This window comes from Avibacterium volantium (genome assembly GCF_049366555.1).
GTDB classification, from domain to species: Bacteria; Pseudomonadota; Gammaproteobacteria; order Enterobacterales; family Pasteurellaceae; genus Avibacterium; species Avibacterium volantium_A.
Map to the genome: position 1 here is coordinate 1 of NZ_JBMMGT010000005.1, position 57,671 is coordinate 57,671.

Below are 57,671 nucleotides of genomic sequence, written 5' to 3' on the forward strand. Positions count from 1 at the left end.
AGGCGATTTTTCCCAATTTCCCACTTTCCCAATTGTTTTCTACACTCAGACAAAAAAATTTTTTTTCACGCTGCTAGAAAAATTTTTTGCTTATTGGCTAGTAACCAAGAATATTAAAATTTTTCATTATGCTGATGATGTTTGATGAATGATAATTAGCCTTGGCAAAAGCTAGCAAAAAATAACAGTGATCCTAAATGATCCCTTTTTTCAACAATCGAAATAAAAAAGCCTTATAATACAATGCCTTAAATTACTGAATGGCGAACCCTCTCACCGCCATTCTATACTTTAAGGTTTCCTTTTCTTTTCCAGAAATTTGCTATTTTAATTATTCTTTCATAGTAAAAAAGGATTTATTCCTTAAAATAAATCCCTTAAAGCTATTTGTAGTCAATAATGATTAACCTTCAACCCCTTCAAACAATGCGGTGCTTAAATAACGCTCTGCGGCGGAAGGGAGAATGGCGACAATCAGTTTATCAGCAAATTCAGGCAATTTGGCAAGGCGATCGGCCGCAGCTACTGCTGCACCTGATGAAATGCCAGCTAGAATCCCTTCTTCCGCCATTAAATGGCGCGCGGTGGCAATGGCGGTTTCGCTATCCACACGTTCTACGCGATCGATTAAGGAAAGATCGAGATTTTTCGGGATAAATCCTGCGCCGATGCCTTGAATTTTATGCGGACCTGGTTTCACTTCTTCGCCATTTAAGGTTTGTGTGATCACGGGGCTTTCTTCAGGCTCAACGGCAACAGAAAGAATTTGTTTGCCTTGATCAAGTTTGATGGCTCGCGAAATTCCCGTGATTGTGCCGCCTGTTCCCACTCCAGCGACCAACACGTCAATTTTGCCGTCCGTATCATTCCAAATTTCCAAGCCCGTGGTTTGGCGGTGAATCTCTGGGTTGGCGGGATTTTCAAATTGTTTCAGCATTACATAACGGTTTGGATCGCTTGCCACAATTTCTTCCGCTTTTGCAATGGCACCTTTCATTCCTTTCGCCCCTTCGGTTAGCACAAGATTAACGCCCAAGCCTCTTAATAAGCGTTTGCGCTCAGAACTCATTGTTTCTGGCATTGTGAGCGTTAATTTATAACCGCGCGCGGCTGCCACATAGGCTAAGGCGATCCCTGTGTTACCGCTGGTGGCATCAACAATTTCTTTGTCTTTGGTGAGAATACCGTCTTTTTCCGCTTGCCAGATCATATTCGCCCCAATGCGGCATTTCACGCTAAAACTTGGGTTACGCCCTTCGATTTTCACCACAAGATTGCCATTGTTGCCAAAATGTTTAAGGCGGACTAAAGGGGTGCGTCCGATGGAATAAGAATTATCGCTATAAATTGTCATTGTGTTCACCTGTTTAATTTGAATTAAAAGTGCGGTCATTTTTAGCATAGTTTTTCGGCAATAAAAAATAGCCGTTTGCTATATTTTATAACTAACGGCTATTTAGGCTTTAATTTCAACTAGTTAATAAAGCGATCTGACTGATTTTTTAACGCATCTCGCTGATTATTGACAATTTTCGTGCGACTATTTTGTGTCGATTTATGATGCGGTTTAAATTCAAATAAGGCGTTATCGCGATATTTTTCCACCCACATTGCCGTTGCACCGCATACTGCCACAGGAATAATCACCAAATTGATGATTGGCACAAAGGTACAAAAAGTAATTAAGCCGCCAAAGGTTAAACTTAGCGTGCGTGTTTCGCCCAATTCATTACGCATAATATGGAAAGGAATTTTGTGGTTATCAAAAGGGTAATCGCAATATTGGATCGCCATCATCCACGCAGTAAATAAAAAGGTCAGCACAGGCACGATAGACTGCCCTAATACAGGAATAAAACTTAGTAAAAACAAGGCGATAAGTTTTGGTAAGCTATACCATAATTTTTGCCATTCACGCCCTAACATTCGTGGAATATCTTTGATGAAATCCATTGTACTCATTTCAATGAGATTTTCGCCCGTGAGCATTTGCTCCACTTTTTCTGCGAGCAAGCCGTTGAAAGGGGCGGCAATAAAGCCTGAAAGGGTGGTAAAGGCAAAATAAAATAGGGTTAAAAGCATAAAAATGGATAACGCAAGCAAAATGCCACTTAACCACGCCAACCAATCGGGAACATAGCTGATCAGGCTATCAATTAGCCCACCAATGTTACTCATAAACAGCCAAAACAGCCCCGAAAGCAATAAAATATTGAGCAAAATTGGCATAATCACAAAACGTCTTAAGCCTTTTTGTGTAATCAAATGCCAGCCCATCACAAAATAGTGAAAACCTTGTTTAAGTTCCTTTGCTTGCAACATTACTTTTCCTAAAAAATCTATCTAATCAAATAAAAATGCGGTTTAGCATACAAAGTGCGGTGAAAAAAATCAATTTTTGCATATCACCGAATTTGCAAAATATGGTAAGCTATCAACCAATTTGTGCCGCCCTTTGGTTTAAAGTTGGGAGAAGACAAGTAATGGATTTGAATACTATTTTGATTATTTTAGGCATCATCGCCTTGATCGCTTTAGTGGTTCACGGAATATGGTCGAACCGCCGTGAAAAATCACAAATTTTTGAAAATGGCAAAACATTTAGCAAAGATTATCGCGTTCGCCAACCACAAGAAAATCTTGATCAGCAGGTTCAAAATGAAAATGCCGCACAAGCTGTGCCAGAAAGCCTTCAGCCAGCTCAACAGCATTTAGATTTTGGCGCAGAACAACATACATTTTCTACACCTTCTACGCCTCAAAGAGAAGCCCCCCAAAATGTGGAGCAGGCGGTTAATCAAATTAAAATTAGTTTGCCAAATGAGCCAGAACCTATTCAAGCCAATGTTGAACCCGTTGTGAGCTATCAAACCCCGCAAAATTTGGCAACGGCAACTATCTCTGAAATTGAAGCGACAATTAACGCAGATGAAGGAATTCACGCAGAACACAAATTATCTGAAGTGTTAGCCAGTGCGCCAGAAACGCAGATTCAAATTGAACGTGAACGCCCAACCGTAGAATTTGAAGAAGTGGCAGAAAGCACACCAGCTCAACAGGCAGAAGAACAGCAAACGAGCCAAGCCCAAGACTTCTTGATGCTTTATGTGGTATCACCAGAAAATCGTGATTTTAACGGCGCTGATTTAGCCAGAGTGCTTGATGATCTTGGTTTTATTTTTGGTCATCAACAAATTTACCACCGCCACTTGGATCTCAGCGTGGCAAGCCCTGTGTTATTCAGTGCGGCGAATATTCAACAGCCCGGCACCTTTGATCCAAACAATATGGCCGATTTCTACACCGTGGGCATCGCATTATTTATGCAGCTGCCGTCCCACGGTAACGATCTTGTTAATTTACGAATGATGATCCGTGCCGCCAAAACCCTTGCCGAAGAACTGGGTGGCTTTGTGCTAACGGATCAGCAAGAAATTTTTGATGACAATGCGGAAAAAGCCTATTTGGCTAAAGTGAGTGCTTAAAAAGACAGAAAAAAGCACCGCACTTTCTTTTATCGCAACTGGCGGGCCACTGTGTCCGCCTTAATTATTTGCTCAATATCTAATATTCAGTAAAACAAAAGTGCGGTGATTTTTTAGAAGGAATTAATGATGACAGAACAACCCCTTGCCCAGCAAATTGAACAATTACGCCAAACCTTGCGCTACCACGAATATCAGTATCACGTTTTGGACGAGCCAAAAATTCCCGATGCAGAATATGACCGTTTATTCCACCAGTTAAAAGCCTTGGAGCAGGCTCACCCTGAATTTGCCGACAGCCACTCGCCCACCCAACGTGTGGGGGCAAAACCTCTTGCAGGCTTTGCGCAAGTAACCCACGAAATTCCAATGCTTTCCTTGGATAACGCTTTTTCTGATGAAGAATTTAATGCTTTCGTGAAACGTATCCAAGATCGCTTAGGCGTGCTACCTGAGCCATTAACTTTCTGTTGTGAACCGAAATTAGACGGTTTAGCGGTCAGTATTTTGTATGAAAATGGTGTGCTAACCCAAGCGGCTACTCGTGGTGATGGCACAACAGGCGAGGACATCACTGCCAATATTCGCACCATTCGCAATATTCCGTTACAGCTTTTAACCGACAATCCGCCAGCACGTTTAGAAGTGCGCGGTGAAGTATTTATGCCACAAGCTGGCTTTGAAAAGCTCAATGAAATGGCGCTCGCCAAAGGGGAGAAAACCTTTGCTAATCCACGCAATGCAGCGGCAGGATCGTTGCGTCAGCTTGATCCCAAAATCACCCGCCAACGCCCATTAATGCTCAATGCTTATGGCATTGGTGTGGCAGAAGGCGTGCAGTTACCCGATACCCATTTTGCTCGCTTGCAATGGCTGAAATCCATCGGTATTCCTGTTAATAAAGAAATTGAGCTATGTAATGGCGTGGAAAATGTGCTGAAATTCTACCGCACTATGGCAGAAAAACGTCCGCATTTAGGCTATGACATTGACGGCACAGTGCTGAAAATTAACGACATTGCCTTGCAAGAACAACTTGGTTTTATTTCCAAAGCACCACGTTGGGCCATCGCCTATAAATTCCCTGCGCAAGAAGAACTCACCGTGCTAAACGATGTGGAATTTCAGGTGGGAAGAACAGGCGCAATTACGCCCGTGGCAAAACTTGAACCTGTGTTTGTGGCAGGCGTAACCGTAAGCAACGCCACCTTGCATAATGGCGATGAGATCGAACGTTTGAATATTGCCATTGGCGACACCGTGATTATCCGCCGCGCAGGGGACGTTATCCCACAAATTATTGGCGTAGTGGCAGATCGCCGCCCTGCCAATGCAAAACCGATTATTTTCCCTACTTATTGTCCTGTGTGTGGCTCGGTGATTGTGCGTATTGAGGGCGAGGCCGTTGCGCGTTGTACCGGTGGCTTGTTCTGCGAAGCACAGCGCAAAGAAGCGCTCAAACATTTTGTTTCGCGTAAAGCGATGGATATTGACGGCGTGGGCGCAAAACTTATTGAGCAACTGGTGGATCGTGAACTCATTCACACCCCTGCGGATCTGTTTAAATTAGACGAAGTCACTCTAATGAGATTAGAGCGAATGGGGCCGAAATCCGCTGAAAATGCATTAAATAGCTTAGAAAAAGCGAAAAAAACCACCCTTGCACGTTTTATCTTTGCGCTTGGTATTCGCGATGTGGGCGAAGCCACGGCGCTCAATTTAGCCAATCATTTTAAAAATTTAGATGCAGTGAAAAATGCGGCTATTGAGCAACTACAAGAAGTGCCTGATGTGGGCGAAGTGGTGGCAAATCGCATTTTCGTATTTTGGCGTGAACCACATAATGTGGACGTGGTAAACGATCTGATCAACCAAGGCGTACATTGGGACGATGTGCAAGTGCAAGAAGTGGGTGAAAATCCGCTAAAAGGCAAAACGGTGGTACTCACTGGTACACTCACCCAAATGGCACGCAACGATGCCAAAGCCTTATTGCAACAGCTCGGCAGTAAAGTTACTGGCAGCGTTTCCGCCAAAACCGATTATTTAATCGCGGGCGATAACGCAGGCTCGAAACTCAACAAAGCCCTTGAATTAGGCGTGAAAATTTTAACCGAAGAAGAATTTCTGACTATCGCTAATTCAATTTAATTATGCTGCAAATAAAAGAGCGGTGAAAAATCTTGAAATTTTCCACCGCTCTTTTTATTTATAACATCAATATATTACAGAATAAAACGACTTAAATCTTCGTTTTCTACCACTTCGCCTAGAGCATCTGCAACGTAAGCGCTGTCAATGGTAACTTGTTCGCCGTTCATATCGCTAGCGTTGAAGGAAATTTTATCCATTAAACGTTCCATTACCGTATGCAAGCGGCGCGCGCCGATGTTTTCAGTTTTCTCATTGACACGGAAAGCGGCTTCAGCGATTTTCTTGATCGCATCTTGAGTGAAAGTAATATTCACGCCCTCTGTTGCCATTAAAGCTTTATACTGCTCGGTTAAAGACGCATTAGGCTCAGTCAAAATTCGCTCAAAATCTTCCGCACTTAGGGCAGAAAGTTCCACACGAATTGGTAAACGACCTTGCAATTCAGGGATTAGATCGGAAGGGCGAGCCACTTGGAATGCGCCAGAGGCGATAAATAAAATATGATCGGTTTTCACCATTCCGTGTTTTGTGCTAACCGTTGAACCTTCGACTAATGGCAGTAAATCACGTTGTACGCCCTCACGCGAAACATCAGCGCCACTGTATTCGCCTTTTTTACAGATTTTGTCGATCTCATCAATAAACACAATGCCGTTTTGCTCTACCGCTTCAATGGCTTTTTGTTTGAGTTCTTCAGGATTAATTAATTTCGCCGCTTCATCATCAACAAGGGCTTTGAACGCGTCCTTAATTTTCATTTTGCGGGTTTTGGTTTTGCCGCTCGAAAGATTTTGGAACATTGACTGCAACTGGCTCGTCATTTCTTCCATTCCCGGTGGTGCCATAATTTCCACGCCCATTGATGGTGCAGCAACATCAATATCAATTTCGCGCTCATCAAGCTGTCCTTCACGCAATTTTTTGCGGAATACTTGGCGTGTGCTGCTATTGGTGTCGTGATTTTCCACTTCACCCCATTGGTTTTTCGCTGGGGGTAATAAGGCATCTAAAATGCGATCTTCTGCTGCTTCTTCTGCACGGAAACGATTTTTTTCGATTTCTGTTTGACGCACGAGTTTCATCGCACTGTCGGTGAGATCGCGGATAATAGAATCCACTTCTTTCCCTACATAGCCCACTTCAGTAAATTTGGTGGCTTCCACTTTGATGAAAGGCGCATTGGCTAATTTCGCTAAACGGCGTGCAATTTCAGTTTTACCCACCCCAGTCGGCCCGATCATTAAGATATTTTTAGGGGTAACTTCGTGGCGTAATGGTTCTTGTAATTGCATTCTACGCCAGCGGTTACGCAGGGCGATAGCCACTGCTCTTTTAGCATCGGCCTGACCGATAATATGTTGATCTAATTCAGAAACAATTTCACGAGGTGTCATTTCAGACATAATGTAATCCTTTTTTCTAAACCATTTATACAAAATAAATGGGATTAATGTGATGTTAATTTTAACACGATAACACCACCTACAATCATCATTGCCCCTAATGCTCGCCAAAATGTGAGTGCATCATCATAAAACAGCACGCCAACAATAAAAGCTCCAGCAGCACCAATTCCTGTCCATACGGCATAGGCGGTTCCCATTGGTATGGTTCGCTGTGCAAGGTAAAGCAATGTGCCACTGCCGATCATAAAAATAATCGCAAGCAGTGATCCCAACAGGGCTTTGTTAGGCTGGGTGGCAATTTTCAAGCCAATTGGCCAGCCAATTTCAAGCAAGCCTGCACAAACTAAATAAATCCACGCCATTTTAAATCTACGCGTTATGGCAATTCTTCAATGGTGAAATTTGTGTTGGTATAAACGCAAATATCCCCTGCAATTTTGAGTGATTTTTCTACGATTTCACGGGCTGAAAGATCGGTATTTTGCACTAACGCGCGTGCCGCAGACATTGCATAGTTGCCGCCCGAACCAATGGCCAAAATTTGATCTTCTTCAGGCTGTACCACATCACCAATTCCGGTAATGATCAGGCTTTCTTTCTCGTCTGCCACAATCAACATCGCTTCAAGTTTACGCAATGCGCGGTCGGTACGCCAATCTTTAGCTAATTCCACCGCACTTTTAAGCAAATGCCCTTGGTGCATTTCCAGCTTACGTTCAAATAATTCAAACAGAGTGAACGCATCTGCGGTGCCGCCAGCAAAACCTGCCAACACTTTATTGTTATATAAACGGCGCACCTTGCGCGCATTACCTTTCATTACTGTGTTGCCAAGGGAAACCTGACCGTCTCCGCCCACAACCACCTTGCCATTACGGCGTACACTTACGATCGTTGTCATAGAAGTTCCTTTTATTTTGGATAAAAATTTATCAGAGATATGGGGATAAAAAAGACAATTTCAAGTAGAAATAAGCAGATTATTTTTTGATAACCAAATTGTACTGTTCATTTAGAGTAGAAACAGCGGAAAAAATCGCCTTCAATGGCTTGATTTCACTCCAAATTAGACAAAAAAGATGCCAGCAAGAAAAGCGATAAACACGCCCATTCCCACATAATTATTATTTAAAAAGGCGTTGAAACAGTCCTCACGGCGGCGATGACGAGTGAGTTTACATTGATAAACGAAAAGCAATGCCGTAAGCGCAAGTAAAATAAAATAACTATAATGCAAATGGGATTGATAACCGATGAGAACGAGCAATCCTAAGGCAATAAATTGCAATAAGGCGATGATTTTATTGTCATATTGGGCAAATAAAATGGCGGTGGATTTTACCCCAATGCGTAAATCATCATCACGATCCACCATTGCATATTGGGTATCATAAGCCACTGTCCAAGCTAAATTTGCCAAAAAAAGCAACCAACATTGTAAAGGCAGTTGCTCAATTAATGCACCATAAGCCATTGGGATAGACCAACCAAAAGCCGTGCCTAAGAAAAATTGTGGAAGGTGGGTATAGCGTTTCATAAAGGGATAAATAAAGGCTAACATCACCGCAATAAAAGACAAGCCAATGGCGTAATAATTCAGAAATAGCACCAAAATAAAGGCGCAGAATATCAGCCCTGCAAAAAGTAATTTGGCTTCTTTTTCGCTGACTTTCCCCGTTGCTAAAGGACGATGTGAAGTGCGTTTTACTTTGCCGTCAATGTGGCGATCCGCATAATCATTAATCACGCAACCTGCTGCACGCATAATGATTACGCCGAGTACAAATACTATTAGCACCGAAATAGGCGGAAAATTTTTCTCTGCCAAAAACAATGCCCAAAGCGTTGGCCACAATAACAATAATGTGCCAATGGGTTTGTCAAAACGCATTAATTGTGCGTAAGCAGTGAGTTTTTCCGAAAGTTGAGGCATAGTCCTAAATCAGCTAAATCAAAAGTGCGGTTATTTTACTTGAAAAAATCGCAAAGGTCTTGAACAAATTGATCTATGTCAATAAGATAGCGCATTATTTCACGCATAAATAAAAATAAGGAAAAAAATGACCGCACTTAAAGAAATCACGCCACAGCAGGCTTGGCAAATGATGAACGAAGAAAATGCCACGCTGGTGGACATTCGCGATTTCCCCCGTTTTACCCATAGCCACCCAAAGGGCGCGTTTCACTTAACCAATCAAAGCTATGGCGAATTTCAGCAAAAAGTGGATTATGATGATCCCATTATCGTCAGTTGTTATCACGGTATCAGTAGCCGTAATGTGGGTGCATTTCTTATCGAGCAAGGCTACGATAATGTGTATAGTATGCAAGGCGGTTTTATGGGCTGGGAACAAGCGGACTTACCGCTTGAAGGCGAAGCGGTGAAAGAGAGCTAGACAAAAAGTGCGGGTGAAAATTCACCCGCTTTTTTATAGTTAAAAATACTGAAAAAAATACCGCACTTTAAAACAAAAAGGATTGAACATCAGGCTCAATCCTTTTCTTTGGGATAAATTATTTTACTTTGCTTTCTTGAGTAATCGATAAAATCCCTTGTCGCCTACGCCAGTGCAGTAAATAGCCTGCCACCAAGCCCACCAAGGCGAAAGGCAACCATTCAATAGAATAAGGCTTAAGCGGAAGCTGTTCGAGAAAATCCATTTTGCCTGAACCTAGCACAGATAAAACCGACACAAAGGTAACCAAACCAATGGCTAAGCGGTGAGCCAAAATCGGCATTGGCAAAAATAAATTAATCAATAACAGCAAAATGACCGTAATGGTAATGGGATATAAAATCATCAGCACAGGCAAAGAAAGCCCGATCACTTCTTTTAGCCCTAAATTGGCGATCGCAAAGCTAATCAAACAAAATAGGAGTGCGTAAGTGCGGTAAGAAAAACGTGGGAATTGTTGTGCAAAATAGCTACTGATCGAGGCACACAGCCCCACCGCCGTAGTTAAACAAGCCAGCGACACAATGATATTCAGCACCAATCGCCCTAGCTCACCAAAGGCCATTGCGGTAACGTGGTTTAAAATATAAGTGCCAAGATCCTGTTTATTTTGATGTAACTGCGCCAGCACATCAGGGGAAATGATCAAATGATTGCCCACCCAACCAAGGGAAATATAAATAAATGCCAAGGCAACCCCTGCGATCATTGCGGCAAAAATGGTTTGTTTTTGTAATGAAACCGCTTTTACTGCGCTGGATTTAATCGCCCCTAGCACCATTGTGGAAAAGGCGATGGAGGCCAATGCGTCCATTGTCAAATAGCCGTTAATCGCCCCATTGAAAAAATACTGATGGCTATCTGCTGGCATTGGTAGGGGTGTTTTTCCCATTAGCATAAATACCGCTTTCAGCACAAGGGCGATAATGGCGATCAACAACACAGGGGTGAGGATCGAGCCAATCCGCTCCACCATTTTTGACGGATTTAAACTTAACCATAGGGTGATGGCAAAATATACCGCAGTAAACGCCAGTTGCGACAAGGCATCGGCTTGATGTAAAAAGGGGATCATCACCATTTCATAAGACATCGCACCTGTTCTTGGGCCAGCAAAAAAAGGCCCGACCGCAAGGGAAATCGACACCAAAAATAGTACAGAAAACCACGGGTGAATTTGGCGTAACGCAGCCATATAACCACCGCGGTAAAACGCGCCAACAATAATGCCAAGCAGTGGCAAGCCCACGCCAGTTAGCACAAAGCCTGAGATAGACGGCAAAAATTCTGTGCCTGTTTCAAAGCCTAATTTAGGCGGAAAAATCAAATTCCCCGCCCCAAAAAAAATAGCAAACAGCATAAAGCCAATAATAAAGGTATTTTTTGTCATTCAATTTTTCCTTTATTTTTTCCAATTTTTCAACGCATCGGCAAAGGCATTGCCCATTGCGCTGTTATTTTGTGGCTTACGCTGCGCTTGTGCGTTACGCTGATTTTTCGCCGTCAAAGTGCGGTGATTTTTTTCGCCATTTTGTGATTTATCCACAGGCTGTTCGTCTAAACGCATTGTCAGCGCGATACGCTTACGCGCCACGTCCACTTCCAACACTTTGACTTTCACAATATCCCCTGTTTTCACCACATCGTGCGGATCTTCCACAAATTTATTGGAAAGGGAAGAAATATGCACCAGCCCGTCCTGATGAACACCAATGTCCACAAACGCACCAAAGTTGGTTACGTTGGTTACCGTGCCTTCAAGGATCATTCCTGCTTTCAAATCACTGATTTCTTCCACGCCGTCCATAAAGGTGGCAGTTTTAAATTCCCCACGCGGATCGCGCCCCGGTTTTTCTAGCTCTTTGAAAATATCCTGCACCGTTGGTAAACCAAATTGTTCATCAATAAATTGTTTTGCATCGAGCTGACGAATGGCGCTGGCGTTGCCCATTAAATCTTGGATAGATTGCTGCGTGGCTTGCAAGATTTTTTCCACCACAGCATAGGTTTCAGGGTGAACGCCTGACGCATCAAGGGGATTTTGCCCCGCAGAAATGCGCATAAAGCCCGCACATTGCTCAAAGGCTTTCGGCCCTAAGCGGGACACTTTTTTCAGCTCTTCACGGTTTTTAAAACGGCCATTTTCATCGCGGAATTGCACGATATTTTGCGCGAGCGTTTTGGTCATTCCTGCCACGCGAGCAAGTAGCGGTACAGAAGCTGTATTAAGATCCACGCCCACCGCATTCACACAATCTTCCACCACCGCATCTAATTTGCGCGCTAATTGAGTTTGGTTCACATCGTGCTGATACTGCCCCACGCCAATGGCTTTTGGCTCAATTTTTACTAATTCCGCGAGCGGATCTTGCAAACGGCGTGCGATCGACACCGCCCCACGCAACGACACATCAAGCTGTGGAAATTCTTGTGCCGCTAATTCGGAAGCAGAATACACCGAAGCGCCCGCTTCGCTCACTACCACCGTTTGTGGTTTTTGCCCTGAAATTTGCTTTAATACGTCTTTGGCAAAGCGTTCTGTTTCTCTTGATGCGGTGCCATTTCCAATAGCGATCAGTTCCACATTATGGCGTTCGATTAATTGATAAAGGCTCGCCATTGCTGCAGCTGCTTGTCCTGTATGTGGATAAATCGTATCCGTAGCCAATAATTTTCCTGTATTATCCACAACGGCAACTTTCACGCCTGTACGCAAACCAGGGTCTAACCCCATTGTGGTTTTTGCACCAGCTGGGGCGGCCATTAAAAGTGCGGTAAGATTTCGCGCAAAAACATTGATGGCTTCTTCTTCCGCTTTTTCACGCAGCTGGCTCATTAATTCTGTTTCTAAATGTAATGAAACCTTAATCCGCCACGTCCAGCTGATCACCTGCTCACGCCATTTGTCCGCGGGCTGCTGGTTGAAATGCACGCCCAAATGTTGGCGAATAATTTCTTCACAATAACTCTGACGCGCCCCTTCTTCCTGTTCAGGATCAGCATTTAAGCTCAACTGCAAAATGCCCTCATTACGTCCACGGAACATTGCTAAAGCACGGTGCGAAGGCACATTATGCCAAAGCTCTTGGTGATCAAAATAATCTTGGAATTTTTCCCCTTCCTGCTCTTTACCGTCTAAAACTTTAGAAATTAACACCGCACTTTGTTGTAGATACTGACGCACTTTCGCCAATAATTGTGCATCTTCCGCGAAGCGTTCCATTAAAATATAACGCGCGCCGTCTAGCACCGCTTTGCTATCAGCAAAACCTTTTTCTGCATCAATATAAGAGTTTGCTGCGCTTTCAGGATCTTGGCTTGGCTCATTCCAAAGGCTTTCTGCCAACGGCTCAAGCCCTGCTTCAATGGCGATTTGCCCTTTGGTACGGCGTTTCGGTTTGTACGGCAAATACAAATCTTCCAGCTCAGTTTTGCTTTGGGTTTGTTGGATTTGGTCGCGTAATTCCTCCGTCAATTTGCCCTGTTCTTCAATGGATTTCAAAATGGTTTGACGGCGATCTTCTAACTCGCGCAAATAAATTAAGCGGGTTTCAAAATGGCGTAATTGGGTGTCATCTAAGCCGCCCGTTACTTCTTTACGATAACGCGCAATAAAAGGAATGGTGTTGCCTTCGTCCAATAATTGAATCGCAGCTAAAATCTGCTGCGGACGCACCGCAAGCTCTGCGGCAATAATTTGGGAAATTTGTTGATTTAGCATTGGCTCTTATTTTGATTAGTAAAAATTGCCATAGGATACTGGTTTTGCGGGCTTTGCTCAAACACTTCTTAAATTCTTTTCATATTTCTATCTTCAGCTATACTAGTTTTTTCCAAAATAAAGTTACAGAAAACACAATGTCAAAATCAAATTATATTACGCGTAGCGGTTGGAATGCGTTGGATCAAGAATTGAAATTTTTGTGGAAGGAAGAGCGTCCTAAGGTTACGCAAGCGGTATCTGATGCAGCAGCATTAGGGGATCGTAGTGAAAATGCGGAATATATTTATGGTAAACGCCGTTTGCGTGAAATTGATCGCCGTGTCCGCTTTTTGACAAAACGTTTAGAAGTGTTGCAGATTGTGGATTATCACCCTAGACAGGAAGGGAAGATCTTTTTTGGTGCTTGGGTAAGCCTTGAAAATGAAAATGGCGAGGAAAATCAATACCGTATCGTGGGCTGTGATGAGTTTGATCCCGCTAAAAATTGGATCTCCATTGACAGCCCTGTGGCGCGCGCCTTAATTGGTAAAGAAGTAGATGATGAAGTGAAAGTCCATACACCATCTGGCTTAGTGACGTTATTTGTGAATAAAATTTGGTACGAGAAATAGTCTCAAATACCATCATCTTCTGCACGCGCTGTTCTTTTTGTTTTTTGTTGTGCTGAAAATGTGGTGATGCCTTGATTTGCACTGGTTAGAGCTTGTGTGACCAACTCGACAAACTCAAGCTCATCTTTCGCCATAATGACTTCAATCAGCATTTGTAAATTCGTGCCAACAATCACCTCTGCGCGCTCAAACTGTTGTGCAATCATCGCACATTGGCGAAATGGCGTACCGCCTAAAATATCGCAACAAAAAAGCACCGCACTTTCCTGTTCCGCATTGAGATATTGTTCGATATTTTGGCGTAATTGCTCTGGCGTGATTTGTTTGTCATCAAAATCAAAAAAAGCCACCTTTGGATATTGCCCAATAATTTGTTCCAACGCACTTTGTAGCCCTGTGGCGAAATATCCGTGTCCGCTCACGATCAAGGTTGTCATCTTTTTCTCCTTATTGATCTAAAATAGATAAAAAATGCCGAGCAAACACTCGGCATTCATTACAATAATATTTATAGGATACCCGCAAAACGTCCGCCAATGCCAATTACTACGGTGAGAATGATCAAGCGTAACGGTGACCAGTTGCGTTTCACTAAATAGTACATCAATAAGGTGTACACCAGTGGTAAAAAGGCTGGCATTAGCTTGTCTAACACATCAGCTTGCACTTTCACCACGGCATCACCTGCGGTGATTTCAGCGGTGGTTTGGAAGCGGATGTACGTGGCAACTAATGCGCCAATCACGGTCATACCTATCATTGATGCGGCGTGTGATACTTTTTTCGTGTTAGCCTTAATGGTTGGAATAGCCGCTACCCCCATTTTGTAGGCATAATGAGCTAGACCAAAACGTAAACCAAAATGCACGATATTGAAGACCACAAAGAAGAAAATCGCCCCAAGGATCGAACCTTGTAACGCCAAACTTGCGCCAATACCGCCACAAATTGGCAATAAGGTGAACCAGAATAAGGCATCACCAATGCCCCCTAATGGCGCACCTACCGCAATTTTTGTGCTTTGAATGGCGTTCACTTCCTGTTTAGAACGTTCCATTGCCAGCACAATGCCCATTACGAATGTAACAAGGAACGGGTGAGTGTTAAAGAAGCCCAAATGCCCTTTCATTGCCTTGCTTAAATCCGCTTTGTTAGTATGAATTTTTTTCAATGCAGGACTAATTCCATATAACCAACCTGCCGCTTGCATACGCTCATAGTTAAAAGAAGCTTGTAGTAATAAAGAACGCCACGCCATCGTATTAATATCAGATTTAGTGAGTTCTGTACCCATTGTTTGATCTTCGTACACATTATCATTTTGTACGCTTTGACGTGCTTTAGATTCCATCTTGAAACTCCTCTTTTTGCGTTGCTTTTGTTTCAGTATTGCCTTTACGCATATAATCAATCAATGCCATTGCAACTGCCGCTGCAGCAATTGCTAACACCGGCAGATTAAGCCAAGCAGCGCCCACAAAACCTAGGATAAAATAAGGGATATAGGCATTTTTCATCATAATTTTCATTAATACCGCAAACCCGATAGCTGGCATAATGCCCCCTGCCACGCCTAAGCCGTCAATCACTTCTTTTGGCAACATTGCAATGATTTTACCTGCATATTCCGCACCAAAGTAAGTTGGCAAGAACGCACAGAAGAAATAGAACGTACCCAGCACTAACAAACCAAGATAGTTCACATAATCAATGCCTTTGAGATTGGCTTCTTCCGCCATTTGATCACAACGGGACATTACTGCTGACATTACGGAGAATAAGAAGGTGATCCCCATTTGCACTGCAATGGCAAACGGCACGGCAACCCCAACGGCCACTTTTGGATCGGTTTTGGTGGTGATAGCAAATGCCGTTCCCACGATTGTGCCAATAATCACATTTGGTGGCTGCGCGCCTGCTAATGGCGCAAGCCCCATCCAGACTAATTCAAGGGTACCGCCAACTAAAATCCCTGTTTGTAAATCCCCTAAAATCGCTCCCACAATAGGCCCTAATACAACTGGTCTATGAAAATGCGTTAAACCATTATAGAGGTCAAGACCTGCAAAGAATGCAAGTACACCCAATAAGAGTGCCTGTAAAAGTCCAATTTCCATAGTTTCCTCGCTTCTTTCTTACAATAATTTAAACAAATCTATTGCATCTTCGGTTGGCACACCTTGAATAAAGCACTGCACACCAAGCTGGCGTAGCTGTTCAAATGCCGCTCTGTCTTTATCATTTACGGATACGGTTTTATGGATCTGTGTTTTGCCCTCCTCATAATGCATATTGCCTACGTTAATTTTGTCAATTGGCACGCCACCTTGCACTAAGGTTAAAAAATCACTCGGCGTTTTGCACACAAGTAAGATTTTTTGTCGATCCGCCGCGCGGTGGATATTGTCAATCACCTTTTGCAACGGCCAAAAGCGCACATCAATGCCTTCTGCCAGCACCATTTCCATTAGGTTTTGTTGCATGGGATCTTCAGCCACTTCATCATTGGCAACCAACACTAAATTCGCCCCTGCAAAGCCAACCCACTGCACACCAACTTGACCGTGGATCAAACGTTCATCAATGCGATTTAATACAATATTTGGCATACCTATCTCCCTTTAGTCAATTATTTGATTCTTTTTTACGCCTAAATCAGAGAGAAAGCAAAATACAAAGTCAGGAAGTGTGATGTAGATCTAAAAATATCTTTAGTATGCTACAAAAAGGAGATTTGTTAGAACGATATCTAGCAACCGCACTAACAGAATTAAGACGGTAGATTTTTGATTTAAAACTCAGCAGTAAAGGACTATTTTTGAAAAAAACCTCACGATATTAGTGAGGTTTTTATACGTATTTATTTCTCTTCAAACCAAACTCGCTCAGCGGTTACATCAATAATATTGTCGTCTTTTCCGCGTGCCAGTAGGGTGGCGAATACGAAGCCTAAGGAGCTGATACAAAAGGCGAATAGGGTGAATAAGACGAGGCTTCCCATTACGACAAAGTCAATAGCGGCTAATAAAAAGTTTTGTAAAAAGGTGATGAAATTGTGCAACATAAATTTGTCCTCTTTAAAATGTTAGGGGTTAAAAGCTCGCGGGCTGGTTTTCATTTCATACGCGGTTCGCCTTGTTATACTTTTTGTACGTTTTCGGCTTAATGCGGTTGAACGTGAAATGCCTTTCGCGATACATTTTTCATTGCCCTCATCATACAAAAGAAAAATTAGCACAAAATTAGTATATCGCTAAACTTCTTTCACTTTTTTACAGTGTTACTTCGCTAAGCTCACTCGCACCCATAGCCCCGTTGGGAAGTGGCGGCTGTCGCGTAGCTCAATTTTTCCACCGTAGTTTTGAACGATTTGCTGGGCGATGGCAAGCCCTAATCCTGATCCCATTTGGTCTGAGCCAAGTATGCGATAGAATGGGTCGAACACGCGTTGGCGTTCCGCTGTAGGAATGCCGTTGCCGTTGTCTTCCACGTTCAAAATTAAATGCTCTGCCGTATCTTCCGCCCCAAGGTCAATGCGGCTGCCCGTTGGCGTGTAGCGAATGGCGTTATCTACAAGGGTTTTGATTAAAAGATAAAGTTCCGTTTCGTTGCCTTGAAAGAAAATTGGTTGAGGCGATTCCACGCCTAAATCTTGTTGTTTTTGTTCGGCGAGGGGGTATAAATCGGCGATCACTTGGCTAAATACTGATTGAATGGCACATAAAGTGCGGCTCGTTTTTTCGCCGTTTTGCATTCGTGCTAAGGAAAGTAATTGCTCCAAAAGATGGCGGCTGCGTTGAATGCTTTGATTGAGCTGTGCCACTTGCTGAGCGGTTTCCGTCGGTAACGGGTGCTGGGCGAGGCGTTCCGCCTGTAAGGAAATCACGGTCATTGGGCTACGCAATTCGTGCGAGGCATCGGCGATAAAGCGTTTTTGCTGTTGAATGAAACGATCCGTGCGTGCTAAAAATTGGTTGATCGCCAACACGAAGCCCGTAATTTCATTGGGTAAATGGTTTGTCGGCAAGGGGGTGAGATCTTGCTGAGAACGTTGTAGCACTTTTTGCGAAAGCCGTTCGATGGGTTGCATTGTTTGGCGTGTGATCACATAAATCAGCACGGCGATAAGGGGCAAAATCAGCATAAAGGGAAGAAAATTCGCCAGTGCGGCGTGAACGGCTAAATCTTCGCGGTATTCATTTTCTTGTAGCACCACGATAACGCCTTGCGGCACGGTGCGAAGATAGCCGCGATACAACTCGCCTGCGTTTTTTAGATCATAATGAAAGGAATTTTTTTTGTTATTCAATACTGCATAATGCCCTTTTTTTCGTGCGAAGGTGTAAAAATCATTTTGTGGATTTTCGGGCAATTTGAGCTGATCCGTAGGTTTATCCTTTGCAATAAAGTAAACCGCGATGCCGTTTTCATTGTATTTTTCTTCGTGTACAAAGTGCGGTGAAATGTAGCTCGAAATTTGTTTGAGCATTTCATCTTGCAGTTTATGAGTTTGGTAATAAGTATCGTAAAACGCCCAACCGCTGCCTAAAATCGCAACAATGACAACGGTCAAAATCAAGCTGAAACTGAGCCTTGCTTTTATGGAACGCATTATACCGCCTCCGTTTTCGCCATTAGCCAGCCCACGCCTCGTACATTTTTTATTCGCTCTTTGCCGAGTTTTTTCCGCAAGCTGTGAATAAGAAAATCAATGGCATTGCTCTCCACCTCTTCGCCCCACGCATAGATTTTGTCTTCTAGCTCTGCTCTGGAATGGATAATCCCCGCCCGTGTCATTAGCACTTGGAGCAAGGCAAATTCTTTGTTGCTAAGCGGAATGGCTTCGCCGTTCACTTCCACTTGGTAGGTGGTGGGGTCAAGGCTCATATCGCCGTTGATTACTTTCGGCGAGCTTTGTCCGTAATGGCGGCGTAAAATGGCACGAATGCGGGCTTGTAATTCGTTCATATCAAAGGGTTTGATTAAATAATCATCTGCCCCACCGTCTAGCCCCGCTAAACGGCTGTCTATATCATCACGGGCGGTAACGATTAACACGGGCGTGGTGTTTTTCTGTTGGCGTAAGCGTTGCAACAACTGCAAGCCGTCTTGCCCTGGTAGCCCTAGATCCAACAAGACGAGATCATAGGTTTGCGTGATTAATGCCTGCTCGGCAGTGTTTCCGTTGTTCACCCAATCCACCGCATAATGGCTTTCTTTGAGGCTGTCCACCATTGCCTGTGCGATCATTTTGTCATCTTCCACTAATAAAATTCGCATTTTGCCTCCAAAAAACTAATAAAAAACAACCGCACTTTATCAATGCGGTTGCTGAAGTCAAATCTCATTCGGTGTTAGAAACGCTCGCCCGTGTTGGCATCGAGGCGAAGTTTTTCGATTTTGCCATTCACAATGGTTTTAATCTGATACTGCGGGCGATCTTTTTTCACCTTAAATTCAATCTCTTTGATTTTTCCGCCCGTTTGCTGTTGGGCGATGTCCATTGCTTGGGTGAGTGAAATTTTCACCTCTTGCTGCAAACGCTGGCGTTTTTCAGCGTGTTCCGCTTTTTGCTCAGATTTTGATCCCAACACGTCCCCCGTTTTGGCATCAATTTTAAATTCCTGCATTTCGCTGTCTTTCAGCAATTTCACTTCATAGTAGAGATTGTCTTTCTTGTGCTTGAGTTCCACCTCTACCACTTTGCCGTCGAATTTGGATTTTGCCTGATCCATCGCTTGTTGTGCGGTGATGCTGGCTTGCTCAAAAATCGCGGTGTCTTTCAAGCTGTCCGCATAAGCCGTTCCCAATGCCCCGAAGGTTACTACACCGATTAAGGCGGTGGCTAAAAGTGTTTTGCGTAAGTTTTTCATTGTTATACTCCTTTGTTAATCATTAAAATTCATCGTAGGTTGCTGTTCGCTTCCTTAGCGACGGGAGCATTATAAAAAGCTAAAATTAGCACAAAATTAGCAAACACATTTTTTTGGAAAAATTGCACCGCTCGCCACGGAAGCCTTTAATTCACTTCCTTAATGCGTAGCTCTCGCGGCACTTCAAACACGGTGTTTTCTTCACAGCCTTGTAGCTCTTCCACTTGGGTTACGCCAAGCTCTTTCAGGCGATTCACCACCGATTGCACCAGCACTTCAGGGGCAGAAGCGCCTGCGGTAATGCCGATCGTAGAAACATTGTTCAGCCAAGCTTCTTCAATGTCATTAGCATCATCGATCAATTTCGCGGTAACGCCCATTCGGGTGGCAAGCTCTGCCAAGCGGTTTGAGTTTGAGGAATTTTTCGATCCCACAACGATCACCAAATCCGCTTGCTCTGCCAGCTCCCGCACCGCTTGCTGGCGGTTGGTGGTGGCATAGCAAATATCATTCTTACGCGGCCCCTGAATGGCGGGATATTTCGCTTTTAACGCTGCGATCACCTCGCTAGTATCGTCAATAGACAGGGTAGTTTGCGTCATAAAGGTGATGTCGTCCTCTTTGCTCAAAGCCAGTTTGGCGATGTCTTCCACATCTTCCACCAAATAGATCCCGCCCTCCGCGTTATCATATTGTCCCATTGTGCCTTCCACTTCGGGGTGTCCTTCGTGTCCGATTAACACTGCTTTTGTGCCTTTGCGACTGGCCCGTGCCACTTGCATATGCACTTTGGTAACCAACGGACAGGTGGCATCAAACACTTTTAACTCGCGTTTTTTCGCTTCTTGACGCACCGCTTGGGAAACGCCGTGGGCGGAAAAGATCACAATTGCCCCATCTGGCACTTCGTCTAATTCTTCTACGAACACCGCACCACGCTCACGCAAACCATTGACCACAAAGCGATTATGCACCACTTCGTGGCGAACATAGATCGGTGCACCGTGAATTTCTAAAGCTAATTCCACAATGCTAATGGCACGATCTACGCCCGCACAGAAACCACGCGGGTTGGCTAAAATAATTTTCACTTGGCTTTCTCCGTTTTCTTCTCGCCATTTTTTATTGCGTCAATGGCAAGCAATGCCGCCCCAATACAAATGGCAATATCCGCCACGTTAAACACGGGATAATGCCATTGTTGCCAATAAAAATCGAAAAAATCCACTACAAAGCCGTGATAAGCCCGATCTGCCATATTGGCTAACGCACCGCCAATAATTAGAGCATAGGCACTATTTTGTAAGCGTTGGCTTGCTTTATTTTTGGCTAAGAAAATCACGAGCATTGCGGAAATTCCAATAGCAAGTAGGATAAAAAAGCTTTTCTGCCAGCCTGAATGATCCGCAAGAAAACTAAATGCTGCACCATAATTTCGCACATAGGTGAGATTAAAAATAGGCAAAATTTGCACGCTGTCATACAGGGCAAAATGGCTCACAACGGCATATTTGCTCAATAAATCGATGCCAAAAACCACCGCACTTAGCCAAAGGAACGCAAGTCCTGATTTTTTTAACATTGGGTATCCTGTTTTATTCAGCGAATGTTTTTATCGCTACAATTCGCTATTTATTAATACGGGCGAACACACAGGTTCGCCCCTACACAACACATAGGTTCGTCCCGACAAATAGCTATAACAAAAAGCGTGCGAAAAAAGCACCGCACTTTGTTATTTTGCAGACAAAGTGCGGTCGGATTTTTTGACGTTTTTTACGCGAAATGTCTGACTTCGCCCTCGCCGTCCACGTTTTCCACACAACGAGAACAAAGCGTTGGGTGGTCGGAGTTTTGTCCGATGGTGTCGGAATAATGCCAGCAACGCGGACATTTTTCGTTGGCAGAACGCACCACTTTCACTTTAAAGCCGTCCACTTCACCATCCTCAACATCAGCTTCGGCAAGTGGTTTCACTTCGGCTTTTGAGGTAATCAGCACAAAGCGTAATTCATCGCCTAATTGAGATAAAATCTTCGCGTATTCTTCGTTTGCGTAAAGGGTAACTTCCGCTTCCAATGCTGCACCGATCACTTTATCCGCACGGGCTTGCTCTAATACGCGATTGACTTCATCACGCAGTTTTAGCACTTGTTGCCAGTAAGCGTCATTCATTGTTTCATCAGCGTTCAATGGGAATAAGTCCTTGTAGAACTCTTCGGTAAACACAAATTCCGCGCGTTCACCAGGGATATATTGCCAAATTTCATCAGCGGTGAAAGATAAAATCGGCGCAATCCAACGCACCAAGGCTTCGGCAATATGCCATAAGGCTGTTTGGCAGCTACGGCGCGCAAGGCTGTCTGCTTTGGTGGTGTATTGGCGGTCTTTGATAATATCTAAATAGAACGATCCCATTTCGATTGAACAGAATTTCATTAAACGCTGAACAACGGCGTGGAATTGATAATTATCATAAGCTTCTTGGATCTCTTTTTGTGCATTCAAGGCACAGTCCACCGCCCAACGATCGAGTACGATCATCTCTTCTGGTTTAACTAAATCGCGTTTTGGATCAAAGCCATTTAGGTTCGCCAAAAGGAAACGCGCCGTATTACGAATACGGCGATAGCTATCAGCTGCACGTTTTAAGATTTCGTCTGACACAGACATCTCACCAGTGTAATCCGTTGAAGCTACCCATAAACGTAAAATATCGCCACCGAATTTGTCCATCACTTCTTGCGGAGTCACAATATTTCCGATGGATTTTGACATTTTACGCCCTTGTCCGTCTACCGTAAAACCGTGCGTAAGTACTTGTTTATACGGAGCTTTATTGTCTGTTGCAGTAGAAAGCATTAAGGACGACATAAACCAACCGCGATGTTGATCCGAGCCTTCCAAATACATATCTGGCTCTTTGCCGTTAAACTCTGGGCGAACTTTTACGACAGAATTGTAGGTTGATCCTGAATCGAACCACACATCAAGGGTGTCTGGTACTTTTTTGTAATCTTTCGCTTCTTCGCCAAGCAATTCCGCAGGATCGAGATCCCACCACGATTGAATGCCCGCTTGCTCCACGCGTTTTGCCACTTCTTCGATTAATTCCAACGAACGCGGGTGCAATTCTTCCGTGTCTTTATGAATAAACAGGGCGATTGGCACATTCCAAGTACGCTGACGGGAAATACACCAGTCTGGGCGGTTTTCTACCATTTTTTCAATACGAGCTTGACCCCAATCTGGGATCCAACGCACTTTTTTGATTTCCTCTAACGCCTGCTTGCGTAAGCCGTTAGTTTCCATTCCGATAAACCATTGTGGTGTGGCACGGAAAATAATTGGCGTTTTGTGTCGCCAGCAATGCGGGTAGCTGTGGCGAATTTTTTGTACTTTTAAGAGATTGCCTTTTTCAACAAGTTTTTCAATCACTAAGTCATTACTTTCAAAGACTTTTTTGCCTGCGAAAAATGGTGTGTTGTCATTAAAGACACCTGCGTCAGTAATTAAATTCGCCATTTCTAAGCCGTATTTTTGTCCGACAATATAGTCGTCCTGACCGTGATCGGGAGCGGTATGCACTAAGCCCGTACCGCCGTCAGTGGTAACGTGATCGCCCAAAATCACAGGCACGCTATACTCATAGAATGGGTGGTTAAAGCGGAGCAATTCTAAATCCGCCCCTTTGGCTGAGCCTAGTACTTTCACATTTTCTTCACCAAGGGCTTTTTGCACGCTTTCCACCAATTCTTTAGCTAAAATCAAGCGTTTATCGCCAAATTGCAGCAGTTGGTAATCTAAATCCGCATTCACCGCAATCGCACGGTTTGATGGCAACGTCCAAGGGGTGGTTGTCCAAATTACAGCGAAAATTTCACCACTACCCGTTTCTGTTAAATTGAATTGATTTAACACCGCACTTTCATCAACGGCAGGGAATGCCACATAGATTGACGGCGAGGTTTTGTCTTCGTATTCCACTTCCGCTTCAGACAGCGAAGAAGCACAATCCAAGCACCAATGCACGGGCTTATAGCCTTTGTATAAATGGTTGTTTTCCACCACTTTGGCAAGGGTGCGAATGATATTCGCTTCGGTGTCATAATTCATTGTTAAATAAGGATTATCCCAATCCCCTAACACGCCCAAGCGGATAAAATCTTTCTTCTGCCCTTCCACTTGTTCATAGGCATATTTGCGACATTCTTCGCGGAATTGTGCGGCAGAAATTTTATCGCCCGCTTTACCTACCAAGCCTTCCACTTTTAATTCGATCGGCAAACCGTGGCAGTCCCAACCCGGGATATAAGGGCTGTCAAAGCCCGCTGCGGTTTTAGATTTAATAATAATGTCTTTTAAAATTTTATTTACAGCGTGTCCAATGTGAATTGAGCCGTTGGCATAAGGAGGGCCATCGTGCAGAATAAAGGATTTTTTCCCTTGTGCAGATTGTCTAATTTTTTCGTAAAGTTTTTTCTCATACCAATTTTTAAGCATTACTGGCTCGCGTTTCGCCAGATCGCCACGCATTGGAAACCCTGTCGCTGGCAGGTTTAGCGTGTTTTTGTAATCTACAGTTTCATTCGACATTTGTTTTTTCCACGTTGTATAAAAATAAAATCTTGCATTTAATGCACAATGATTCCCGCATTATACGCATAAATGCGGCAATGTGAAAGAATGGCAATGCGCGAATTGCTGATTAAAGTGCGGTGCTTTTTTGGCAAGCTTTTTTACCGCACGTTAAATTATTTATTTTGTTCTTTTTACTTGCCCTTGAATTTACAATCTAACTGCAATAAATAAGAAAATGTTCATAAGGAAATCAACTATAAAAAATCACTGATGAGAAGTTATGAACACCTATAAACATCTTACACTTTATGAACGCGAAAAGATAATGGCTTTCCACGTATTAGGCAAAACTATCATACAGATTGCTCACCAATTACAGCGACATAAATCGACCATTTCACTAGAATTGAGACGTTATCAGAGCGAATTGCTCTCCATATCAGATAGCCTCTCTTGTGAAACACGAACAAAGCTCACTTTGTATTAGCTTTGTCAGTATTTACCGAGGGATTTATGCTGGGTGGTTTGATGAGAAAGGCTTATCTTGGGGTGAGTCTCTAGAAAAAAGATGTTATAATTAACAAAAATTAACTAACCAAAAGGAAAATACAATGAGAGACTACTTTACGCCAGAAAGCTTGACTATTGAAGCCATTTTTAGTAACACTGATAGTTTTTATCAAATGCCTATTTATCAACGTCCTTATTCTTGGGACAAAGAGAGGGTGGAGCAGCTGTGGGCAGATATTTTTGAAGCTTATAAAAATCATAAAGAGAACTCAAATCAAGACAATAACTATTTTTTGGGTTCATTGGTTGTGGTCAAGAATAAAAATGGAGCTTATGATGTTGTCGATGGACAGCAACGTATTACTACGTTGACGATCTTATTTTGTGTATTGCGAGATTTAAACTTACCTGATATTAAAGAACATAGTAAAAAAATCCAAAATAGTATTGCTAATTTAGTTAATGATAAAGTTAGACTAAAACTAACCACACAATTAAATAATCAGGCTATATTTGAAGAAAATGTATTAAACGGCATTGATTTTGAAAAACTTGATAAAAATAAAAAAGACAACCGTTTTTTGCAAACGGCAAGTTATTTTAAAGAGTTAATTGGTAAAGTACAACCTAATATCTTAAATGAATTTATTAGTTATTTATTTGAAAATACAGTGTTAATTCGTATTTCTTGTACTGATGAAAGTTTTGCAATCAAATTATTCTCAGTATTAAATGATAGAGGTCTTGATTTAGCACCTGCTGATATTATTAAAGCTCATTTAATGCAACAATTAGATGATGATAAACGCCAGCATTTTAATGAAGAGTGGAAAAAAATAGAAATCCTTTGTCAGAGAATGGATGAAAGTTTAACTAATGTTTTTAACTTGTATTTATATTACCAAACTGGTAAAAATCCAAAAAGTAGCTTGCAAGATGAATTTAAAAAAGAATTTAAAGATAAGAATGCCAATAGTATTATTTTAGACTTAAATAAGTTTGCCAACTTTTTATTTGAAATCAATGAAAGTTATAATGACAAAGATATTTCCAAGTTGCAGTATTTACCTCATAGTATTTATTGGAAAAGTATTTTATTAACTGCCAAAATGAAAGATTATAAAGAATATGACAAGCTAAAGTCATTACTAGTCAAATATTACTATCAAAACTGGATTGCTGACGGAACTGCCAACCGAATTAAGCAAACCTCCTTTAATATTATTGAGATGGTACAAGAAAATCAAAGCATTGATGATATTAAATCAATTATTGTGAAAAATTTATCTGAACACAATAACTATTTGGATTATTTGGATAGAGCTAACATTTATTCATCAAAATGGCATAAACCATTATTATTGGCAATTGAATACAATCAGCAAGATAATTATCCTTATATTGAAATTAATAAAAATTTACATACAGAACACATCTTACCTCAAGAGTGGAACGATAAAAGCTTGAATTGGTCTGATAAGTTTGATAGTGACACAGCTAACCTATTTTTGAATAGTTTGGGTAATCTAACTTTATTATCTGGCAATAAAAATATTCGTGCCAGCAACCGCAATTATGCGGCCAAAAAAGAAATTTATATTGGCAAAGGTTTGGATGGAAAAACGTCATTTGAAATTACCAAATGGGTATTTGAGAATTATCCTGATGAATGGAATGCTGAAACAATTCAAAAACGAAAAGAATGGTTAATTAATGAAATTAAAAAGATTTTTGAAATTAAATAACTAAATTTAAATGTATAAGATCAGACCTAGCCTGACAATTCACTTTTGAATTTACAATCTAACTGCAACAAATAAAAAGTGTTCATAAGGAAATCAACTATAATTTGTTTACCATACAAAATCACTGATGAGAACTTATGAACACCTACAAACATCTTACACTTTGTGAACGTGAAAAGATAATGTTTTTTCACACATTAGGCAATGACTATGAGTGAAGCCTTGCATAATCAGCCTTTAGAGAGCATTACCCCAAATAGAGGTAAGGAATTTCCAAAACATCAGCAGGTGACGGAGAGGCCTCACTTCGAATTTTATTTTCCCTTACCCCATCAGTCTCGGTAAAGAGGAACAAATGAAAAATCGAATGGTTTGATGAGGGAGTATTTTCCAAAAGATCAAAACATTACGCCATTTTCGGAAGCCCAGATACAAGTAGTGGTCGATAAATTAAATCACCAACCACATAAATGTTTAAACTGGAAAACACATTATGAAGTCACTTTTGATAAAGTGTTGCAGTTAGTTTGACAATTTAAGCCTAAAATACCGCTTTGCCACTTCCACATCTTTGGCAATTTGCTCTTTTAACGCGTCAAAAGAAGGGAATTTCACCTCATCACGGATTTTATCGCAGAGTTCCACTTGCAAGGGTTGTCCGTAAATATCTTGTTTAAAATCAAATAGATGAACTTCGAGCAGTTGCTTCACACCATTAATGGTCGGGCGGCGACCGATATTCGCCACGCCCTCATATTCCGCACCATTTGGCAATTTCACTTTCACCGCATAAACCCCTTTGACGGGATTGACTTGGCGTTGCAAACGAATGTTCGCGGTAGGAAAGCCGATGGTTCGCCCTAATTTATTGCCTTGCACCACGCGCCCATAAATACAATAAGGCTTGCCTAAAAGTTGCTCTGCAAGGACTAAATTATCATCAGCTAAGGCTTGACGGATCGCTGTGCTGCTAATGCGTTGTTCATTTAAACGAAAACTGCAATTATCTTCCACCGCAAAACCGTATTTTTCCCCCGCTTGTTGTAACAGCGCAAAATCCCCTGTACGCCCTGCGCCAAAACGGAAATCATCACCAATGCTTAAGAATTTCACATTGAGTTTCTGTACCAAGCATTGTTCAATAAATTGTTGTGCGGAAAGCTGAGCAAAAGTGCGGTCAAATTTGATGCGAATAACATAATCCACACCCAAATCTGCCAACGCACTTAATTTATCACGCAACCGCATTAAGCGCGGCGGTGCGTTGTCGCCCATAAAATATTCGCTCGGCTGGGGCTCAAACAACATCACCACCATTGGCAAAGAAAGCGCACTTGCTTTTTCACGCAAATGACGCAACACCGCTTGATGACCTAAATGCACGCCATCAAAATTCCCAATGGTTAAGGCACAGCCCTGCTGCAACGCTGGGGGTAAATGGTTCAATCCTCGAAGTAATCGCATTAAAAAATTCCGTTATCAAAAATCATCGCATTATTATAATAAAATAACAAAATCACACCGCACTCTTGCTAGCCTTATTTGCCAATACAAAACGAACTAAAAATATTGCCGAGTAAATCATCGGAGGTAAATTGTCCAGTAATTTCGCTGAGGTGATTTTGCACCATTCGCAATTCTTCGGCGAGCAATTCGCCTGCGTGAAATTCGATGAGCTGAATTAGCCCTGCTTGTAAGTGGGTATCCGCTTGTTCTAAGGCTTCCAGATGGCGGCGGCGGGCTAAGAAGCCCCCTTCGGCACTGGTGTTATAACCCATTGCTTGCTTCAAATGTTCACGCAGTAAGTCCACGCCCACTTGGGTTTTGGCTGAAAGGCTGATGGTGGTTTGCCCATTTTGTTCGCGGAGAGTTTCTGCCTCGCCACTCAAATCCGCTTTGTTTCGCACAAGAGTTAAAGGGATATTATCGGGCAATTTTGCTAAAAATTCTGACCGCACTTGAGCGAGGTTATCTTCGCTGTCGGTGCTATCTAGCATTAAGATAATGCGATCCGCCTGAGCGATTTCGTCCCACGCGCGGCGAATACCGATCCGCTCCACTTCATCGGTGGCATCACGCAAGCCTGCGGTATCAATGATATGCAGCGGCATTCCGTCAATATGAATATGTTCCCGTAGCACATCGCGGGTTGTACCTGCGATATCGGTAACAATGGCAGCTTCACGCCCCGCTAAGGCGTTGAGCAAGCTGGATTTTCCCGCATTTGGGCGACCTGCGATCACCACTTTCATTCCCTCACGCAAAATCGCTCCTTGCTTGGCTTCCGCTCGCACGCTGTCAAGTTGAGCGATAATTTCACGCAATTTGGCTTCGATTTTGCCGTCGGCTAAGAAATCAATTTCTTCATCGGGAAAATCGATCGCCGCTTCCACATAGGTTCGCAGATAAATGACGGAATCCACCAACTGGTTAATTTTGTTGGAAAATTCCCCCTGCAAGGATTTCAAGGCTGAGCGTGCTGCTTGCTCAGAAGTGGCATCAATGAGATCGGCGATCGCCTCTGCTTGTGCAAGATCGAGTTTGTCGTTCAAAAATGCCTGCTCGGAAAATTCCCCTGGACGTGCTAAGCGAACGCCTTTCACTTGCAAAATGCGTTTGAGGAGAAGATCTAAAATGATCTGTCCGCCGTGTCCTTGCAATTCAAGCACATCTTCGCCCGTGAAAGAGTTTGGGGCTTTGAAGAATAAGGCGATCCCCTGATCTAACACCGTGCCATCGCTATCTTTGAAAGGCAAATAATTTGCCAAACGCGGTTTGAGAGGTTTGCCTAGCACCTCTTCAGCCACTTGATTGGCTAAAGGCCCAGACACCCTTAAAATCCCCACGCCCCCACGTCCGATCGGCGTGGCTTGGGCGACAATGGTTTCTTTTGTCATAAAAAATGTTTCCTAAAAACACCGCACTTTAAAATGCTTAGATTTTGTTGAGTTGATTTTAAACCTTTCTCAAGAGGTTTTAAATTTCTTCAATGACTGATTCGCCCGTTTCTTGCTCGCCGTCTAGCCATTGCCACTGTTCATTTAAACGCAATTTGCCTGAAGGTAGCGAGGAAATTTTACTGACACATTTTCCTAGACGATTTTCTAATTGCTGATTAAGGTGTTGATAAGTAAAGCTAATTTCATCATCAGAAATAAATTTGCCAATTAGAAAACCTTTTTTAATTTCACCGCCTGCGTACTCAGCCCAAATCATCGTGCCTTGTTGAAAATAATGAAAACGCGTTTGGTTACTCACTTCCCCACTTTCGCTATTTACAACGGCGGCGAAGATTTTTTGGTTAAGGTTGTATGTCATCATCGCTCCTTGAGGGTAGGTTATGGCGAGTTTGCTCCGCGGTAGGTATAGCCAAAAAGCATAAAATAAAAGGTATCCTGAGATACCTTTTATTCTTTTATCTCGTTATTTTTTACGAGAGTGTAACCCTTTTTTCTCTAATCCGCGGTAGATCCATTGCTGTTGTGCGATGGTGATGAGGTTTGATACTAACCAGTATAAAACCAAGCCCGCAGGGAAGAAGAGGAAAAATACCGTGAAGATCACTGGCATAAATGTCATTACTTTTTGTTGCATTGGATCAGCCACTGGGGTTGGCGACATTTTTTGCAACAAGAACATTGAGGCTCCCATTAAGATTGGCAAGATGTAGTACGGATCTTGTGCCGATAAATCTTGAATCCAACCGAAGAATGGGGCGTGGCGTAATTCTACCGCTTCCATAAATGTCCAGTATAAGGCGATGAAAATTGGCATTTGTAAAAGAATTGGTAAACAGCCACCTAGTGGGTTTACTTTTTCTTCTTTATACAATTTCATCATTTCTTGGCTCATACGCTGACGATCTTCACCATAACGCTCACGCATTTCTTGGATTTTCGGTTGCAGCATACGCATTTTCGCCATTGAGGTGTATTGTGCTTTCGTTAGTGGGTAAAGCAAGCCTTTCACCACAAGGGTTACACCAATAATCGCAAGCCCCCAGTTTTTCACTAAATCGTGAATGTGGGTAAGTAACCAGAATAACGGTTTCGCAATAAACCACGCCCAACCGTAATCCACGGTTAAATCTAAGTGGTTTGCCACTTCTGCCATTTGATTTTGTAATTTCGGCCCTGTCCATAATTTGCTGGTGATGGTTTCTGTTGCGCCTGCTGGAATATCCACCACCGGCCCACGATAACCAATCGCCCCTAAATTACGCGCTTTGTCCGTAGAAGTATATAAAAGATGTGTGCTGTCTTGATTTGGAATCCACGCAGACACGAAATAATGCTGCAATACTGCTACCCAACCTGCTTTGGTTTGGATAGAAAGATCTTTTTCTTCCATATCTTGGAAGCTGTATTTTTTATAATTCGTTTCAGAAGAAGAATACGCGCCACCAGTATAAGTTGGCATCGCCATACTGCCTGAGCTTTCTACCAAAGTATGGGTTAATTTTGCATATGGCTCGACTTCAATGGCTTGACCGCTTTGGTTCGCAATTTCAAAGTTTACTGCCACATCATATTCGCCACGTTTTAAGACGAAAATTTTGCGATACGTTACGCCATCTTTTTCAAATACTAATGGCACAACAAGCTCATTTTGGCCATCAGCCAGTTTGAAGGTATCCCCTTCTACTTGGTAATTTGCACGGCCTGCTTTGGTGTCAATCCCGTTTTTGCCAACTAAACCACTTTGCGCAATATAAATATGCTCTGGTGTATCGTTCAATAAAACAAATGGTGTATGGGAATCTAATTCTGCATCATATTTTAATAATTCAGAACGCACTACGTCCCCACCTAATGTATTCACTTTTAAACGGAATACATCATTTTCTAAGGTAATCACTTTACCTTGAGCAAGGTTAGCAAGGTCTGAATTTGCGGTTAATTCGCCTTGAGAATTAGAAGTTTGCGCTTGTTCAGTGGCAACAGGCTTTGGTGAATGGTAATCCACTTGCCATTGCTGATAAACAAGAAAAGAAATAAAGAGTAGTGCTAGCACTAACAGGCTACGTCTTGAATCCATTATTTGTTCTCTTTGTTGTTATTGATCTTCGGCGGAACAGGATCGTATCCACCAGCGTGTAAAGGATGACATTTTAATATACGTTTTAACGTAAGCCAACCACCTTTTAACGCACCGTGCGTTTTTAATGCTTCAATGCCGTAGCAAGAACAAGTTGGCGTGAATCGGCAACGTGGGCCAATTAAAGGACTAATAACAAGCTGATAAAAGCGAATAAGCGCAATTAAGACTTTCGAGCCAAGCGAATGTGGCGCTGCCATAATTTATCCAATGAATTGAATATTTGCTGATTGTCTAAACGCCCAATCCCTTGTTTTACCACAATAACAAAATCATAATGCGGCAATTGATGTTGCAACAAACGGAAACGTTCACGACACAAACGCTTAATACGATTACGATCGTGGGCGCGTTTTAAATGCTTTTTTGCTACCGCTAAACCTAAACGTGGAACAGATTCCTGATTAGGACGGGCTAGAATGGTAATTTCGGGGGAACTCGCGCGTTGCGGATCTTGGAAAACGTATTTGAATTGAGCGGGAGTTAGCAGACGTAACTCCCTAGAAAAGTTTAGCTTAATCACAGCGAAGGGCTGGATTATGCAGATAAACTTTTACGACCTTTAGCACGACGACGAGCTAAAACTTGACGGCCGTTTTTAGTTGCCATACGAGCACGGAAACCGTGAGTACGGCTACGTTTTAATACAGATGGTTGAAATGTACGTTTCATAACTATAATCTACCTAAATCAACATTGTTTAACCATTGCCTTTGACATTTAGATAGCCAAAAACGAATTGAAACAAGGGTTACTAAAATAAGGAACGGAATTGTAATCACAAATGAGCCGTTCGTCAAATAAGAATAAGAAAAATCGCAACATAATCTGCATTTTTCTTATTTGAAAGCATAAAAGCGGGTTGAATTATACTTTTTTTAGCAGAAATCTCAAGCAGCCTTTTTCGATTTTTTTGATCCTTTTATAAAGATCTTTTCTTAACTTTATTGTAAAATTAGCCGAATTCTCACCGCACTTTTCTGCGGACGATTCAAACGTTTAACTGATAAACTAGACATAATAACAATGAAAACCACGCTCGCATCACTTTGGCAGGATTGCCTTTCACAACTGCAAGATCAAGTTTCACCAACGGATTTCAGCACTTGGTTACGCCCATTGCAAGCTGATATTGTGGGTGAAAACAATATGGTGTTATATGCCTCCAACGTTTTTGTTAAAAACTGGGTGGAAACTCATTATCTTGAATTAATCAGCCGTTTAGCCCAACAATTTTCTGGCAATGCGGATTTTAGTGTGAAAGTGCAAGAAGGTTCAAAGCCTGCAATGCGTAAAGCTACACCGCCACCTGCTGCAGCTCAGAATAATGCGCCAGCGCAGCCAAGCGAGCAAAAAACCAGCTATCGTTCTAACTTAAATACCAAGCACATTTTTGAAAACTTTGTGGAGGGGAAATCCAACCAACTGGCCCGAGCCGTGGCACAAAAAGTGGCGATTAACCCTGGGGAGCAAAGCGCCAATCCGCTATTTCTTTACGGTGGCACAGGGCTTGGTAAAACCCACTTATTACACGCTGTGGGCAATGGGATTTTAACCACCAAGCCTGAAGCACGCGTGATCTATATTCACGCCGAACGCTTTATGCAAGAGTATGTCCGTGCCTTGCAAGAAGACAAAATGGAAAACTTCAAAAAATTCTACCGCACTTTAGATGCCTTGCTGATTGATGATATTCAATTCTTCGCCGGCAAAGATGGCACGCAAGAAGAATTTTTCCATATTTTCAATTCCTTATTTGAAAGCAGTCGGCAAATTATCTTAACCTCAGACCGCTATCCAAAAGAGATAGAGAAGATCGAAGATCGCTTAAAATCCCGTTTTGGCTGGGGATTAAGTGTTGCCATTGAGCCACCAGAGCTTGAAACCCGTGTCGCCATTTTATTGAAGAAAGCGGAAGAAAAAAATATGCGCTTACCAGAAGAAGTGGCGCTGTTTATCGGTGAGAAATTACGCACCAACGTGCGTGAGTTGGAAGGCGCGCTCAACCGCGTACACGCTAATGCAGAATTTACCGGCAAGCCGATTACTATTGACTTTGTGCGCGAAACCCTCAAAGATATGCTGGCGTTGCAAGAAAAATTGGTAACGGTGGAAAATATCCAAAAAGTGGTGGCAGAATATTACCGCATAAAAGTGGCGGATCTTAAATCAAAAAGCCGCGCCCGATCGGTGGCACGTCCACGCCAAATTGCAATGGCACTGTCGCGTGAACTCACCAACCGCAGCTTCCCTGAAATTGGCAGCAGCTTTGGTGATCGCGATCATACTACCGTGTTGCACGCTTGTCGCAGTGTGGATAAACTCAAACAACAAGACCCAAGCATTCAAGAAGATTGGTCTAATTTAATCCGAACCTTATCAGCTTAAGGACGCAACTATGCAATTTACTGTATCAAGAGAAAATCTGTTAAAACCTTTACAACAAGTATGTGGCGTATTAGGCAGCCGCCCAACCTTACCAGTATTAAGCAATGTATTGCTCAACATTAGTGGGCAAACGCTAACAATGACTGGAACGGATATGGAAGTAGAGCTTTCAACCCAAGCGCAATTAAATAGCGCAACACAAGATGGGCGCTTTACCATTCCAGCGAAAAAATTTCTTGATATTTGCCGTAGTTTTCCTGATGGCTCAGACATTACTGTGAGTTTTGAAGAAGAAAGAGCGTTAGTTCATTGTGGACGCAGTAAATTTAATCTCACCACACTGCCTGCCGATGAGTACCCGAATCTCATTGACTGGCAAGCTGAAGTGGATTTCACCACCACCCAAGCCACCTTACGCCGTTTAATTGATGCCACCCAATTTTCGATGGCAAACCAAGATGTGCGTTACTTCCTAAATGGAATGAAATTTGAAACTGAAGGAAATTTAATCCGCACCGTAGCCACAGACGGACACCGCCTTGCCGTTTGCACCATTGCCTTAGAGCAAGATTTACAAATTCATTCTGTTATTTTGCCACGCAAAGGGGTGCTTGAACTAGCTCGTTTGCTTGAAGCCAATGATTCGCCTGCACAAGTACAAATCGGCACGAATAATCTGCGCATTGATTTAGGGCAAATTATCTTCACCTCAAAATTGATTGATGGCCCATTCCCTGATTATCGCCGCGTGCTACCACGCAATGCGCAACGCATTATGACTGGTGATTGGGAAAGCCTAAAACAAGCCTTTGCCCGTGCAGCTATTTTGTCCAACGACAAAGTTCGCACCGTGCGTTTACAGCTTGCAGGAAATCAACTTACCATTACAGCAAGCAACTCAGAACAAGAACAAGCCGAAGAAGTGATCGATATTCAATATGAAGGCGATGAATTAGAAGTGGGCTTTAACGTGAGCTATTTGCTCGATGTGCTAAATGCACTCAAATGTAAGCAAGTGCGTATGCGCTTAACAGATGCCTCATCAAGCTGTTTAATTGAAGATGTGGACGACAACAGCGCAGAATATGTGATTATGCCGATGCGTTTATAATCTATGGCCATTTCACGCTTAACTGTTGAAAACTTTCGCAATTTAACTGCCGTGGATCTGGAATTTGATCACGGCTTTAACTTTTTAGTAGGCAACAATGGCAGTGGCAAAACCAGCCTGCTGGAAGCCATTTTCTATCTTGCTCACGGCCGCTCTTTTAAAAGTGCGGTGGCAAATCGCATCATTTCTTACGAACACCCCCATTTCACCCTGTACGGAAAAATCCAAGAGCAGCAACATCAATGGTCAGTGGGTTTGCAAAAAAACCGTCAAGGTAACACGCAGGTTAAAATTAACGGTGAAGAAGCGAAAAAAATCGCTGATCTTGCCCATTTATTGCCAATGCAAATGATCACCCCAGAAGGACTCACCTTGCTTAACGGCGGACCAAGCTACCGCCGTGCTTTTCTAGATTGGGGATTGTTTCACCATCACAGCCAATTTCACCCTGTGTGGAGCCAGCTTAACCGCTTATTAAAGCAACGCAACGCCGCTTTGCAACAAGCCTTTCGCTACGAACATATTCATATTTGGGATAAAGAGCTGGTCAATCTCGCCAACCAAGTGAGCCAATGGCGTGCTGATTATGCCGAAGCCTTACGCCCTGAAATTGAGCGCACTTGCCAACTGTTTCTACCTGAACTAGAAATCAGCGTGAGCTTCCACCAAGGTTGGGACAAAAATAGCGATTACGCCGAGTTATTACGGCAAAATTTTGAGCGTGATCGTGCCATTGGCTACACCGTGTCAGGCCCGCAAAAAGCTGATTTTCGCTTTAAAGCCAATGGATTACCCGTAGAAGATGTGCTTTCGCGCGGACAATTAAAACTGCTAATGTGCGCCTTGCGTTTGGCACAAGGGGAACATTTAACCCAACAAAAAGATCGCCATTGTATTTTCTTAATTGACGATTTCGCGTCTGAATTAGATAAAACCAAACGCGCTCTACTTGCCGAACGCTTACAACAAAGCGGCTCACAAGTATTTGTGAGCGCAATCACTCACAACCAACTCAAAGAAATGCAACCAGAAAAACACCGTACTTTTAGCGTGAATAACGGCAAACTCAGTGAAAGCTAGTTTTGTTTTCGCCCTTTCCTCTATCCAATAAAAAATTTATAAAAAACCACCGCACTTTATATTAGATAACTTTTTCTACTTATTTTCGTGAAATAAACAGATATATTCCTTGAAATATCAACAAAAATACGTATTATCTGCTTTCCTTTGAATAACCCTTATATCAGTAAGTGGCTGTTCGCAGATATATTAAATTTTTCCATTAATTTGGGTTCCCTCACCCCAATATTTTCAACAAAAAGGTATAAAAGATGAAAGTAACTTCTCCGATCTTTAATCATCAACAAAAACGCAAGGCATTAATTCTTTTAAGTTTTTTCCACATTTTTATTATTGCCGCCAGCAACTATTTAGTCCAAATTCCCTTTGAAATCCGATTGCCACTTCATCTGTTTGGGCTAGAAGATTTCTCATTCCACAGCACTTGGGGAACGCTCACTTTCCCATTTATTTTTCTTGCTACAGATTTAACCGTGCGAATTTTTGGTGCGAAAGAAGCGAGGTGGATTATCTTCGTTGTGATGTTCCCTGCATTGATCATCAGTTATGTGATTTCCACACTTTTTTTAGATACGCAATATCAAGGCATTGAAGCCTTATTTGACTTCAACTTATTTGTCTTCCGCATTGCGATTGCCAGTTTTGTTGCCTATGTTTTTGGGCAACTGTTAGATGTATTAGTCTTTAACCGCTTACGCCAACTCAAAACTTGGTGGATTGCGCCGAGTAGCTCAATGATTTTTGGCTCAATGACTGATACCTTCTTATTCTTCTCCGTTGCATTTTACGCAAGCAGCGATCCTTTTATGGTAAAACATTGGTTTGAGCTTGGCTTTGTGGATTACCTTTTCAAACTTTTTGTTGGCATCGTGCTGTTCGTTCCCGCCTACGGCGTGGTACTGAATGTCATTTTGCGTAAACTTCAGCAAATCACAAAGCAATAAAAGGATTTATTCATCAACACATAATAAGGAAACACAATGAATATACGACAGATCATCGACCAACAGCCAATGAGCTCTTACCAATGGGCGGTTGTCGTTATGGCAACCATAATGAACCTGTTAGACGGCTTTGATGTCCTTGCACTCGCTTTTACTGCCACAGGTATCCGTAACGAATTTGGTTTAAGTGGCGCGGAGTTAGGCTCGTTGCTTAGTGCAGGATTATTCGGAATGACCGCCGGTTCACTCTTTCTTGCGCCTCTTGCAGACAAAATTGGACGCCGTCCCTTATTATTAATCAGCGTATCGCTTTCTGCTGCGGGAATGTTAGGTTCATTTTTCGCCGCAGACTCCTATTCTCTAGGCATTTGGCGTGTTGTAACTGGTTTAGGGGTTGGCGGTATTTTGGTCGGTACAAACGTGCTAACCAGTGAATATTCCTCCAAAAAATGGCGTAGCCTTGCTATCAGTATTTATGCCGCAGGATTTGGTATTGGCGCGATTTTAGGGGGGCTTTTTGCTGTTGCCTTACAAGCGGAATATGGCTGACGTTCCGTTTTCCTTGCAGGCGCAATTTTAACGGGATTATGCTTAATTTGCTTAGTATTATGGCTACCTGAATCCATTGATTATTTAATCAATAAACAACCAAAGAATGCTCAAGCTCGATTAAACAAAATTCTGCAAAAAATCGGCATTTCCTCATTTTCTTTGCCAGAAATCAAGCAACACAAAGCGAAAGCAGCCCCTATTACCCAACTATTTAATCAACAATATCGTCGCTCGACTTTAGCCATTTGGTTAGCCTTCTTCGCGATAATGTTTAGTTTCTATTTCATTAGCTCTTGGACGCCCGCCCTATTAAAAGAAGCCGGAATGACCACAGAACAAAGTGTCACCATTGGTATGATGATTTCTTTAGGTGGCACTTGTGGGGCATTGTTCTATGGCTTATTAGCAAGCTATTGGTCTGCGCGTAACGTCTTAATTTTCTTTACGATCATTGCAGCAATTTCCGTCATTGCTTTTATTCTTTCTTCGACTGTTTTATGGCTTGCAATGGTACTAGGTGTCATTGTAGGCGCATTAATTAACGGCTGTATCAGCGGGCTTTACACCCTAAACCCAAGCATCTACGCTAGTGATATACGAGGTACGGGAGTTGGCTGGTCAATCGGCATTGGACGCATCGGCGCAATCCTCGCCCCAATGATCGCAGGTGTGTTATTAGACAACGGGTGGGAAAAACAAAACCTTTATATCGGCGCCGCATTTGTGCTATTAATCGCTACCTTTGTTTTAATATTGTTGAAGAGAAATAGTACACTCAAAGCTTTATAACAATATAATTAAAATAGGGGTTATTACATTAGCCCCCAAATTGAATAATATATAATTTTATATCCTATTTTTATAATAAAGACAATATAAACAACACCTAGAATATTGCAATATTTATTTCTTTTTATTACTAGGATTTGGGCGCTTTTTGATTAAGTTATTACTAATTTCTTTTATTCTATTATCCTGTTCAATTAGTTTATTTTCTATATTCTCTAACTTTGAAGTTATCTCATTTGTCAATTTATTCACATTCTCTGTATTATTTGCAGGTGAATCATTTCCGCCTGTAAATCTCTGTACACCGATGACAATAGCAAAAATAAGCGAGAGAATAAAAAACATCCAAGTAAATATAGATTCCTTTCTCACTTCTTTAGGCTTCTGCATAATATAGTGGAAATCTAACTCTTTGATATTTCTATTGACTTTATCAAATCTTTCTATTAAATCTTGATATAAATTTCTATCAGATTGGATAGTAGGTAGTTCATTTATATCAATTAAGGATATATTTTCTTTGTTCTGAGAAAAAACTTTAACAATATCTTCCGCAAAATTAACCAGTGTTTTATTATTTTGGAAATATTCAGCTTGCATTCTTAGGTTAGTCTCAGCTTCTTGCAACTGACGTCTAATCCTATCATTATCATTCATAATTGCTGAAATTTCGCTATCTTTTTCTACTTCAAGAATTTTTCTTTGGTATTCTAATTGATGTTGGTACTTCTGTTTTAATTGCAAAATTTCTTGTTGATATAAAGTAGAAATTTCATTAGAAAATGATACTGTTGATGAAAGTAAGGATGAAGATGAGATTATTTTTATACCTTTTTTCTTATTTTTTAATCTCTCATAGATTTCATCACTCGATGAAAAATAAATATTATTATAGATATAATATAAATCTTTTTCTAAAATAAAATTTAATATATCTACACATTCTCGATTATTTGACAAATAAATATAGAGATCTTCTTTAAATGTAACTGAAATAGAACGAGATCTGAATTTTTGTAAAGAATTTGCTATTGTATCCAGTTCCAGTTCTGGTGAATCAAAATCAACATCATCAATTAACGCTTTATAGCAAATCTCTTCACGATCGATAAAATTCATCACCTGATATTGATTCATTTTATCTAATGCAGAAAAAATACTTTCTGCCGAAGTAAAACGAGTATTGATAGATTCGACAAAAGAGCCTAAGTAACTTCCTGGACGACTTTGTCCCATTTCTCCTACTGAATAATATTCAGCAATACCTAATACTTTCTGACCATTAGCAATCTCTTGATAAGTTAAATAATATAATGTGGTACTTAACTGGTCTTGTTTAGGAGAAGGCAATGCTCCTCCATATATTTGGTCTAAATCAAAATATTTCGCAAAATGTATTTCTTTATCCGCACCCGCACTTGAATATTGTCTGCCTTTTGGTGCGCCAACAATACCAAATCCAACAAACTTTCTATTCTCAACCATAGCTATTATCCTTATTTTCCTTTGAACCAATTCAGAAATCTTTGCCAAAGACTGAGTTCTTTAACGGGGGATACACCTCCTGTTCCTGACATATAAAGCCATTTGAATATTTTTTCAGGACATTCTTTATCAAATTCTAATAAACGATCAGAATTATCAGAAAATTGCCCCATTTTATAAAAAATGGTTTTATTTTGTTCTGACTCATTAAAAAAACTATTTGCAAAGGTTGGAATTTTTTCCATCGCATAAAGCATAGGATCATATCCATTACGCTCTACTGTTTCATAATCCATTAATTCAATGCGATCTCCTTTAGAAAGCAATAATGCTTTTGAAAAGAATTTATCATAACGATTCTGAATTTGTTGGATATGCGTAAATACTGCATCTAATATATTAACTTGTGGAGTTGCCCCTTCTACATCTTTTAAAGATTGGTCATAAACAAAAAATAAGGTTGCTTTAACATCTGATTCTAAAATTGCAGCTAAATAATTTGGTAACTTACCTGATTCTTTCTGACCTTTTTTCTAAATGCTTGCTCTGAATGCTCACCAGAACCATCAATAAATACAAAGTTAATTGGAGGTTTATTTGAATCTTTTGGCGTAAATGAAACGTGGAATTCAAAATATTGTTTCGTATCTGTACTTGTTATTCTTTCCGCAAAAGCAACACCATTAAAATTATCTTGTAGCTGATAAAATAACTCTTCTTCTCTTTCTGTACTATTATCTGTATCTAAATATACGGTTCCACCAAGATGGTTTTTCATATAATGCAATAAACTACCAATAATCCAAGTTTTTCCCGAGGCTGGCTGACCGAAAAATAACACATAATGTTTATCTTCATCTTCATTTAATTCGAATAAACGCTGACAATATTGTTCAATATCGAGATCCAGCGTGCGCGTTAATTCTTTTTGTATCGGCATTCTAGATTGATATTTATCAAGCACTGGTGCAGGTGTTTCTGTAAATTTAGGTTCATTATTAGTTCCGCTGCCTAACGTGGTATTCTCACTAGAACTATCTAAATTCAGCGAAATATCATCAAAAAACTCAAATCTATCTTGATCAACTGAGTTTTTTAGATTAAGAGGTAAATCATTGAAAATTTCAAAATTATCTTGTTCAAATGAATTTCCTAAGTTAAGAGAAAGATTGTCAGTAAATCTTAATTTCTTCTGTTCAGCAGGTTCTTTCATATTATTCTCTGTTTCTATAAATAAATTATCTTTCATTTTCGACTCCTATATTTGACGACCAGAATTAATAATAGGTTTAGTTTCTTTATTTCCAAAGAAGATCAATAAACTTAATACTACAGCCCAGTCAATAAATAGACATAAAATAGTAAACAAGAACCCTACTAAAATATGTTGTGTAAATCCTGATTTAAAAGAAAATGCAAGCTTTCCAATTTCTTGAGTTTCAAAAGGTATTGCTTTAAATTTAAATAATGCTGGATTATTGATAAATTCTTGTACTGTAGAACCTATCTCATTAATCATATGTGTTACTTTTAAATTAGTTTCAAAACCATATTCTTTTACTGATGCAGAAGTTTGTAATACGTTATCAATTAATTCAATCGTATCTTCTTCTTTTTTCATTATATTTTGGCGAACTTCTTCAATACGCTCATAGTCTTTAGATGTTAGTTTACGGCGCGCAATTTGATCAATATTTTCTCTATATCGTTGTGCGATCGCATTTCAATCTCCTCCTCTCGTTCCAAACTCAGTCAATTTTTCTCCTAATACGCCTTCAATTTCAGAGATAAGTTCTAATGCACGGTTTCCTAACCCCGGTCGATTAGGATCAGTGATTTGACTAACTAATTGTTCAGTTAAACTTTCTAAACGGTTACGCTTTTGAGTGATTTCAGGGCTAAAACTATTTAACGCTTTATCCGCAGCATTTACCACATCGTGTAATTGCTGTTTATGCTTTACTAGCTCATCTCGAAATAGCTGCTCTTTTTGATACGATGTATATACAGAATTGAAATTTCCTGTGAAAGAAAAGAGTGAAACAATAAAGTAACCAACAAGTAAACCAAAGATAGGTAATGAATTTAATCGTCTATAGCCGATCAACAATGTAAAGCCATACATTAAAATCGTGATTGCGCCAGAAAAAGCCCAAGAAAAAACTTGACCAAACAAGTCCTCAAAACCTATTGCAGTTTGAATAAAGCTAATTGACAGAAGGATAGCCAAAGGAATATGCACCCAACCAGGTAATTTGCGTGAAACGGGTTTCATTTTTACTCCATGTTAAATGAACTAGAAAGTCGAGTTTTCTCTTAAAAAGAGCTTGTTACAAAAATCTCCCTATTCAAAGGAAAAGAACGTGTCTTGTCAAGGGATAAATAATAGTTTATTGCTAAAAAATGTTAGATAGAAAGGATAAAAATTGTTTAATACAAAGTGCGATGCAATTTTCACGATTTTTTTCGTTTTGCTCTCGGGTGTGCGGAATCGTAAACCTGTGCTAAATGTTGGAAATCAAGGTGGGTGTAAATTTGTGTGGTAGAAAGATTGCTATGCCCGAGTAACTCTTGCACAACGCGTAAATCGGAACTACTTTCAAGCATATGTGTGGCAAAAGAATGGCGTAGTTTATGAGGGTTCAAATGACTAGATAGCCCTTGTTTAATGCCCCACACTTCCATCCGTTTTTGGATTGAGCGGTGGCTCATTCGGTTACCAAGCTGGCTAACAAACAAGGCATCATCTTTTGGATTAAACAACAACCGCACTTTTAGCCATTGTTGAAGCGCGTGCGAAGCATAGCGCCCAAAAGGCAAAATTCGCTCTTTGTTGCCTTTCCCGATTACACGCACTTCACGCACACGCAGATTGATGCTGTTTAAGTTCAGCCCTTGCAATTCAGACAGACGCAACCCCGAACTATACATTAGCTCCAACATTGCTTTATCTCGCAAATCGATTGGCTCTTTGCTGTCGTTGGCTAATAATTGTTGAACCTGTTCGTTATCCAAATTTTTCGGTAAATGCTTGCCTTGCTTCGGTGCTGATACGCCAACCGCAGGATTAACCGAAAGCTCTCCTTGCTGAACAAGAAAGCTCAAAAATTGGCGTAATGCTGATAAGCGCAAAGCTAAACTTTTTTCGTGCAAGCCTGTTTTTTTGCTTTGCGCTAACACAAAGCGCACCACACTGGGGGTTACCTGCTGCCACTGGGAAATCTCATTTTCCTGCAACAACGCCACCACCGCCTCAAGCTGGCGTTGGTAATTGCTCAATGTATGTGGACTTACCTGTCGTTCAATGCGCAGATAATTCCAATAATTGTTGAGTTGTTGGTACATTTCAATTTCTCTATTAAAAACAGCGTGAAAAGCAAAGTGCGATGCAAAATAATGGATAATTACAACCTAATCACCCCATCATAAATATGCGTGGCATCGCCTGTCATATAAAGTGGGTGGCCTTCGCCTTGCCATTCGATAATAAGACTACCACCCGGAAGATCCACTTGCACTTTGTTATCCAAAAGGCCTTGCATAATTCCTACTGCTGCAGCGGCACAAGCGCCACTGCCACAGGCTTGGGTTTCGCCAGCGCCACGTTCATAAACGCGTAATTTAATGTGATTGCGGTTGATAACTTGCATAAAGCCTGCGTTTACGCGTTCTGGAAAACGTTCGTGGCTTTCTAATAGTGGGCCTAATTGTTCTACATTAGCGGTGGTAATGTCCTCAACTTGCACCACACAATGTGGGTTGCCCATTGAAACCGCACCACATAATACGGTTTGAATGTCTGTGCGTAAAATGTAGTTTTTCTCGAATTTGTTGGCGATAAATGGGATTTTCGCCGGTTCCCAAATCGGTTCGCCCATATTCACGCGGATCATTCCGTCATCTTGCACCGTTAGGATCATTTTGCCTTTGGCGGTACTCACGGCGATGTCTTTTTTATCCGTCAGACCTTTCATTGTAACAAAACGGGCAAAACAGCGCGCACCATTGCCGCATTGCGCCACTTCACTGCCGTCTGCGTTGAAAATGCGATAGTGAAAATCCAAATCAGGATCATAAGGTGGCTCAACCACTAAAAGTTGATCAAAGCCAATTCCTGTGTGGCGATCCGCCAATTTTTTAATGGTTTCCGTTGGAAAGTAAACATTCTGCGTTACCGCATCCACCACCACAAAATCATTGCCTAATCCGTGCATTTTGGAAAATTGCATTTTTCCGTCCTTATTGAAAATCGTTAATTCGTCGCAATTATAAAGGTGAAGTGAGATTGAGTAAACTCTCCATTAGTGCAACCTATCGTTCTAAAATGATTAATAGATTTTTTTAAATTTTTTTCATTTTACGCTTGAAATTGCCAAATTAGTCCTCACTTACTTGAACAAGCAAGCCGAGGCATACAGGCTAGGCAACAGAATTTAATATTGAGGAAGAATAGATTATGAATATAGAAAAATTTACCACAAGATTTCAACAAGCTTTGAGCGAAGCACAGTCTTTAGCTTTAGGCAAAGATAACCAGTTTATCGAACCCGTGCATTTAATGGCGGCCTTGTTAAATCAAGAAGGCAGTTCCGTTGCACCGATTTTAACCGCAAGTGGCGTGAATGTTGCGATGTTACGCAATGAGCTTAATGCTGAACTCAACCGCTTACCGCAGGTTTCAGGTAACGGTGGTGATGTGCAGATTTCACGCAACTTGGTGAATTTATTAAATTTATGCGACAAGCTCGCACAGCAAAAACAAGATAAATATATTTCATCAGAACTCTTTTTATTAGCCGCATTAGAAGAAAAAGGCAGCCTAAGCGAAATATTACGCAAGTGCGGTGCAAAAAAAGAGAATTTACAACAAGCAATAAACCAAATTCGAGGAGGTCAGTCAGTGAACGACCAAAATGCAGAAGAAAGCCGTCAGGCATTAGAAAAATACACCATTGATTTAACTGCGCGTGCAGAAAGTGGCAAGTTAGATCCTGTGATTGGACGTGACGAAGAAATTCGCCGTACTATTCAAGTGTTACAACGCCGTAGTAAAAATAATCCAGTATTAATTGGTGAGCCAGGTGTTGGTAAAACCGCCATTGTAGAGGGCTTGGCACAACGTATTGTAAATGGTGAAGTGCCAGAGGGATTAAAAAATAAACGCGTGCTTTCCCTTGATATGGGGGCATTAATTGCGGGTGCAAAATACCGTGGTGAGTTTGAAGAACGTTTAAAAGCGGTTCTCAATGAAATTGCTAAGGAAGAAGGGCGTATTATTCTGTTCATTGATGAAATTCACACAATGGTTGGTGCAGGTAAAACTGACGGGGCAATGGACGCGGGTAACTTATTAAAACCGTCATTGGCGCGTGGAGAGCTACACTGTGTGGGCGCCACCACCCTTGATGAATATCGTCAATATATTGAAAAAGATGCCGCACTTGAGCGCCGTTTCCAAAAAGTGTTTGTGGACGAGCCAAGTGTTGAGGATACCATCGCGATCTTGCGTGGCTTAAAAGAGCGTTATGAAATTCACCATCACGTTCAAATTACAGACCCAGCAATCGTGGCGGCAGCAACCCTTTCGCATCGTTATATTTCCGATCGTCAGTTGCCAGATAAAGCCATTGATTTAATTGACGAAGCAGCATCAAGTATTCGTATGGAAATTGACTCAAAACCTGAGCCGTTAGATCGCCTTGATCGCCGTATTATCCAATTAAAATTGGAACAACAAGCGTTACAAAAAGAAGACGATAACGCCAGCCGCAAACGCTTAGAAATGCTTGAAAAAGAATTAGCTGAAAAAGAGCGTGAATATGCGGAATTAGAAGAAGTGTGGAAAAGCGAAAAAGCAGCGCTTTCTGGCACGCAACACATTAAAGCGGAATTGGAAAATGCCAAAACCCAAATGGAACAAGCACGCCGCGTGGGTGATTTAAACAAAATGTCCGAACTGCAATACGGTCGCATTCCAGAGCTTGAAAAACAACTGGCTCAAGCAGAAAGTGCGGAAAACAAAGAAATGCACTTGCTTCGTTATCGTGTTACTGATGAAGAAATCGCCGAAGTGCTTTCCCGTGCCACAGGCATTCCTGTATCCAAAATGATGGAGGGGGAAAAAGAGAAACTCTTGCGTATGGAAAAAGAATTGCACAAACGTGTGGTTGGACAAAATGAAGCGGTGGAAGCAGTAGCGAACGCCATTCGCCGTAGCCGTGCGGGATTATCCGATCCAAATCGCCCAATTGGTTCATTCTTGTTCTTAGGGCCAACTGGGGTGGGTAAAACCGAATTGTGTAAAACCTTAGCGAAATTCTTATTTGATGACGAAACCGCGATGGTACGTATTGATATGTCAGAATTTATGGAAAAACATAGCGTTTCTCGCTTAGTGGGTGCCCCACCGGGATATGTAGGCTATGAAGAAGGGGGCTACTTAACCGAAGCTGTTCGCCGCCGCCCATATTCTGTGGTGTTATTGGACGAAGTTGAAAAAGCACACGCCGATGTCTTCAACATTTTATTACAAGTGCTTGATGACGGACGCTTAACAGATGGGCAAGGTCGCACGGTAGATTTCCGTAACACCGTAGTGATTATGACCTCAAATCTCGGTTCAGATTTAATCCAAACGAACCGTGATTTAGATTACAGTGCGATGAAAGAATTGGTGATGTCGGTAGTGAGCCAGCATTTCCGCCCAGAGTTCATCAACCGTATTGATGAAACCGTGGTGTTCCACCCATTGGATAAAGAAAACATTCGCACCATTGCGAAAATCCAATTACAACGTTTAGAAAAACGTATGGAAACGCACGGCTATCACCTAGAATTTACTGACGCAGCGTTAGATTTCATCGGTGAAATCGGGTATGACCCAATTTATGGAGCAAGACCACTTAAACGGGCAATCCAACAAGAAGTGGAAAACCCATTGGCACAAAAAATTCTCTCAGGAGAATTATTGCCGGGCAGCCCAATTACCATTGATTATGTAGATGGAAACATTATTACGCGTCAATCGTAATTCTTCCCAAAAAAAACACCGCACTTTTGCGGTAAGCCAAAGCCTCGCGAAAGCGGGGCTTTTTGTTTGTCAAAGGGCGGTGCTTTTCGTCATTCCCAGATTAAGCTATAATGCGGAAAGTTTTTATTAGCAAAGGAATTTATTATGCAAAATCCAAAAGATGATGTGCTTTATGCCCCTGTTGAGTGGGTGGATCACAGTGAAGGTTATAGCGATATTCTTTATCACAAATCCACCGACGGCATTGCCAAAATCACCATTAACCGCCCCGAAGTGCGTAACGCTTTCCGTCCGCAGACGGTGAAAGAAATGATCCACGCGTTTTCAGATGCACGTTTTGATGAAAATGTGGGGGTGATCGTGCTAACAGGACAAGGGGAAAAAGCGTTCTGTTCAGGCGGCGATCAAAAAGTGCGTGGCGATTACGGCGGTTACAAAGATGACGCGGGCGTGCATCACCTCAACGTGTTGGATTTTCAGCGTAATATTCGTAGCTGCCCGAAACCTGTGGTGGCAATGGTGGCAGGCTACGCGATCGGCGGCGGCCACGTTTTACATATGCTTTGCGATCTCACCATTGCAGCGGACAATGCCATTTTCGGTCAAACCGGCCCGAAAGTAGGATCATTCGATGGCGGTTGGGGGGCAAGCTATATGGCACGCATTGTAGGGCAGAAAAAAGCCCGTGAAATCTGGTTCTTATGCCGTCAATACAACGCCCAAGAAGCCTTAGAGATGGGCTTAGTGAACACCGTTGTGCCTTACGCAGAGTTAGAAAAAGAAACTGTGCGTTGGTGTCGTGAAATGTTGCGTAACAGCCCAATCGCCCTGCGTTGCTTGAAAGCTGCCTTAAACGCCGATTGCGACGGACAAGCAGGCTTACAAGAACTAGCTGGCAACGCCACAATGCTGTTCTATATGACTGAAGAGGGGCAAGAGGGTCGCAACGCCTTCAACGAAAAACGTGCCCCAGATTTCGCGAAGTTTAAGCGTAACCCATAAGCAAAAGTGCGGTCAAAAAATCACAGTGTTTTTTGACCGCACTTTGGTTTTAATTATGACTATGCAAACTATTTCACTTAAAAAACTCACAGTATTTTGGACGGGAGTGGTTGGTCTGAATGCGGCGTTGTGCTTTTTCTTTGGGCTATTGGTGGCGAGTGATGTGATGTCTGTACTCGGAATGGTAGTGGGGGTGTTGTGCTTTATCGCCTTTTACACCTTTTTAGATTATCAATTACTCCGTCGCAATCAATTACAATGGCACAAGGCATTGCGTCAAAGCAGTTGGCTGAAAGCCCTGTTGCAAGGTACGGTGTTTTTCCATTTTTCCATTGAATTTATGTGTGGCTTCCTTGCCTTAGCCGTGCTGGAAGGCTTTTTCAAAGGGCTGATTCCCCCCTTTTGGCATAGTTTATTTGCGACACTCATCACGGGCTTGCTGCTTTCTTTAATCCTTTTACTCATCAGCGTTCTGCTGATTATCGTTAAAAAATTTACCTGTAAGACCCACATTCAAGGAGAAAAATAATGCGTTCTTATCAACTTTATCGTTATCAAATCCCAATGGATTCGCAAGTGGTGTTACGCAATCGCTTTTTGAAATTGCGTGAGGGGTTGTTGGTGCAAATTCGTTGTGGCGAACACGAGGGTTGGGGGGAAATTGCCCCACTGCCTGAATTTAGCCAAGAAACCTTGGAACAAGCGCAAGAGCAGGCGATCCAATGGTTGAAAGATTGGGACGTAGCACGCAGCGAAAATCGAAAATTGTCCTTGGACGGATTGTATCCTTCGGTGGCGTTTGGGCTAAGTTGTGTCTTGGCAGAAATGAAAGGCGAATTGCCGGAGCAAGGGAATTACCGCACTGCGCCTCTTTGCTATGGCGATCCTGATGAGCTTTATGCAGAGCTAGATCAGCTCGAAGGGGAAAAAGTAGCGAAAATCAAAGTAGGCTTATACGAAGCCAATCGTGATGGCTTAATTGCTGATATGTTTTTGGAAGCCATTCCTGATCTTAAATTACGTTTAGATGCGAACCGAGCTTGGACGCCTGCGAAAGCGCAGCTGTTTGCCAAATATATTAAGCCTGAACATCGTGGGCGTATTCAATTTTTGGAAGAGCCTTGCAAAACCCCTGAAGAAAGCCGTCAGTTCGCCGCTGAAACAGGCATTGCTATCGCGTGGGACGAAAGCGTGCGCGAGCCAAATTTTCAAGTGAAAAAAGAACCGCACTTAGCCGCAATTATTATTAAACCGACTCTAGTGGGCAGCCTTGCGCGTTGTGTTGAACTGATTGAACAGGCCCATCAACAAGGCATTATGGCGGTGATCAGCTCATCTTTAGAAAGTAGCTTTGGTTTAACCCAACTGGCTCGCATTGCGCAGCGTTACACACCAGATACCACGCCGGGCTTGGATACGCTAGATCTTATGCAATATCAGCTTATTCGCCCGTGGCAAGGTTCAACGTTACCATTATTGGAACTGAACAGCGAAAATATCGTCAAAGTGAATATGGATTAAAATTTGCATTGGTTCGACCAGCCATAAGGCAACGGCAATTTTTAGAAAAATCGTTATAATGCAAAAAGTTAAAGGGAAAAGGATTAATTATGTCAGCATCTGCACGAATTTTGTTACTTAATGGCCCGAATTTAAATATGCTCGGCAAACGTGAGCCAAAGCATTACGGCACGTTGTCTTTAAGTGCCATTGAGCAACGAATGCAACAGCTTGCAAATGAACATCAAATTGAACTCACTTGCTTCCAAGCGAACAGTGAAGAAAAATTGATCGAGAAAATTCATCAAAGTTTTCAACAGGTGGATTTTATTATTATTAATCCCGCGGCTTATACGCACACCAGTGTTGCGCTGCGTGATGCTTTGCTGGCTGTCGCTATTCCTTTTGTGGAAGTGCATTTGTCTAATGTGCATAAACGTGAGCCGTTCCGTCATCATTCTTATTTTAGTGATGTGGCAGAAGGCGTGATTTGCGGATTAGGTGCGCAAGGCTATGAATTTGCTTTCCATTATGCGCGACAATATTTAGAAAATAAGGCATAATTTGCCGAAAATTTCGCGAAATTGACAGAATTTTGTCGCAAAAAGGATTGTTTTCAGGTAATCTTTGCCACGGAAATTTAAGTTTAAAAACCACCGCACTTTGTGTTAGCCATAAAGTGCGGTGAAAAATATTCACATTTTAGGAAAAAACTATGGATATTCGTAAAATTAAAAAACTCATCGAATTAGTTGAAGAATCAGGCATTATGGAGCTTGAAATTTCTGAAGGCGAGGAATCTGTTCGCATTAATCGTGGTTCACCTTCAGCCACTGCGGTGCAATATACCGTACCAAGTGTTGCCCCTGTTTCACAGCCTACAACCCCAGCAGTTACACAACCAACCCCAGTAGCAGAAGTGCCAGCGGTTACGGAAGTATCAGGTCATCAAGTGCGTTCACCAATGGTGGGAACGTTCTATCGCAGCCCAAGCCCAGATGCCAAACCATTTGTTGAAGTGGGACAGACCGTGAAAGTGGGCGATGCCCTTTGTATTGTTGAAGCAATGAAAATGATGAACCGCATTGAAGCTGACAAAGCAGGTGTGGTAAAAGCGATCTTAATTAATGACGGTGAACCGGTTGAGTTTGACGAACCGTTAATCGTTATCGAATAATTCATTTCTATCTAGGTAGGGCAAACGCCCTATCTTACTATTCTAAGAGATCATTCCTATGTTAGAAAAAGTTGTAATTGCGAATCGTGGAGAAATTGCGTTACGCATTTTGCGTGCCTGTAAAGAGCTTGGCATCAAAACTGTGGCGGTGCATTCCACCGCTGATCGCGATCTCAAACACGTTTTATTGGCAGATCAAACCGTGTGTATTGGGCCAGCCCCTTCGACTAAAAGTTATTTGAATATCCCTGCGATTATTGCTGCGGCAGAAGTGACAGGCGCGGACGCAATTCACCCAGGTTATGGCTTTTTGTCTGAAAATGCTGATTTTGCCGAGCAAGTGGAACGCTCAGGCTTCACCTTTATTGGCCCTACTGCGGACGTAATCCGTTTAATGGGGGATAAAGTGTCTGCCATTAACGCAATGAAAAAAGCCGGCGTGCCTTGTGTACCGGGTTCTGATGGCCCTGTTGGCAGCGATATGAAGAAAAACAAAGAAATCGCTAAACGCATTGGGTATCCTGTGATCATCAAAGCCTCTGGCGGCGGCGGTGGTCGTGGTATGCGCGTGGTGCGTGATGAAAATTCTTTAGAAGAATCCATCGCGATGACCAAAGCGGAAGCTAAAGCAGCATTTAACAACGATATGGTTTATATGGAAAAATATTTAGAAAATCCACGCCATATTGAAATCCAAGTGTTAGCAGATACGCACGGCAATGCGGTTTATTTAGCAGAGCGTGATTGTTCAATGCAGCGCCGTCATCAAAAAGTGGTGGAAGAAGCGCCAGCACCAGGTATTACCGAAGAAATGCGCCGTGATATTGGTTCACGCTGTGCTAAAGCCTGTGTGGAAATTGGCTATCGTGGTGCGGGGACATTTGAATTCTTATATGAAAACGGTGAGTTTTACTTCATCGAAATGAACACCCGTATTCAAGTAGAACACCCTGTAACTGAGATGATTACCGGCGTGGATTTGGTGAAAGAGCAATTATTAATCGCTTCAGGCCTACCGCTTTCTATCAAACAAGAAGACATTAAAGTGCGCGGCCACGCCATTGAATGTCGTATCAATGCGGAAGATCCGAAGAGCTTCTTACCTTCACCAGGTAAAATCGAACATTTACACGCACCGGGTGGTCTAGGAGTGCGTTGGGATTCGCATATTTACACAGGATACAGCGTGCCACCGCATTATGATTCAATGATTGCCAAATTAATCACCTATGGGGATACCCGTGAAGTGGCCATTCGCCGTATGCAAAATGCCTTGGCAGAAACCATTATCAGCGGAATTAAAACCAATATTCCATTGCACGAATTGATCCTATCCGATGAAAACTTCCAAAACGGTGGCACAAATATCCACTATTTGGAGAAGAAATTAGGAATGCACGATTAATTGCATTATTTGATCGAAAGGCGTTTTAGATAACGCCTTTTTTATTGCGGCATTTTTTCTTTATTTTGTATAAAAGAGCGGTGCAAAATTGTGAAATTATTTTCGCAAGAAATATTCCTAGCAATCTCTTTTTTTGCTCAAAAGCAATAACGATTAACCGACAATTTTCAACATATTTAAGGTGATTTTTGTCGATATATTTTGCTAAGATTAGACGCGGGCGAACAACTAGGTTCGCCCTCGATTTTGCTAGCAATAAAGGTGAAAAATACAGGAGTGCAACTCACACTATGAAACAACATTCTCGTTATCAGCAAGCGACAAAAGAAGCGCGTTGGGCATTTGGCTTGACCTTGCTTTATGTGCTGGGCTGGTGTTTATGTGCTTATTTGCCAAAAGGGCAGCAAGGGCCTTTGGGCTTTCCGCTTTGGTTTGAGCTAGTCTGTATTTATTTGCCCGTGCTATTTATTGTGGTGGCTTATTGGGTGGTAAAAATCGTCTATCAAGAGATTGATTTAGAAAATATTGAGCCAGAAAACAAGGACACTGAACAAGGACGTTAAATAAGGATATTGGAACAATGAATCTTGGCATTATTTTCCCCCTAGTGATTTACCTTGCCTTTGTGTTTGGCGCGGCGATTTATGCTTATACAAAACGTTCCAAAGGGGATTTTTTAACAGAATATTATGTGGGTAACCGCTCAATGACCGGCTTTGTGCTAGCGATGACCACTGCTTCCACCTATGCCAGTGCTAGCTCTTTTGTGGGCGGCCCGGGTGCGGCGTATAAATTTGGCTTAGGCTGGGTGTTGCTTGCAATGATTCAAGTGCCTGCGGTATGGCTGGCATTAGGCGCGCTTGGGAAAAAGTTCGCCTTGCTCTCGCGTGAAAGTAAAGCCTTAACGATCAATGACTTATTGCTTTATCGTTACAAAAATAAATATTTGGTTTGGATTTCTTGTATCGCCTTGCTCATCGCCTTTTTTGCCGCAATGACGGTGCAATTTATCGGTGGTGCGCGCTTGTTAGAAACTACCATTGGCATTAGCTATACCAATGCGCTACTGATTTTTGCCGTTACCGTGGGGCTTTACACCTTTATTGGCGGATTTCGTGCCGTGGTGCTAACCGATACCATTCAAGGAACGGTGATGATTCTTGGCACGATCATTTTGCTCGGCGCGACCATTTATGCTGCAGGCGGAGTAGAAAGTGCGGTGCAAAAACTTAACGAAATTGATCCGCACTTAACTAGCCCTTATGGGCCAAACGATATGCTTGGCTTTCAATTTATGGCTTCATTCTGGGTTTTGGTGTGCTTTGGCGTGGTGGGGCTGCCTCATACCGCAGTGCGTTGTATGGCGTTTAAAGATAGCAAAGCCTTGCATAATGGTATGCTGATCGGCACGGTGGTGCTGTCCCTCGTAATGCTGGGAATGCACCTTTCAGGGGCGTTAGGCAGAGCCATTTTACCCGCTTTAGATGTGCCAGATCAGGTGATCCCAACCTTAATGTTGCAAGTGCTACCGCCGATTGTGGCAGGGATTTTCCTTGCTGCGCCAATGTCTGCCATTATGTCCACCATTGACGCGCAACTGATTCAATCATCATCAATTTTTGTGAAGGATTTATATCTCAGCGCCAAGCCAGCAATGGCACAAAATCAGAAAAAAATTAGCTGGATTTCTTCAATAATCACGCTAATTTTGACCGCACTTTTGATCTTAGCTGCGTTAAATCCACCCCAAATGATCATCTGGCTCAACCTTTTCGCCTTTGGCGGATTGGAAGCGGCGTTTTTGTGGGTTATCGTGCTGGGGCTATATTGGCAAAAAGCTAATGCCGTTGGCGCAATTTGCTCAATGGTGGTAGGTTTGGGCAGCTATGTGGGCTTAACTGCTGCCAGTATTAAACTGTTTGATTTTCACGCCATTGTGCCGTCTTTATTGTTTGGCTTAATTGCCTTTTTGATTGGCAACAAATTTGGCGAAAACGCAACAAAATAAATTAAGAAGGAAAAATTATGGCTTGGGTTCAAATCCGCATTAATAGTACTAATCAACAAGCGGAAACGATCAGTGATTATTTAGAAGAAATCGGCTCGGTTTCGGTAACCTTTATGGATAGCCAAGACACCCCGATTTTTGAACCGCTCCCTGGGGAAACTCGTCTGTGGGGCAATACCGATGTTATCGCCTTATTTGATGCTGAAACAGATATGCAACAGATTGTCAGTTTGCTGAAAAATGCGGGGCATTTAAGCGAAGAAACCGCTTATAAAATTGAACAAATTGAAGATAAAGATTGGGAACGTGAATGGATGGATAATTTCCATCCAATGCAGTTTGGCAAACGCTTATGGATTTGCCCAAGCTGGCGTGAAGTGCCTGATGAAAATGCAGTGAACGTGATGCTCGATCCCGGTTTGGCTTTTGGAACTGGTACGCACCCTACCACCGCATTGTGTTTAGAATGGCTCGATAGCCTAGATTTGAATGGCAAAACGGTCATCGATTTTGGCTGTGGCTCAGGAATTTTAGCGATCGCTGCGTTGAAATTAGGGGCAAAAAGTGCCATCGGCATTGATATTGATCCGCAAGCCATTTTAGCCAGCCGCAACAACGCAGAACAAAATGGCGTGAGCGACCGCCTACAACTCTTTTTAGCCAAAGATGCAGCGCAAGATCTGCAAGCCGATGTAGTGGTGGCCAATATCTTAGCAGGGCCATTAAAAGAACTCGCACCAACCATCAGCCAGCTCGTAAAAACGCAAGGTAAACTCGGGTTATCAGGCATTTTGGAAAGCCAAGCTCAATCTGTCTGCGAAGCCTATCAAGAGCAATTTTCCCTAGATCCTGTGGCAATCCGCGAAGAGTGGTGTCGTATTACAGGTGTGGCAAAATAAGCGAAAATTCCCCCGCACTTGTCAAGAGCGCGGGGCATTTTTTTATGTGGAAAATGGATTATTTTGAATAAAAGTCAAAGAAAGCGAAAAAAATAGATTTTGTTCAAAAAATATGCTTTTCAAATGGGTGAAAAGTGCGTATTATAGCACGCCTTGCCCGTTGTGGCTGGCGATAGATTGTGTGTTAAAAGGTAGTAACTTGTTAGGGGTAGCGCAGTGCGAATTGGTGATTATCAATTAAAAAACCGTATTTTGCTCGCGCCAATGGCAGGGATTACCGACCAACCTTTTAGACGCCTTTGTGCGAACTATGGGGCAGGATTGACCTTTTCAGAAATGATGGCGAGCAATCCGCGCGTATGGCATACAGAAAAATCGAAACAACGTCTTGCTTATCATCAAGATGTAGGCATTAACGCTGTGCAAATTGCTGGATCTGATCCGCAGGAAATGGCACAAGCTGCGCAAGTAAATGTGGGCTATGGGGCAGAAATTATTGACATCAATATGGGCTGTCCTGCAAAGAAGGTAAATCGTAAATTGGCAGGTTCTGCCCTTTTGCAATATCCCGATTTAGTGCAACAAATTCTTGAAGCGGTGGTGCGTGCTGTGGATGTGCCTGTAACACTAAAAATTAGAACAGGCTGGGATCGACAAAATCGAAACTGCGTGGAAATCGCTAAAATTGCCGAACAAGCAGGTGTGCAAGCGCTCACCATTCACGGGCGAACTCGTGAATGTTTATTTGAGGGCGAAGCCGAGTACGACAACATTAAAGCGGTGAAACAACAGGTTTCTATTCCAGTGATTGCCAATGGCGATATTACATCGGCACAAAAAGCCCAAGCGGTGCTTGATTACACTGGTGCTGATGCAATAATGATTGGGCGTGGTGCGCTAGGCCAGCCGTGGATTTTTCAATCTGTGGCAGGGCTAGTGGAAAACGGCTCAACAACTTTAACGCCAAGTTTAAAAGAAAAGTGCGGTGTTATTTTGCGACATATTCAAGAACTTCATCAATTTTATGGCGAAGAAAAAGGGTATCGCATTGCACGCAAGCACGTTGCTTGGTATTTACAGGGAATTCAACCTAATTCCAGTTTTAGACAGACTTTTAATGCCATTACCAATGCAAAAGCGCAAATAACGGCATTGGAAGAATTTTTTAATTTGATTTTATTGGATAAAGACAACAATGTTAGAACAACAACGTAATCCAGCTGAAGCTCTGACTGTTTCAGTATTAAATTCACAATCTCAAGTAACAAACAAACCACTTCGTGATTCTGTGAAACAAGCAATTAGAAATTATTTAGCACAATTAGATGGTCAAGATGTTGACGATCTTTATGAATTAGTTTTATCGGAAGTTGAACACCCTATGCTTGATATGATTATGCAATATACGCGTGGTAATCAAACTCGTGCAGCAACAATGCTTGGCATTAACCGTGGCACATTACGCAAAAAATTAAAAAAATACGGTATGGGCTGATAATTTCAGATTCTGAATAAAATTACACCGCACTTAATAAATAAAGTGCGGTGTTTTTTTGCGACATTTTTCTCTCTAGAAATAGCGAAGAAAAAGCCGATGATTGCTCATCGGCTTTATTCGATAAAACTTTTCACCGCACCTTAGTTGTACAGTGACTCCCTCATCATTCTGATTTCAAGCGATGTAAAAAGGCTTTGGTTCGTTCGTGTTTAGGGTGAGCGAACAATTCTTGCGGTGAGCCTTGTTCCACAATCACCCCACCGTCCATTACCACCACCATATCTGCCACATCTAGCGCAAATTTGATTTCGTGAGTCACCACCACCATTGTCCAGCCTTCGTTGGCGAGTTCCTTCATGGTGTTTAATACATCTTGCACTAATTCAGGATCAAGCGCGGAAGTGGGTTCATCAAATAGCATGAGTTCAGGCTGAATGGCAAGGGCGCGAGCAATGCCGACACGCTGTTGCTGGCCGCCTGAAAGTTGGTAAGAGTAAAGATCTTTCTTATCTAACAAGCCCACTTTCGCAAGCAATGCTTCCGCTTCTTGACGCACAATTTTCGCATCGCGCTTTTGCACTTGCACAGGGCCTTCCATAATATTTTCCAACGCAGTTTTGTGCGGAAATAGGTTGTATTGTTGGAACACCATTCCTGATTTACGGCGCAATGGCAGGATTTTTTTCTGAATATCAGGGCTGGCAAAATCCACATACAGCGGATCTTTTTCAGCAAAATCAATCGTGCCTTTTTCGGGTAATTCTAAGGCGTTCAAACAGCGTAAAAACGTGGTTTTGCCCGAACCAGACGGGCCTAGAATCACCACCACTTCGCCTTTGTGAATATCCAGATCAATCCCTTTTAAAACTGGATTATCCCCAAAGGTTTTATGAATATTGCGTACTTTGATCATTGCCTTCCCCTATCGTGCCACATAGCGATCTAAACGTTTTTCTACCCGCGCTTGAATGATAAACAGCACAAAGCAGAAACACCAATACACCAAACCTGCTTCAATATACACAGGCAAGAAATCGTAAGATGAATTGGCGATTTGTTGCGCCACGCGGAACATTTCAGTTACGGTTACCACAGAAGCCAAAGAGGTATCTTTAAACAAGCCGATAAAGCTATTGCTCAGCGGCGGAACAGCAACACGGA

The 57,671-nt window shown here is 42.1% G+C and carries 57 protein-coding genes and 2 pseudogenes (1 of these 59 running past the window's edge); 24 read left to right on the forward strand and 35 right to left on the reverse strand.

Annotated features, from left to right (window positions below):
• Nucleotides 1-403: 403 nt before the first annotated feature.
• A complete protein-coding gene (gene cysK / locus ACLS0A_RS02050) occupies nt 404-1,354 on the reverse strand; it encodes a cysteine synthase A (RefSeq protein WP_416082212.1) in 951 nt (316 codons plus the stop codon).
• Nucleotides 1,355-1,473: 119 nt separating this feature from the next.
• Nucleotides 1,474-2,322: a sulfate transporter CysZ gene (gene cysZ / locus ACLS0A_RS02055; protein ID WP_416082213.1), complete on the reverse strand. Its 849-nt coding sequence runs from the start codon at nt 2,320-2,322 to the stop codon at nt 1,474-1,476.
• A gap of 161 nt (nt 2,323-2,483) precedes the next feature.
• Between cysZ and zipA the strand changes: the two genes are divergently transcribed.
• Both zipA and ligA read left to right on the forward strand, forming a co-directional pair.
• Nucleotides 2,484-3,485: a cell division protein ZipA gene (gene zipA, locus ACLS0A_RS02060; protein WP_416082214.1), complete on the forward strand. Its 1,002-nt coding sequence runs from the start codon at nt 2,484-2,486 to the stop codon at nt 3,483-3,485.
• 129 nt (nt 3,486-3,614) lie between these two features.
• Complete coding sequence (gene ligA / locus ACLS0A_RS02065) at nt 3,615-5,636, forward strand: NAD-dependent DNA ligase LigA (protein ID WP_416082282.1); 2,022 nt, start codon at nt 3,615-3,617, stop codon at nt 5,634-5,636.
• Between the two features lie 74 nt (nt 5,637-5,710).
• Here ligA and hslU read toward each other — a convergent pair whose 3' ends face one another.
• The 4 genes from hslU to ubiA all read right to left on the reverse strand — a co-directional run bounded on the left by hslU (nt 5,711) and on the right by ubiA (nt 8,978).
• Nucleotides 5,711-7,042: an HslU--HslV peptidase ATPase subunit gene (hslU, locus tag ACLS0A_RS02070; RefSeq protein ID WP_416082215.1), complete on the reverse strand. Its 1,332-nt coding sequence runs from the start codon at nt 7,040-7,042 to the stop codon at nt 5,711-5,713.
• A gap of 44 nt (nt 7,043-7,086) precedes the next feature.
• Nucleotides 7,087-7,407: a DMT family transporter gene (locus tag ACLS0A_RS02075; RefSeq protein ID WP_115250108.1), complete on the reverse strand. Its 321-nt coding sequence runs from the start codon at nt 7,405-7,407 to the stop codon at nt 7,087-7,089.
• 14 nt (nt 7,408-7,421) lie between these two features.
• Nucleotides 7,422-7,946 (reverse strand): ATP-dependent protease subunit HslV, encoded by a 525-nt coding sequence (hslV, locus tag ACLS0A_RS02080; protein WP_017805350.1) that lies wholly within the window; start codon nt 7,944-7,946, stop codon nt 7,422-7,424.
• Nucleotides 7,947-8,111: 165 nt separating this feature from the next.
• Complete coding sequence (ubiA, locus tag ACLS0A_RS02085; RefSeq protein WP_416082216.1) at nt 8,112-8,978, reverse strand: 4-hydroxybenzoate octaprenyltransferase; 867 nt, start codon at nt 8,976-8,978, stop codon at nt 8,112-8,114.
• A 127-nt stretch (nt 8,979-9,105) separates the two neighbouring features.
• On the opposite strand from ubiA, the gene glpE reads away from it, so the two are divergent.
• Nucleotides 9,106-9,441 carry a thiosulfate sulfurtransferase GlpE gene (gene glpE / locus ACLS0A_RS02090; RefSeq protein WP_416081175.1) on the forward strand — a complete coding sequence of 112 codons (336 nt, stop codon included), beginning with the start codon at nt 9,106-9,108 and terminating at the stop codon, nt 9,439-9,441.
• Nucleotides 9,442-9,559: 118 nt separating this feature from the next.
• On the opposite strand, the gene brnQ is transcribed toward glpE, so the two are convergent.
• A complete protein-coding gene (brnQ, locus tag ACLS0A_RS02095) occupies nt 9,560-10,891 on the reverse strand; it encodes a branched-chain amino acid transport system II carrier protein (RefSeq protein WP_416082217.1) in 1,332 nt (443 codons plus the stop codon).
• 12 nt (nt 10,892-10,903) lie between these two features.
• The gene (locus ACLS0A_RS02100) at nt 10,904-13,222 is read right to left on the reverse strand and encodes a Tex family protein (RefSeq protein WP_416082218.1); all 2,319 of its coding nucleotides are present in this window, start codon (nt 13,220-13,222) and stop codon (nt 10,904-10,906) included.
• 137 nt (nt 13,223-13,359) lie between these two features.
• On the opposite strand from ACLS0A_RS02100, the gene greB reads away from it, so the two are divergent.
• The gene (greB, locus tag ACLS0A_RS02105; RefSeq protein ID WP_103854785.1) at nt 13,360-13,836 is read left to right on the forward strand and encodes a transcription elongation factor GreB; all 477 of its coding nucleotides are present in this window, start codon (nt 13,360-13,362) and stop codon (nt 13,834-13,836) included.
• A gap of 2 nt (nt 13,837-13,838) precedes the next feature.
• Here the strand turns inward: greB and agaF are convergent, their stop codons facing one another.
• The 11 genes from agaF to ileS all read right to left on the reverse strand — a co-directional run bounded on the left by agaF (nt 13,839) and on the right by ileS (nt 24,305).
• Nucleotides 13,839-14,273, reverse strand: coding sequence for a PTS galactosamine/N-acetylgalactosamine transporter subunit IIA (agaF, locus tag ACLS0A_RS02110; protein WP_416082219.1), 435 nt, complete (start codon nt 14,271-14,273; stop codon nt 13,839-13,841).
• A 71-nt stretch (nt 14,274-14,344) separates the two neighbouring features.
• Complete coding sequence (gene agaE, locus ACLS0A_RS02115) at nt 14,345-15,187, reverse strand: PTS N-acetylgalactosamine transporter subunit IID (protein WP_103853839.1); 843 nt, start codon at nt 15,185-15,187, stop codon at nt 14,345-14,347.
• Complete coding sequence (gene agaW, locus ACLS0A_RS02120; RefSeq protein ID WP_103853840.1) at nt 15,177-15,953, reverse strand: PTS N-acetylgalactosamine transporter subunit IIC; 777 nt, start codon at nt 15,951-15,953, stop codon at nt 15,177-15,179. Before agaW ends, agaE begins: the two co-directional genes overlap by 11 nt.
• Before the next feature lie 18 nt (nt 15,954-15,971).
• Nucleotides 15,972-16,445, reverse strand: coding sequence for a PTS N-acetylgalactosamine transporter subunit IIB (gene agaV / locus ACLS0A_RS02125; protein WP_103854788.1), 474 nt, complete (start codon nt 16,443-16,445; stop codon nt 15,972-15,974).
• Nucleotides 16,446-16,696: 251 nt separating this feature from the next.
• Complete coding sequence (locus tag ACLS0A_RS02130; RefSeq protein ID WP_416082220.1) at nt 16,697-16,900, reverse strand: hypothetical protein; 204 nt, start codon at nt 16,898-16,900, stop codon at nt 16,697-16,699.
• 216 nt (nt 16,901-17,116) lie between these two features.
• Nucleotides 17,117-18,448: an ATP-binding protein gene (locus ACLS0A_RS02135; protein ID WP_416082221.1), complete on the reverse strand. Its 1,332-nt coding sequence runs from the start codon at nt 18,446-18,448 to the stop codon at nt 17,117-17,119.
• Nucleotides 18,448-19,116 carry a response regulator gene (locus ACLS0A_RS02140; protein ID WP_410682672.1) on the reverse strand — a complete coding sequence of 223 codons (669 nt, stop codon included), beginning with the start codon at nt 19,114-19,116 and terminating at the stop codon, nt 18,448-18,450. The genes ACLS0A_RS02135 and ACLS0A_RS02140 overlap by 1 nt, the downstream gene beginning before the upstream one ends.
• Before the next feature lie 74 nt (nt 19,117-19,190).
• Nucleotides 19,191-19,709 carry a PepSY domain-containing protein gene (locus tag ACLS0A_RS02145; RefSeq protein ID WP_416082222.1) on the reverse strand — a complete coding sequence of 173 codons (519 nt, stop codon included), beginning with the start codon at nt 19,707-19,709 and terminating at the stop codon, nt 19,191-19,193.
• A 146-nt stretch (nt 19,710-19,855) separates the two neighbouring features.
• The gene (ispH, locus tag ACLS0A_RS02150; protein WP_035687950.1) at nt 19,856-20,800 is read right to left on the reverse strand and encodes a 4-hydroxy-3-methylbut-2-enyl diphosphate reductase; all 945 of its coding nucleotides are present in this window, start codon (nt 20,798-20,800) and stop codon (nt 19,856-19,858) included.
• Nucleotides 20,797-21,291, reverse strand: a complete 495-nt coding sequence (lspA, locus tag ACLS0A_RS02155) for a signal peptidase II (protein ID WP_416082223.1) — start codon at nt 21,289-21,291, stop codon at nt 20,797-20,799. The genes ispH and lspA overlap by 4 nt, the downstream gene beginning before the upstream one ends.
• 194 nt (nt 21,292-21,485) lie before the next feature.
• Nucleotides 21,486-24,305, reverse strand: coding sequence for an isoleucine--tRNA ligase (gene ileS, locus ACLS0A_RS02160; protein ID WP_416082224.1), 2,820 nt, complete (start codon nt 24,303-24,305; stop codon nt 21,486-21,488).
• 265 nt (nt 24,306-24,570) lie between these two features.
• Here ileS and ACLS0A_RS02165 point away from each other — a divergent pair, with 265 nt between their 5' ends.
• The 3 genes and pseudogenes from ACLS0A_RS02165 to ACLS0A_RS02175 all read left to right on the forward strand — a co-directional run.
• Entirely contained in the window at nt 24,571-24,777 is a 207-nt protein-coding gene (locus ACLS0A_RS02165; protein ID WP_416082225.1) for a helix-turn-helix domain-containing protein, read from the forward strand.
• Nucleotides 24,778-24,901: 124 nt separating this feature from the next.
• Nucleotides 24,902-26,545 (forward strand): DUF262 domain-containing protein, encoded by a 1,644-nt coding sequence (locus ACLS0A_RS02170; RefSeq protein WP_416082226.1) that lies wholly within the window; start codon nt 24,902-24,904, stop codon nt 26,543-26,545.
• Nucleotides 26,546-26,755: 210 nt separating this feature from the next.
• Nucleotides 26,756-27,076, forward strand: a pseudogene (locus ACLS0A_RS02175) (IS30 family transposase); the annotation flags it as partial.
• Here the strand turns inward: ACLS0A_RS02175 and ribF are convergent.
• The 7 genes from ribF to rpmH form a co-directional block, all read right to left on the reverse strand.
• Nucleotides 27,068-28,009, reverse strand: coding sequence for a bifunctional riboflavin kinase/FAD synthetase (gene ribF / locus ACLS0A_RS02180; protein ID WP_416082227.1), 942 nt, complete (start codon nt 28,007-28,009; stop codon nt 27,068-27,070). The pseudogene ACLS0A_RS02175 and the gene ribF overlap by 9 nt on opposite strands.
• A gap of 74 nt (nt 28,010-28,083) precedes the next feature.
• Nucleotides 28,084-29,442 (reverse strand): tRNA uridine-5-carboxymethylaminomethyl(34) synthesis GTPase MnmE, encoded by a 1,359-nt coding sequence (gene mnmE, locus ACLS0A_RS02185; RefSeq protein ID WP_416082228.1) that lies wholly within the window; start codon nt 29,440-29,442, stop codon nt 28,084-28,086.
• A 79-nt stretch (nt 29,443-29,521) separates the two neighbouring features.
• Nucleotides 29,522-29,863: a n-acetylglutamate synthase gene (locus tag ACLS0A_RS02190; RefSeq protein WP_416082283.1), complete on the reverse strand. Its 342-nt coding sequence runs from the start codon at nt 29,861-29,863 to the stop codon at nt 29,522-29,524.
• A 105-nt stretch (nt 29,864-29,968) separates the two neighbouring features.
• Entirely contained in the window at nt 29,969-31,582 is a 1,614-nt protein-coding gene (yidC, locus tag ACLS0A_RS02195) for a membrane protein insertase YidC (protein WP_416082229.1), read from the reverse strand.
• Nucleotides 31,582-31,842 carry a membrane protein insertion efficiency factor YidD gene (gene yidD, locus ACLS0A_RS02200; RefSeq protein ID WP_103853847.1) on the reverse strand — a complete coding sequence of 87 codons (261 nt, stop codon included), beginning with the start codon at nt 31,840-31,842 and terminating at the stop codon, nt 31,582-31,584. The genes yidC and yidD overlap by 1 nt, the downstream gene beginning before the upstream one ends.
• Nucleotides 31,806-32,165 carry a ribonuclease P protein component gene (gene rnpA / locus ACLS0A_RS02205; protein WP_103853848.1) on the reverse strand — a complete coding sequence of 120 codons (360 nt, stop codon included), beginning with the start codon at nt 32,163-32,165 and terminating at the stop codon, nt 31,806-31,808. The genes yidD and rnpA overlap by 37 nt, the downstream gene beginning before the upstream one ends.
• A gap of 14 nt (nt 32,166-32,179) precedes the next feature.
• Nucleotides 32,180-32,314, reverse strand: a complete 135-nt coding sequence (gene rpmH / locus ACLS0A_RS02210; RefSeq protein WP_005539760.1) for a 50S ribosomal protein L34 — start codon at nt 32,312-32,314, stop codon at nt 32,180-32,182.
• A gap of 354 nt (nt 32,315-32,668) precedes the next feature.
• Here rpmH and dnaA point away from each other — a divergent pair, with 354 nt between their 5' ends.
• The 5 genes and pseudogenes from dnaA to ACLS0A_RS02235 all read left to right on the forward strand — a co-directional run bounded on the left by dnaA (nt 32,669) and on the right by ACLS0A_RS02235 (nt 38,506).
• Complete coding sequence (gene dnaA, locus ACLS0A_RS02215) at nt 32,669-34,030, forward strand: chromosomal replication initiator protein DnaA (protein ID WP_423105253.1); 1,362 nt, start codon at nt 32,669-32,671, stop codon at nt 34,028-34,030.
• Between the two features lie 10 nt (nt 34,031-34,040).
• Nucleotides 34,041-35,141, forward strand: a complete 1,101-nt coding sequence (gene dnaN, locus ACLS0A_RS02220) for a DNA polymerase III subunit beta (protein WP_194750894.1) — start codon at nt 34,041-34,043, stop codon at nt 35,139-35,141.
• Nucleotides 35,142-35,144: 3 nt separating this feature from the next.
• A complete protein-coding gene (gene recF, locus ACLS0A_RS02225) occupies nt 35,145-36,221 on the forward strand; it encodes a DNA replication/repair protein RecF (protein ID WP_423105254.1) in 1,077 nt (358 codons plus the stop codon).
• A gap of 251 nt (nt 36,222-36,472) precedes the next feature.
• Nucleotides 36,473-37,165 (forward strand): 7-cyano-7-deazaguanine/7-aminomethyl-7-deazaguanine transporter, encoded by a 693-nt coding sequence (locus tag ACLS0A_RS02230; RefSeq protein ID WP_416082232.1) that lies wholly within the window; start codon nt 36,473-36,475, stop codon nt 37,163-37,165.
• 36 nt (nt 37,166-37,201) lie between these two features.
• A pseudogene (locus ACLS0A_RS02235) lies at nt 37,202-38,506 on the forward strand (MFS transporter).
• Nucleotides 38,507-38,620: 114 nt separating this feature from the next.
• Here ACLS0A_RS02235 and ACLS0A_RS02240 read toward each other — a convergent pair.
• The 7 genes from ACLS0A_RS02240 to dapF form a co-directional block, all read right to left on the reverse strand.
• Complete coding sequence (locus tag ACLS0A_RS02240) at nt 38,621-39,991, reverse strand: hypothetical protein (protein ID WP_416082233.1); 1,371 nt, start codon at nt 39,989-39,991, stop codon at nt 38,621-38,623.
• Between the two features lie 11 nt (nt 39,992-40,002).
• Entirely contained in the window at nt 40,003-40,287 is a 285-nt protein-coding gene (locus tag ACLS0A_RS02245) for a hypothetical protein (RefSeq protein ID WP_416082234.1), read from the reverse strand.
• A gap of 194 nt (nt 40,288-40,481) precedes the next feature.
• Nucleotides 40,482-41,240 carry a hypothetical protein gene (locus ACLS0A_RS02250; RefSeq protein WP_416082235.1) on the reverse strand — a complete coding sequence of 253 codons (759 nt, stop codon included), beginning with the start codon at nt 41,238-41,240 and terminating at the stop codon, nt 40,482-40,484.
• 9 nt (nt 41,241-41,249) lie between these two features.
• Nucleotides 41,250-41,612, reverse strand: a complete 363-nt coding sequence (locus ACLS0A_RS02255) for a hypothetical protein (RefSeq protein WP_416082236.1) — start codon at nt 41,610-41,612, stop codon at nt 41,250-41,252.
• Nucleotides 41,613-41,714: 102 nt separating this feature from the next.
• Nucleotides 41,715-42,266, reverse strand: coding sequence for a hypothetical protein (locus tag ACLS0A_RS02260; RefSeq protein ID WP_416082237.1), 552 nt, complete (start codon nt 42,264-42,266; stop codon nt 41,715-41,717).
• Between the two features lie 179 nt (nt 42,267-42,445).
• Nucleotides 42,446-43,336: a tyrosine recombinase XerC gene (gene xerC / locus ACLS0A_RS02265; protein WP_416082238.1), complete on the reverse strand. Its 891-nt coding sequence runs from the start codon at nt 43,334-43,336 to the stop codon at nt 42,446-42,448.
• 59 nt (nt 43,337-43,395) lie between these two features.
• Nucleotides 43,396-44,220 (reverse strand): diaminopimelate epimerase, encoded by an 825-nt coding sequence (gene dapF, locus ACLS0A_RS02270; protein WP_416082239.1) that lies wholly within the window; start codon nt 44,218-44,220, stop codon nt 43,396-43,398.
• 227 nt (nt 44,221-44,447) lie between these two features.
• Here dapF and clpB point away from each other — a divergent pair, with 227 nt between their 5' ends.
• The 12 genes from clpB to fis all read left to right on the forward strand — a co-directional run bounded on the left by clpB (nt 44,448) and on the right by fis (nt 56,507).
• Nucleotides 44,448-47,021, forward strand: a complete 2,574-nt coding sequence (clpB, locus tag ACLS0A_RS02275) for an ATP-dependent chaperone ClpB (protein ID WP_416082240.1) — start codon at nt 44,448-44,450, stop codon at nt 47,019-47,021.
• Between the two features lie 144 nt (nt 47,022-47,165).
• Entirely contained in the window at nt 47,166-48,023 is an 858-nt protein-coding gene (menB, locus tag ACLS0A_RS02280) for a 1,4-dihydroxy-2-naphthoyl-CoA synthase (protein WP_416082241.1), read from the forward strand.
• Between the two features lie 55 nt (nt 48,024-48,078).
• The gene (locus tag ACLS0A_RS02285; protein WP_416082242.1) at nt 48,079-48,552 is read left to right on the forward strand and encodes a hypothetical protein; all 474 of its coding nucleotides are present in this window, start codon (nt 48,079-48,081) and stop codon (nt 48,550-48,552) included.
• Nucleotides 48,552-49,544 carry an o-succinylbenzoate synthase gene (gene menC / locus ACLS0A_RS02290; protein WP_416082243.1) on the forward strand — a complete coding sequence of 331 codons (993 nt, stop codon included), beginning with the start codon at nt 48,552-48,554 and terminating at the stop codon, nt 49,542-49,544. The genes ACLS0A_RS02285 and menC overlap by 1 nt, the downstream gene beginning before the upstream one ends.
• Before the next feature lie 89 nt (nt 49,545-49,633).
• The gene (aroQ, locus tag ACLS0A_RS02295) at nt 49,634-50,086 is read left to right on the forward strand and encodes a type II 3-dehydroquinate dehydratase (protein ID WP_416082244.1); all 453 of its coding nucleotides are present in this window, start codon (nt 49,634-49,636) and stop codon (nt 50,084-50,086) included.
• Nucleotides 50,087-50,238: 152 nt separating this feature from the next.
• A complete protein-coding gene (gene accB, locus ACLS0A_RS02300) occupies nt 50,239-50,700 on the forward strand; it encodes an acetyl-CoA carboxylase biotin carboxyl carrier protein (protein WP_330933988.1) in 462 nt (153 codons plus the stop codon).
• Between the two features lie 58 nt (nt 50,701-50,758).
• On the forward strand, nt 50,759-52,105 hold the full coding sequence (gene accC / locus ACLS0A_RS02305; protein WP_416082245.1) for an acetyl-CoA carboxylase biotin carboxylase subunit: 1,347 nt from the start codon (nt 50,759-50,761) through the stop codon (nt 52,103-52,105).
• Between the two features lie 290 nt (nt 52,106-52,395).
• Nucleotides 52,396-52,668, forward strand: a complete 273-nt coding sequence (locus ACLS0A_RS02310) for a YhdT family protein (protein ID WP_416082246.1) — start codon at nt 52,396-52,398, stop codon at nt 52,666-52,668.
• 17 nt (nt 52,669-52,685) lie between these two features.
• A complete protein-coding gene (gene panF / locus ACLS0A_RS02315; protein ID WP_416082247.1) occupies nt 52,686-54,113 on the forward strand; it encodes a sodium/pantothenate symporter in 1,428 nt (475 codons plus the stop codon).
• A gap of 17 nt (nt 54,114-54,130) precedes the next feature.
• Nucleotides 54,131-55,012: a 50S ribosomal protein L11 methyltransferase gene (prmA, locus tag ACLS0A_RS02320; RefSeq protein ID WP_416082248.1), complete on the forward strand. Its 882-nt coding sequence runs from the start codon at nt 54,131-54,133 to the stop codon at nt 55,010-55,012.
• Between the two features lie 216 nt (nt 55,013-55,228).
• Nucleotides 55,229-56,227: a tRNA dihydrouridine synthase DusB gene (dusB, locus tag ACLS0A_RS02325; protein ID WP_115248649.1), complete on the forward strand. Its 999-nt coding sequence runs from the start codon at nt 55,229-55,231 to the stop codon at nt 56,225-56,227.
• Nucleotides 56,208-56,507, forward strand: coding sequence for a DNA-binding transcriptional regulator Fis (gene fis / locus ACLS0A_RS02330; protein WP_103855173.1), 300 nt, complete (start codon nt 56,208-56,210; stop codon nt 56,505-56,507). Before dusB ends, fis begins: the two co-directional genes overlap by 20 nt.
• Nucleotides 56,508-56,673: 166 nt before the next feature.
• Here the strand turns inward: fis and ACLS0A_RS02335 are convergent, their stop codons facing one another.
• Entirely contained in the window at nt 56,674-57,423 is a 750-nt protein-coding gene (locus ACLS0A_RS02335) for an amino acid ABC transporter ATP-binding protein (RefSeq protein ID WP_416082249.1), read from the reverse strand.
• A gap of 9 nt (nt 57,424-57,432) precedes the next feature.
• On the reverse strand, nt 57,433-57,671 hold the 3' portion of the coding sequence (locus tag ACLS0A_RS02340) for an amino acid ABC transporter permease (protein ID WP_228516272.1). The gene runs 445 nt beyond the window's last position; the window shows 239 of its 684 coding nt (coding positions 446-684); the start codon falls outside the window, past its right edge; it ends in the stop codon at nt 57,433-57,435.

Coding starts and splice junctions, on each gene's coding strand:
- cysK (WP_416082212.1), bottom strand. CDS start 1,354: ATGACAATTTATAGCGATAATTCTTATTCCATCGGACGCACCCCTTTA.
- cysZ (WP_416082213.1), bottom strand. CDS start 2,322: ATGTTGCAAGCAAAGGAACTTAAACAAGGTTTTCACTATTTTGTGATG.
- zipA (WP_416082214.1), top strand. CDS start 2,484: ATGGATTTGAATACTATTTTGATTATTTTAGGCATCATCGCCTTGATC.
- ligA (WP_416082282.1), top strand. CDS start 3,615: ATGACAGAACAACCCCTTGCCCAGCAAATTGAACAATTACGCCAAACC.
- hslU (WP_416082215.1), bottom strand. CDS start 7,042: ATGTCTGAAATGACACCTCGTGAAATTGTTTCTGAATTAGATCAACAT.
- ACLS0A_RS02075 (WP_115250108.1), bottom strand. CDS start 7,407: ATGGCGTGGATTTATTTAGTTTGTGCAGGCTTGCTTGAAATTGGCTGG.
- hslV (WP_017805350.1), bottom strand. CDS start 7,946: ATGACAACGATCGTAAGTGTACGCCGTAATGGCAAGGTGGTTGTGGGC.
- ubiA (WP_416082216.1), bottom strand. CDS start 8,978: ATGCCTCAACTTTCGGAAAAACTCACTGCTTACGCACAATTAATGCGT.
- glpE (WP_416081175.1), top strand. CDS start 9,106: ATGACCGCACTTAAAGAAATCACGCCACAGCAGGCTTGGCAAATGATG.
- brnQ (WP_416082217.1), bottom strand. CDS start 10,891: ATGACAAAAAATACCTTTATTATTGGCTTTATGCTGTTTGCTATTTTT.
- ACLS0A_RS02100 (WP_416082218.1), bottom strand. CDS start 13,222: ATGCTAAATCAACAAATTTCCCAAATTATTGCCGCAGAGCTTGCGGTG.
- greB (WP_103854785.1), top strand. CDS start 13,360: ATGTCAAAATCAAATTATATTACGCGTAGCGGTTGGAATGCGTTGGAT.
- agaF (WP_416082219.1), bottom strand. CDS start 14,273: ATGACAACCTTGATCGTGAGCGGACACGGATATTTCGCCACAGGGCTA.
- agaE (WP_103853839.1), bottom strand. CDS start 15,187: ATGGAATCTAAAGCACGTCAAAGCGTACAAAATGATAATGTGTACGAA.
- agaW (WP_103853840.1), bottom strand. CDS start 15,953: ATGGAAATTGGACTTTTACAGGCACTCTTATTGGGTGTACTTGCATTC.
- agaV (WP_103854788.1), bottom strand. CDS start 16,445: ATGCCAAATATTGTATTAAATCGCATTGATGAACGTTTGATCCACGGT.
- ACLS0A_RS02130 (WP_416082220.1), bottom strand. CDS start 16,900: ATGTTGCACAATTTCATCACCTTTTTACAAAACTTTTTATTAGCCGCT.
- ACLS0A_RS02135 (WP_416082221.1), bottom strand. CDS start 18,448: ATGCGTTCCATAAAAGCAAGGCTCAGTTTCAGCTTGATTTTGACCGTT.
- ACLS0A_RS02140 (WP_410682672.1), bottom strand. CDS start 19,116: ATGCGAATTTTATTAGTGGAAGATGACAAAATGATCGCACAGGCAATG.
- ACLS0A_RS02145 (WP_416082222.1), bottom strand. CDS start 19,709: ATGAAAAACTTACGCAAAACACTTTTAGCCACCGCCTTAATCGGTGTA.
- lspA (WP_416082223.1), bottom strand. CDS start 21,291: ATGTTAAAAAAATCAGGACTTGCGTTCCTTTGGCTAAGTGCGGTGGTT.
- ileS (WP_416082224.1), bottom strand. CDS start 24,305: ATGTCGAATGAAACTGTAGATTACAAAAACACGCTAAACCTGCCAGCG.
- ACLS0A_RS02165 (WP_416082225.1), top strand. CDS start 24,571: ATGAACACCTATAAACATCTTACACTTTATGAACGCGAAAAGATAATG.
- ACLS0A_RS02170 (WP_416082226.1), top strand. CDS start 24,902: ATGAGAGACTACTTTACGCCAGAAAGCTTGACTATTGAAGCCATTTTT.
- ribF (WP_416082227.1), bottom strand. CDS start 28,009: ATGCGATTACTTCGAGGATTGAACCATTTACCCCCAGCGTTGCAGCAG.
- mnmE (WP_416082228.1), bottom strand. CDS start 29,442: ATGACAAAAGAAACCATTGTCGCCCAAGCCACGCCGATCGGACGTGGG.
- ACLS0A_RS02190 (WP_416082283.1), bottom strand. CDS start 29,863: ATGACATACAACCTTAACCAAAAAATCTTCGCCGCCGTTGTAAATAGC.
- yidC (WP_416082229.1), bottom strand. CDS start 31,582: ATGGATTCAAGACGTAGCCTGTTAGTGCTAGCACTACTCTTTATTTCT.
- yidD (WP_103853847.1), bottom strand. CDS start 31,842: ATGGCAGCGCCACATTCGCTTGGCTCGAAAGTCTTAATTGCGCTTATT.
- rpmH (WP_005539760.1), bottom strand. CDS start 32,314: ATGAAACGTACATTTCAACCATCTGTATTAAAACGTAGCCGTACTCAC.
- dnaA (WP_423105253.1), top strand. CDS start 32,669: ATGAAAACCACGCTCGCATCACTTTGGCAGGATTGCCTTTCACAACTG.
- dnaN (WP_194750894.1), top strand. CDS start 34,041: ATGCAATTTACTGTATCAAGAGAAAATCTGTTAAAACCTTTACAACAA.
- recF (WP_423105254.1), top strand. CDS start 35,145: ATGGCCATTTCACGCTTAACTGTTGAAAACTTTCGCAATTTAACTGCC.
- ACLS0A_RS02230 (WP_416082232.1), top strand. CDS start 36,473: ATGAAAGTAACTTCTCCGATCTTTAATCATCAACAAAAACGCAAGGCA.
- ACLS0A_RS02240 (WP_416082233.1), bottom strand. CDS start 39,991: ATGGTTGAGAATAGAAAGTTTGTTGGATTTGGTATTGTTGGCGCACCA.
- ACLS0A_RS02245 (WP_416082234.1), bottom strand. CDS start 40,287: ATGGATTATGAAACAGTAGAGCGTAATGGATATGATCCTATGCTTTAT.
- ACLS0A_RS02250 (WP_416082235.1), bottom strand. CDS start 41,240: ATGAAAGATAATTTATTTATAGAAACAGAGAATAATATGAAAGAACCT.
- ACLS0A_RS02255 (WP_416082236.1), bottom strand. CDS start 41,612: ATGAAAAAAGAAGAAGATACGATTGAATTAATTGATAACGTATTACAA.
- ACLS0A_RS02260 (WP_416082237.1), bottom strand. CDS start 42,266: ATGAAACCCGTTTCACGCAAATTACCTGGTTGGGTGCATATTCCTTTG.
- xerC (WP_416082238.1), bottom strand. CDS start 43,336: ATGTACCAACAACTCAACAATTATTGGAATTATCTGCGCATTGAACGA.
- dapF (WP_416082239.1), bottom strand. CDS start 44,220: ATGCAATTTTCCAAAATGCACGGATTAGGCAATGATTTTGTGGTGGTG.
- clpB (WP_416082240.1), top strand. CDS start 44,448: ATGAATATAGAAAAATTTACCACAAGATTTCAACAAGCTTTGAGCGAA.
- menB (WP_416082241.1), top strand. CDS start 47,166: ATGCAAAATCCAAAAGATGATGTGCTTTATGCCCCTGTTGAGTGGGTG.
- ACLS0A_RS02285 (WP_416082242.1), top strand. CDS start 48,079: ATGACTATGCAAACTATTTCACTTAAAAAACTCACAGTATTTTGGACG.
- menC (WP_416082243.1), top strand. CDS start 48,552: ATGCGTTCTTATCAACTTTATCGTTATCAAATCCCAATGGATTCGCAA.
- aroQ (WP_416082244.1), top strand. CDS start 49,634: ATGTCAGCATCTGCACGAATTTTGTTACTTAATGGCCCGAATTTAAAT.
- accB (WP_330933988.1), top strand. CDS start 50,239: ATGGATATTCGTAAAATTAAAAAACTCATCGAATTAGTTGAAGAATCA.
- accC (WP_416082245.1), top strand. CDS start 50,759: ATGTTAGAAAAAGTTGTAATTGCGAATCGTGGAGAAATTGCGTTACGC.
- ACLS0A_RS02310 (WP_416082246.1), top strand. CDS start 52,396: ATGAAACAACATTCTCGTTATCAGCAAGCGACAAAAGAAGCGCGTTGG.
- panF (WP_416082247.1), top strand. CDS start 52,686: ATGAATCTTGGCATTATTTTCCCCCTAGTGATTTACCTTGCCTTTGTG.
- prmA (WP_416082248.1), top strand. CDS start 54,131: ATGGCTTGGGTTCAAATCCGCATTAATAGTACTAATCAACAAGCGGAA.
- fis (WP_103855173.1), top strand. CDS start 56,208: ATGTTAGAACAACAACGTAATCCAGCTGAAGCTCTGACTGTTTCAGTA.
- ACLS0A_RS02335 (WP_416082249.1), bottom strand. CDS start 57,423: ATGATCAAAGTACGCAATATTCATAAAACCTTTGGGGATAATCCAGTT.